At 66.2% G+C, this 56,006-nt stretch carries 53 protein-coding genes and 1 pseudogene (1 of these 54 running past the window's edge); 20 read left to right on the forward strand and 34 right to left on the reverse strand.

Annotated features, from left to right (window positions below; all coding sequences use genetic code 11):
• Positions 1–142: 142 nt before the first annotated feature.
• Positions 143–880 carry a DUF4397 domain-containing protein gene (locus ACERIM_RS14590; protein WP_373633304.1) on the forward strand — a complete coding sequence of 246 codons (738 nt, stop codon included), beginning with the start codon at positions 143–145 and terminating at the stop codon, positions 878–880.
• 187 nt (positions 881–1,067) lie between these two features.
• Positions 1,068–3,125, forward strand: a complete 2,058-nt coding sequence (gene uvrB / locus ACERIM_RS14595; protein WP_373633261.1) for an excinuclease ABC subunit UvrB — start codon at positions 1,068–1,070, stop codon at positions 3,123–3,125.
• Between the two features lie 60 nt (positions 3,126–3,185).
• Here the strand turns inward: uvrB and ACERIM_RS14600 are convergent.
• The 10 genes and pseudogenes from ACERIM_RS14600 to ACERIM_RS14645 all read right to left on the reverse strand — a co-directional run.
• A pseudogene (locus tag ACERIM_RS14600) lies at positions 3,186–3,624 on the reverse strand (IS6 family transposase); the annotation flags it as partial.
• 677 nt (positions 3,625–4,301) lie between these two features.
• Positions 4,302–4,490, reverse strand: a complete 189-nt coding sequence (locus tag ACERIM_RS14605; RefSeq protein ID WP_373633262.1) for a hypothetical protein — start codon at positions 4,488–4,490, stop codon at positions 4,302–4,304.
• A gap of 372 nt (positions 4,491–4,862) precedes the next feature.
• Positions 4,863–5,324, reverse strand: coding sequence for a hypothetical protein (locus ACERIM_RS14610; protein WP_373633263.1), 462 nt, complete (start codon positions 5,322–5,324; stop codon positions 4,863–4,865).
• Between the two features lie 103 nt (positions 5,325–5,427).
• The gene (locus ACERIM_RS14615) at positions 5,428–6,654 is read right to left on the reverse strand and encodes a putative manganese transporter (protein WP_373633264.1); all 1,227 of its coding nucleotides are present in this window, start codon (positions 6,652–6,654) and stop codon (positions 5,428–5,430) included.
• Between the two features lie 230 nt (positions 6,655–6,884).
• Positions 6,885–8,231, reverse strand: coding sequence for an NrfD/PsrC family molybdoenzyme membrane anchor subunit (gene nrfD, locus ACERIM_RS14620; RefSeq protein WP_373633265.1), 1,347 nt, complete (start codon positions 8,229–8,231; stop codon positions 6,885–6,887).
• 98 nt (positions 8,232–8,329) lie between these two features.
• Positions 8,330–8,812: an N-acetyltransferase family protein gene (locus tag ACERIM_RS14625; RefSeq protein ID WP_373633266.1), complete on the reverse strand. Its 483-nt coding sequence runs from the start codon at positions 8,810–8,812 to the stop codon at positions 8,330–8,332.
• Positions 8,813–8,890: 78 nt separating this feature from the next.
• Entirely contained in the window at positions 8,891–9,367 is a 477-nt protein-coding gene (locus ACERIM_RS14630) for an N-acetyltransferase family protein (protein ID WP_373633267.1), read from the reverse strand.
• Positions 9,368–9,443: 76 nt separating this feature from the next.
• Entirely contained in the window at positions 9,444–9,746 is a 303-nt protein-coding gene (locus tag ACERIM_RS14635; protein WP_049965142.1) for a translation initiation factor, read from the reverse strand.
• A gap of 80 nt (positions 9,747–9,826) precedes the next feature.
• Positions 9,827–11,581: an excinuclease ABC subunit C gene (locus tag ACERIM_RS14640; protein WP_373633268.1), complete on the reverse strand. Its 1,755-nt coding sequence runs from the start codon at positions 11,579–11,581 to the stop codon at positions 9,827–9,829.
• Positions 11,582–11,607: 26 nt separating this feature from the next.
• Positions 11,608–12,264, reverse strand: a complete 657-nt coding sequence (locus ACERIM_RS14645; protein WP_373633269.1) for a hypothetical protein — start codon at positions 12,262–12,264, stop codon at positions 11,608–11,610.
• Positions 12,265–12,384: 120 nt separating this feature from the next.
• On the opposite strand from ACERIM_RS14645, the gene ACERIM_RS14650 reads away from it, so the two are divergent.
• The 4 genes from ACERIM_RS14650 to ACERIM_RS14665 all read left to right on the forward strand — a co-directional run bounded on the left by ACERIM_RS14650 (position 12,385) and on the right by ACERIM_RS14665 (position 15,742).
• Entirely contained in the window at positions 12,385–12,654 is a 270-nt protein-coding gene (locus ACERIM_RS14650; protein WP_006183266.1) for a hypothetical protein, read from the forward strand.
• Between the two features lie 125 nt (positions 12,655–12,779).
• Positions 12,780–13,712, forward strand: coding sequence for an ATP-binding cassette domain-containing protein (locus tag ACERIM_RS14655; protein WP_373633270.1), 933 nt, complete (start codon positions 12,780–12,782; stop codon positions 13,710–13,712).
• A complete protein-coding gene (locus tag ACERIM_RS14660) occupies positions 13,709–14,683 on the forward strand; it encodes an ABC transporter permease (RefSeq protein WP_373633271.1) in 975 nt (324 codons plus the stop codon). Before ACERIM_RS14655 ends, ACERIM_RS14660 begins: the two co-directional genes overlap by 4 nt.
• A gap of 84 nt (positions 14,684–14,767) precedes the next feature.
• Positions 14,768–15,742: an ArsA family ATPase gene (locus ACERIM_RS14665; RefSeq protein ID WP_373633272.1), complete on the forward strand. Its 975-nt coding sequence runs from the start codon at positions 14,768–14,770 to the stop codon at positions 15,740–15,742.
• 95 nt (positions 15,743–15,837) lie between these two features.
• Here the strand turns inward: ACERIM_RS14665 and ACERIM_RS14670 are convergent, their stop codons facing one another.
• A complete protein-coding gene (locus ACERIM_RS14670) occupies positions 15,838–16,059 on the reverse strand; it encodes a hypothetical protein (protein ID WP_373633273.1) in 222 nt (73 codons plus the stop codon).
• Positions 16,060–16,436: 377 nt separating this feature from the next.
• Here ACERIM_RS14670 and ACERIM_RS14675 point away from each other — a divergent pair, with 377 nt between their 5' ends.
• The gene (locus ACERIM_RS14675) at positions 16,437–16,625 is read left to right on the forward strand and encodes a hypothetical protein (protein ID WP_006648614.1); all 189 of its coding nucleotides are present in this window, start codon (positions 16,437–16,439) and stop codon (positions 16,623–16,625) included.
• A 78-nt stretch (positions 16,626–16,703) separates the two neighbouring features.
• Here the strand turns inward: ACERIM_RS14675 and ligA are convergent, their stop codons facing one another.
• The 6 genes from ligA to nhaC form a co-directional block, all read right to left on the reverse strand.
• Positions 16,704–18,782 (reverse strand): NAD-dependent DNA ligase LigA, encoded by a 2,079-nt coding sequence (gene ligA / locus ACERIM_RS14680; RefSeq protein ID WP_373633274.1) that lies wholly within the window; start codon positions 18,780–18,782, stop codon positions 16,704–16,706.
• Positions 18,783–19,054: 272 nt separating this feature from the next.
• A complete protein-coding gene (locus ACERIM_RS14685; protein ID WP_373633275.1) occupies positions 19,055–19,480 on the reverse strand; it encodes a DUF5518 domain-containing protein in 426 nt (141 codons plus the stop codon).
• Positions 19,481–19,542: 62 nt separating this feature from the next.
• A complete protein-coding gene (locus ACERIM_RS14690) occupies positions 19,543–19,875 on the reverse strand; it encodes a 2Fe-2S iron-sulfur cluster-binding protein (RefSeq protein WP_373633276.1) in 333 nt (110 codons plus the stop codon).
• Between the two features lie 16 nt (positions 19,876–19,891).
• The gene (locus ACERIM_RS14695) at positions 19,892–21,304 is read right to left on the reverse strand and encodes a selenium-binding protein SBP56-related protein (protein ID WP_373633277.1); all 1,413 of its coding nucleotides are present in this window, start codon (positions 21,302–21,304) and stop codon (positions 19,892–19,894) included.
• A gap of 60 nt (positions 21,305–21,364) precedes the next feature.
• Complete coding sequence (locus ACERIM_RS14700) at positions 21,365–21,736, reverse strand: 2Fe-2S iron-sulfur cluster-binding protein (RefSeq protein ID WP_373633278.1); 372 nt, start codon at positions 21,734–21,736, stop codon at positions 21,365–21,367.
• Between the two features lie 136 nt (positions 21,737–21,872).
• Entirely contained in the window at positions 21,873–23,333 is a 1,461-nt protein-coding gene (nhaC, locus tag ACERIM_RS14705; protein ID WP_373633279.1) for a Na+/H+ antiporter NhaC, read from the reverse strand.
• 129 nt (positions 23,334–23,462) lie between these two features.
• Between nhaC and rio1 the strand changes: the two genes are divergently transcribed.
• The 6 genes from rio1 to ACERIM_RS14735 all read left to right on the forward strand — a co-directional run bounded on the left by rio1 (position 23,463) and on the right by ACERIM_RS14735 (position 29,455).
• Positions 23,463–24,338 (forward strand): serine/threonine-protein kinase Rio1, encoded by an 876-nt coding sequence (gene rio1, locus ACERIM_RS14710; protein WP_049965130.1) that lies wholly within the window; start codon positions 23,463–23,465, stop codon positions 24,336–24,338.
• Positions 24,339–24,393: 55 nt separating this feature from the next.
• A complete protein-coding gene (locus ACERIM_RS14715) occupies positions 24,394–24,894 on the forward strand; it encodes a metallophosphoesterase (RefSeq protein ID WP_373633280.1) in 501 nt (166 codons plus the stop codon).
• A gap of 107 nt (positions 24,895–25,001) precedes the next feature.
• Entirely contained in the window at positions 25,002–25,559 is a 558-nt protein-coding gene (locus ACERIM_RS14720) for a pre-rRNA-processing protein PNO1 (protein ID WP_006648621.1), read from the forward strand.
• Positions 25,560–25,854: 295 nt separating this feature from the next.
• Positions 25,855–27,519 (forward strand): thermosome subunit alpha, encoded by a 1,665-nt coding sequence (gene thsA / locus ACERIM_RS14725; RefSeq protein WP_006183280.1) that lies wholly within the window; start codon positions 25,855–25,857, stop codon positions 27,517–27,519.
• Positions 27,520–27,985: 466 nt separating this feature from the next.
• Positions 27,986–28,309, forward strand: a complete 324-nt coding sequence (locus ACERIM_RS14730) for a hypothetical protein (RefSeq protein WP_373633281.1) — start codon at positions 27,986–27,988, stop codon at positions 28,307–28,309.
• 147 nt (positions 28,310–28,456) lie between these two features.
• Positions 28,457–29,455: an ornithine cyclodeaminase family protein gene (locus ACERIM_RS14735; protein ID WP_006648623.1), complete on the forward strand. Its 999-nt coding sequence runs from the start codon at positions 28,457–28,459 to the stop codon at positions 29,453–29,455.
• A gap of 42 nt (positions 29,456–29,497) precedes the next feature.
• Here ACERIM_RS14735 and ACERIM_RS14740 read toward each other — a convergent pair whose 3' ends face one another.
• Both ACERIM_RS14740 and leuS read right to left on the reverse strand, forming a co-directional pair.
• Positions 29,498–30,262 (reverse strand): YqjF family protein, encoded by a 765-nt coding sequence (locus tag ACERIM_RS14740; RefSeq protein ID WP_373633282.1) that lies wholly within the window; start codon positions 30,260–30,262, stop codon positions 29,498–29,500.
• Positions 30,263–30,564: 302 nt separating this feature from the next.
• On the reverse strand, positions 30,565–33,213 hold the full coding sequence (leuS, locus tag ACERIM_RS14745; RefSeq protein ID WP_373633283.1) for a leucine--tRNA ligase: 2,649 nt from the start codon (positions 33,211–33,213) through the stop codon (positions 30,565–30,567).
• Between the two features lie 130 nt (positions 33,214–33,343).
• On the opposite strand from leuS, the gene ACERIM_RS14750 reads away from it, so the two are divergent.
• Both ACERIM_RS14750 and ACERIM_RS14755 read left to right on the forward strand, forming a co-directional pair.
• On the forward strand, positions 33,344–33,817 hold the full coding sequence (locus ACERIM_RS14750) for a hypothetical protein (protein ID WP_373633284.1): 474 nt from the start codon (positions 33,344–33,346) through the stop codon (positions 33,815–33,817).
• Positions 33,818–33,907: 90 nt separating this feature from the next.
• Positions 33,908–34,678 carry an SDR family NAD(P)-dependent oxidoreductase gene (locus ACERIM_RS14755; RefSeq protein WP_049905516.1) on the forward strand — a complete coding sequence of 257 codons (771 nt, stop codon included), beginning with the start codon at positions 33,908–33,910 and terminating at the stop codon, positions 34,676–34,678.
• Between the two features lie 13 nt (positions 34,679–34,691).
• Here ACERIM_RS14755 and ACERIM_RS14760 read toward each other — a convergent pair whose 3' ends face one another.
• The 3 genes from ACERIM_RS14760 to ACERIM_RS14770 form a co-directional block, all read right to left on the reverse strand.
• Positions 34,692–35,492, reverse strand: a complete 801-nt coding sequence (locus tag ACERIM_RS14760; RefSeq protein ID WP_373633285.1) for a hypothetical protein — start codon at positions 35,490–35,492, stop codon at positions 34,692–34,694.
• A gap of 160 nt (positions 35,493–35,652) precedes the next feature.
• Positions 35,653–36,072 (reverse strand): Hsp20/alpha crystallin family protein, encoded by a 420-nt coding sequence (locus ACERIM_RS14765; protein WP_373633286.1) that lies wholly within the window; start codon positions 36,070–36,072, stop codon positions 35,653–35,655.
• 62 nt (positions 36,073–36,134) lie between these two features.
• Positions 36,135–36,593, reverse strand: a complete 459-nt coding sequence (locus ACERIM_RS14770; protein WP_373633287.1) for a peroxiredoxin — start codon at positions 36,591–36,593, stop codon at positions 36,135–36,137.
• Between the two features lie 91 nt (positions 36,594–36,684).
• Between ACERIM_RS14770 and ACERIM_RS14775 the strand changes: the two genes are divergently transcribed.
• The gene (locus ACERIM_RS14775; RefSeq protein ID WP_015298660.1) at positions 36,685–36,846 is read left to right on the forward strand and encodes a hypothetical protein; all 162 of its coding nucleotides are present in this window, start codon (positions 36,685–36,687) and stop codon (positions 36,844–36,846) included.
• A 24-nt stretch (positions 36,847–36,870) separates the two neighbouring features.
• On the opposite strand, the gene pheA is transcribed toward ACERIM_RS14775, so the two are convergent.
• From pheA to ACERIM_RS14790, 3 genes are all read right to left on the reverse strand, one after another.
• The gene (gene pheA, locus ACERIM_RS14780; protein ID WP_006648630.1) at positions 36,871–37,689 is read right to left on the reverse strand and encodes a prephenate dehydratase; all 819 of its coding nucleotides are present in this window, start codon (positions 37,687–37,689) and stop codon (positions 36,871–36,873) included.
• Between the two features lie 92 nt (positions 37,690–37,781).
• Positions 37,782–39,092: an MFS transporter gene (locus ACERIM_RS14785; RefSeq protein ID WP_015298661.1), complete on the reverse strand. Its 1,311-nt coding sequence runs from the start codon at positions 39,090–39,092 to the stop codon at positions 37,782–37,784.
• 451 nt (positions 39,093–39,543) lie between these two features.
• Positions 39,544–39,852 carry a non-histone chromosomal MC1 family protein gene (locus ACERIM_RS14790; RefSeq protein WP_006183296.1) on the reverse strand — a complete coding sequence of 103 codons (309 nt, stop codon included), beginning with the start codon at positions 39,850–39,852 and terminating at the stop codon, positions 39,544–39,546.
• A 223-nt stretch (positions 39,853–40,075) separates the two neighbouring features.
• On the opposite strand from ACERIM_RS14790, the gene ACERIM_RS14795 reads away from it, so the two are divergent.
• Complete coding sequence (locus ACERIM_RS14795) at positions 40,076–40,273, forward strand: hypothetical protein (RefSeq protein ID WP_006183297.1); 198 nt, start codon at positions 40,076–40,078, stop codon at positions 40,271–40,273.
• 223 nt (positions 40,274–40,496) lie between these two features.
• On the opposite strand, the gene ACERIM_RS14800 is transcribed toward ACERIM_RS14795, so the two are convergent.
• The 3 genes from ACERIM_RS14800 to ACERIM_RS14810 form a co-directional block, all read right to left on the reverse strand.
• The gene (locus ACERIM_RS14800; RefSeq protein WP_373633288.1) at positions 40,497–42,308 is read right to left on the reverse strand and encodes a phenylalanine--tRNA ligase subunit beta; all 1,812 of its coding nucleotides are present in this window, start codon (positions 42,306–42,308) and stop codon (positions 40,497–40,499) included.
• Entirely contained in the window at positions 42,308–43,834 is a 1,527-nt protein-coding gene (locus tag ACERIM_RS14805; protein ID WP_373633289.1) for a phenylalanine--tRNA ligase subunit alpha, read from the reverse strand. The genes ACERIM_RS14800 and ACERIM_RS14805 overlap by 1 nt, the downstream gene beginning before the upstream one ends.
• Before the next feature lie 280 nt (positions 43,835–44,114).
• Entirely contained in the window at positions 44,115–45,401 is a 1,287-nt protein-coding gene (locus tag ACERIM_RS14810) for a hypothetical protein (RefSeq protein ID WP_373633290.1), read from the reverse strand.
• A gap of 360 nt (positions 45,402–45,761) precedes the next feature.
• Between ACERIM_RS14810 and ACERIM_RS14815 the strand changes: the two genes are divergently transcribed.
• Positions 45,762–47,789, forward strand: a complete 2,028-nt coding sequence (locus tag ACERIM_RS14815; protein ID WP_373633291.1) for a PAS domain-containing sensor histidine kinase — start codon at positions 45,762–45,764, stop codon at positions 47,787–47,789.
• Positions 47,790–47,818: 29 nt separating this feature from the next.
• On the opposite strand, the gene ACERIM_RS14820 is transcribed toward ACERIM_RS14815, so the two are convergent.
• Positions 47,819–49,414: a tryptophan--tRNA ligase gene (locus tag ACERIM_RS14820; protein WP_373633292.1), complete on the reverse strand. Its 1,596-nt coding sequence runs from the start codon at positions 49,412–49,414 to the stop codon at positions 47,819–47,821.
• An 81-nt stretch (positions 49,415–49,495) separates the two neighbouring features.
• Positions 49,496–49,933, reverse strand: coding sequence for a hypothetical protein (locus tag ACERIM_RS14825; RefSeq protein ID WP_006648637.1), 438 nt, complete (start codon positions 49,931–49,933; stop codon positions 49,496–49,498).
• Between the two features lie 127 nt (positions 49,934–50,060).
• Here ACERIM_RS14825 and ACERIM_RS14830 point away from each other — a divergent pair, with 127 nt between their 5' ends.
• Both ACERIM_RS14830 and ACERIM_RS14835 read left to right on the forward strand, forming a co-directional pair.
• Positions 50,061–50,657: a hypothetical protein gene (locus ACERIM_RS14830; protein ID WP_373633293.1), complete on the forward strand. Its 597-nt coding sequence runs from the start codon at positions 50,061–50,063 to the stop codon at positions 50,655–50,657.
• A gap of 63 nt (positions 50,658–50,720) precedes the next feature.
• The gene (locus ACERIM_RS14835; RefSeq protein ID WP_373633294.1) at positions 50,721–51,647 is read left to right on the forward strand and encodes an ornithine cyclodeaminase family protein; all 927 of its coding nucleotides are present in this window, start codon (positions 50,721–50,723) and stop codon (positions 51,645–51,647) included.
• Positions 51,648–51,869: 222 nt separating this feature from the next.
• On the opposite strand, the gene endA is transcribed toward ACERIM_RS14835, so the two are convergent.
• The 4 genes from endA to ACERIM_RS14855 all read right to left on the reverse strand — a co-directional run.
• Positions 51,870–52,946, reverse strand: a complete 1,077-nt coding sequence (gene endA / locus ACERIM_RS14840) for a tRNA-intron lyase (RefSeq protein ID WP_373633295.1) — start codon at positions 52,944–52,946, stop codon at positions 51,870–51,872.
• Between the two features lie 280 nt (positions 52,947–53,226).
• The gene (locus ACERIM_RS14845) at positions 53,227–54,003 is read right to left on the reverse strand and encodes a hypothetical protein (protein WP_006648641.1); all 777 of its coding nucleotides are present in this window, start codon (positions 54,001–54,003) and stop codon (positions 53,227–53,229) included.
• Between the two features lie 269 nt (positions 54,004–54,272).
• On the reverse strand, positions 54,273–54,938 hold the full coding sequence (locus tag ACERIM_RS14850; RefSeq protein WP_049965114.1) for a DUF4382 domain-containing protein: 666 nt from the start codon (positions 54,936–54,938) through the stop codon (positions 54,273–54,275).
• Positions 54,939–55,439: 501 nt separating this feature from the next.
• Positions 55,440–56,006, reverse strand: the 3' portion of a protein-coding gene (locus ACERIM_RS14855; protein ID WP_373633296.1) for a hypothetical protein. 135 nt of this gene lie beyond the right edge of the window; 567 of the gene's 702 nt are visible here — the last part of the coding sequence; the start codon falls outside the window, past its right edge; it ends in the stop codon at positions 55,440–55,442.

A 56,006-nucleotide genomic window follows, 5' to 3' on the forward strand; every position in this document is an offset into this window, starting at 1 on the left:
CCGACGACAGGGGCCGGATACGCGCGGGTCGTCCCGTGGAAACGGCGACACTACTCGTGATACTGACTGCGGGCTTTTTTCGGTCCCAGTCCCCGGATCCGGTTGCATCATGCCAGTATCACGACGAACGGCCCTGAAAACGATGGGCATCGCGGGCGGACTGACTGCGGCGAGTGGCACCGCGTTCGCCGTCGGCGAATATAAAGACGACGAGCGATCGGTCGACGGGAAATCCGACGACGATGGCTCGACGGGCACGCAGGGAGCGGCCGTCCGGATCGCACACTTCTCGCCGGACGCACCGAACGTCGACGTCTACGTCGCGGGCGACCGCGTCCTCGCGGACGTGGCTTACGGTGACGTCTCGCCCTATCTCGAGATCGACCCGGGAACCTACACGGTGATGATCACGGCCGCAGGCGATCCGGAGACGGTCGCGTTCGAGGGCGACGTAACGTTCGGTGCCGCCTTCTACACCGTCGCCGCGATCGGCGAACTCGAGGCCGACACCTTCCAGCCGGCGGTTCTGGTCGACGCCGGCTCGGCGCTCGTCCGGCTCGTTCACGCGTCGCCGGACGCGCCGGCCGTCGACGTCTACGCCGACGGCGAGCCAGTCTTCGAGGACGTGGCATTTACCGACGCGACCGACTACGTCCCGGTGCCGGCCGGGGCACGCACCGTCTCGGTCCGACCGGCCGGCGGCGAGGCGGCCGTCGCCTCGTTCGACGTGACCCTCGAGCGGGGCACCGCCTACACCGCCTACGCGATCGGCTACCTCGAGCCGCCGACCGCGGACGATCCCATGTTCGCCGTCGAGCCGACGGTCGACGGGCCGATGGCCGACGCCGACGAGGACGACGGGATGGACACGTCCCACTAACGGGAGCGCGCCACGAACGGCGCGGTCGTTTCAGTGGTGGCGCACCACCGAAACCGGCGGACCGGTCGACCAACTGGGTGCTGGAAGCCGACCGACGGCTCCGGCGGTTGCCGCGGTCGCCACGACCCGCGGCCGATCCGACGCGACATGCGAGCGGGTCAAGTGGCTCGAGCCCCTGATCCCGCTAATGAGCGACGCGCAAGGACCCCTCCAGCCGGACCGTCCCGACGTCGACCGGCCGTTCTCGGTCGACGCGCCGTTCGATCCCGCGGGCGACCAGCCCGAGGCGATCGAACAGCTGGCCGCGGGTTTCCGCGAGGGGATGGACAAACAGACCCTGCTGGGCGTGACCGGCTCCGGGAAGACGAACACCGTCTCGTGGGTCGTCGAGGAGATCCAGAAACCGACGCTGGTGATCGCCCACAACAAGACGCTGGCGGCCCAGCTCTACGAGGAGTTTCGGAACCTCTTCCCGGACAACGCCGTCGAGTACTTCGTCTCCTACTACGACTACTACCAGCCCGAGGCCTACGTCGAGCAGAGCGACACCTACATCGACAAGGACGCCTCGATCAACGACGAGATCGACCGCCTGCGCCACTCCGCGACCCGCTCGCTGCTCACCCGGGAGGACGTCATCGTCGTCGCGAGCGTCTCCGCGATCTACGGCCTCGGTGACCCGCGCAACTACGTCGACATGTCCCTGCGCCTCGAGGTGGGCCAGGAGATCGGCCGTGACGAGCTACTCGCCCAACTGGTCGACCTGAACTACGAGCGCAACGACGTCGACTTCACGCAGGGCACCTTCCGAGTCCGGGGCGACACCATCGAGATCTACCCGATGTACGGTCGGTACGCGGTGCGGGTCGAGCTGTGGGGCGACGAGATCGACCGCATGGTCAAGGTTGACCCCCTCGAGGGCAAGACGCAGGGCGACCAGCAGGCGGTGCTGGTCCACCCCGCGGAACACTACTCGATCCCGGAGACGAAACTCGAGCGGGCGATGGACGAGATTCGCGACGATCTCGACGACCGGATTGCCTACTTCGAACGGCAGGGCGACATGATCGCCGCCCAGCGCATCGAGGAGCGGACGACGTTCGACCTCGAGATGATGGAAGAGACGGGCTACTGTTCGGGGATCGAGAACTACTCGGTCTACCTCTCGGACCGCCGGTCGGGCGAAGCGCCCTACACCCTGCTCGACTACTTCCCCGACGACTTCCTCACCGTCGTCGACGAGTCCCACCAGACCCTGCCCCAGATCAAGGGCCAGTACGAGGGCGACAAGTCCCGCAAGGACTCGCTGGTCGAGAACGGCTTTCGACTGCCCACCGCGTACGACAACCGCCCGCTGACCTTCGAGGAGTTCGAGGAGAAAACGGATCAGACGCTGTACGTCTCGGCGACGCCGGCCGACTACGAACGCGAGGAAAGCGAGCAGATCGTCGAACAGATCGTCCGGCCCACGCATCTGGTCGACCCCGCGATCGAAGTCGCAGACGCGACGGGGCAGGTCGAGGACCTGCTGGACCGCATCGACGACCGCATCGACCGCGGCGAGCGGACCCTCGTGACGACGCTCACCAAGCGCATGGCCGAGGACCTGACCGAGTACCTCGAGGAGGCGGGCGTCGACGTGGCCTACATGCACGACGAGACGGACACCTTGGAGCGCCACGAGATCATCCGCTCGCTTCGACTGGGCGAGATCGACGTTCTCGTCGGCATCAACCTCCTGCGGGAGGGACTCGACATCCCCGAGGTCTCGCTGGTGGCCATTCTGGACGCCGATCAGGAGGGCTTCCTCCGAAGCGAAACGACGCTCGTCCAGACGATGGGCCGAGCCGCGCGAAACGTCAACGGCGAGGTCGTCCTCTACGCCGACGAGCCCTCGAACGCCATGGAGTCGGCGATCGAGGAGACCCAGCGACGCCGGGAGATCCAGCAGGAGTACAACGAGGACCACGGCCTCGAGCCGACCACCATCGAGAAGGCGATCGGCGAGACCAACCTCCCCGGGGCCAAGACCGACACCACGGAGGTCTCCGGCCGGGAACTCGAGGGCGAGGACGACGCCGCCCGCTACATCGACGAACTCGAGACCCAGATGCAGGAGGCCGCGAACAACCTCGAGTTCGAGTTAGCTGCGGACATCCGCGATCGGATTCGCGAAGTGCGCGAGGAGTTCGACCTCGCAGGCGAGGAAGACGAGGGGATCGCGCCGCCGACCGAGGAGTTCTGAGCGGCGACTGTCCGGTTCGCGACTGTCACTGTCTGATTCTGATCGAGTGGTCTCGAGTCAGTTTCGGTCGGTATAGTCCACCCGACCGTTCAATCCTAATCGAGCAAGGGCAGTCCGATGGCCAAACAGATCAACAAGAAATGTTATGTCGGAGAGATCGTGTTTCTCGCGGAGTCCATGCAGAAACACGACTGCTGGATCAGTGCCATGCCGTTCGAACAGTTGCACGTCGAGAATCAACTTCGTGTCGAAGTCTATTGCATCATACAACCAAAACTTACCATTGATTTTGATGGCGGTTTCGTCGACCGCGACCCTTAACGGCTTCGCCGTCAGCGGATCGCCAATGACATCAGATATTCTATGGACCCACTGAAGAATCGCTTGTTACGATCGTTCTACTCCGAATAGACCAAGAATCTTTTTTGTCTCTCTAAGCGAAGAACAGCTCAGACACCCAAAATTCAATATTCGCCGTCTCCAACGTCTCTCTGACCAGTTATTGGTTGAGCATGAACGCTCAAACCACCGAACTGTGCGCTTCTCAAACTAGCTTATCTAGGTGGAGTCGTATATATGTAACTTCAGACCCCTGTGATCAATTCCCTGGCGGTGTCGATTCTCCATACTGCGACGCCTAGACATAGGTGCGAATACTACTTTATGAATTCTTAAATAAAAAGATCCGCTTATGTTCAATAGGAGCGTCAAGTAACATATGGACTCTAATCTACGCGAACAAATCCATCCTTTTTCGATTCTAATTGTATTGTCGGTTATTGGGGTCGCTTCTTACTTTGAATTTGTGTATTACCCGAAAACAAACATCTATATAATAGTAGTTTGGATAATCGTGGTTCCGTTGCTACTCTTGGCAACAATTGATGGTTTCCGGAATCACTCAATGTTTCGATTCTTTTCATATCTTTCGTTTATTATAGTAGCCACATTGCAACATATGGGTGGTGGTGAATTATATATTGCTGCTTTATTTGCAGTGGCTGGATCTATCGGGATTTTCTATATGATCTGGAATATAGCGATGTGCGATACGCTACTCGAATAGTCGTTCACGCCGACCGTCTTCGGGTTCGCTATTCGATGTCGATCGGGCCGATAAAAGCAAGACGCCGCCCTCCGTAGCGGGTGGCGTGTGACACCGGTGACTCGGCCGGATTACTCTCGCTCGAGGCTGCCGGGCACCACGGGACAGCCACAGGGGGAGGCGGTGCCGACGCCGGGGCCGGTGACGGTCACGACCCAGACGGGGCGACCGCAGCGGGGGCAGTCGGGGACCGACCACTCGTCGTCCGGATCGTCGGCCGGTTCGGAGTGGACCGGCCTCGAGTCGAGGGCGTCGCTCATCGGTCCCTCCGGGTGGAGCGTGGCCGATCCCCGCGATCGGGCGCTGTCGCTGGTCGTTTGAGTTGATTCCACCGTCGTGCGGGACGTTTATATCCCGCTAGGATGTACGCAATCATGGCTTCAAGCTGACCGCTTGGAAGCCAGTCTCGGGTGGTTCCAGCACCCGGGGCGTTTCGACGGCCGCCCCCAACCGGTCGGGCGTTCGGAGACGGGCTTCCGGTTGAATGTTGGCACACTGTAACTTATAACTACTGCTAAGGCTGTGGAAACTATCACGAACGTCTCAGGCACGCCGTCCGTCGTCGACGAACACGACTCGTCTCGTTCTCCGCCGCCGAGCGCTCTCGAGCGACAAATACCGGCAGTGAACGCCTACTGTCCGGGTACCGAGACGGGTTCGCCGGCCTCGTTCAGGTTCGTCCAGACGTCGCCCGATCCCGTGATCACGACTTCGAACTGGTGGGGTCCGCTCCCGACGGCGTCGCCGTACGAATTGAACGACACCACCGCGACAGTGTCGTGGGTAACGGACCGAGCGGTCAAACTGTAGACGCCCGGCGCGCCGTCGAAATCGCTCACCGTCAGTGCCTCGCCGGACGCCGGAACGGTGTACTCCCCCCAGACTGGACGGCTCGTCGAGTCGTCTCGGGGCGCATAGACGAGGGTCAACGCCATCTGCTCCGCTTGGCCCGTCTCGGTCTCGAGGACGATGCGCTCGAGCGTCGCGCGGTCGCTCCGCTCGGGACCGGTGTTCGTCGACGGCAGGGCGCACCCGGCGAGCCCGACGATGCCCGCTGTACTCGCAGTGTGACCGAGGAGGGCGCGGCGGTGCATACCCGTCGTATGAGCGATCGTCAGCAAATACTTTCCGACGAGAGAAGGCAACAATCAGTCGATCAGGCCACGGAGTCGATCGGCGTCTCTGATCGCAGGAACCTCACAACACGCCGAACCCGAACTCCGCCATCCCGAAGACCGGCCCCCACAGCAGGTGGAGCGCAACGCCGACGACGACCGCCGGCAGGAAGTTGTAGATCGTGGCGACGATGGCTGCTTTGGCGTCGACGGCCAGCAGCGGGAACAGCGCGTCGCCGTCCTGTGCGATCGCGTTCGCGGTCAGCGCCGAGAAGGGGAGCCCGCCTTCGGCGTAGACGCTGGCTAGCAGGATCTGCGGACCACAGCCGGGGATCAGCCCGACCGCCGCGCCGCCGATCGGGGCCAGCACGCCGGCCGTCGCCGCGAGCGTCGCGACGTTGACCCCGCTGAAGAGGACGACGTACTCGTAGACCAGGAAGGCCACCAGCACCCAGACGGTGACGAAGCTCGTCTCCATCGCCGCATGGGTGAGCGTATCATAGACCGACAGGAAGGAGTCTCGAGCCCGCGCGATCTCCCCTTCACCGACGTAGTGGCGGCCGATCAGGTAGAGGTACAGCGACAGGACCGCGCCGGTGATCCCGACGATGGTAAAGAGGCCGTCGAAGCCGAGGCCGGTTGTGAGCGGGATTTCGGGCCCGCCGCGGAACAGATAGAGCGAGCCGAGGACGAGCCCAGCCGCGGCGGCGATCCACCACACGACGTGTGCGAGGTGTGACAGCGGCGTGAGGATCCGTGACTCCCGGTCGGGGCCACTCTCGTGGGCGTGAGTCGGGGCCGGACCGCCGTAGTCGTGGGCCGGGTTCGGTCCGACGCCGCCGTTGACGACGGTGCCGCCGTCCGGCGTCGCGGCGGGCGAGAGCTGGGCCACTGCGGCGTCGATCCGGGAGACGCCGAGGCCGTACGAGTCGACGAGGTAGCCGGTCGCGACCGACGCGGCGAACGCGATGGCATAGGAGTACAGCGCCGCTTCGGGCGCGAGCGCGAGGATGACGAACGCCGAGTCGCCGGCGGTGGCACCCAGCGTCGCGACCACCGTCCCGAAGCTGACCGTCCCGCGGACGTACAGCGGCATCACGACGATCGCGCCGCCACAGCCCGGCGTCAGTCCCAGTAATCCGCCGAAGGCGACTTGTAGCCGCTCGTTGTCCTCGATGGCACTAATCACGGCCCCGCCGGTCCAGTACTGGACCAGGCCGAACGCCAGCACCGTGACCGCGACGAACGCGCTCACCTGTACGTAGCCGTCCCGCAGCGACCCGAGGAGGACCGTCAGGACCTCGTTCACGCGACCTCACCCCTACTGTGAGGCCGATCGACCGAAAGATTAGACATCTCTAAACCTAGGTTTAGTACCATCAGGTAAATAGCTGCTGGTGGCGACAGTCGGGCTGTGACGGAGGCTCGAGGCGGCCGCTGAGCGGGGGGACGGCCGCGAACCGTGACGCGACGCTGGCGTTCGAAAGCGGAGTGGGCGAAAAACGGAGTCGAGTCGGCCCGATCGCGACGGCGTCGTGGCTATTCGCGGTCGTCCCGATGGTGGTCGTCCCGATGGTGATGGTCCCGGAGGTGTTCGATCGCGTGGAGTTCGACGACGGGGAAGACCTTGGAGACGGTCAGGAAGATGAGCGCCACCATGCCGATCGTCCCGAGGATCGACAGGACCTCGATCAGTCCCGGGACGTAGTCGCCCGGGACGGCCTCGTAGATGTCGAAGGTGGGGTGTAAGAACCCCTCGACGACGAACAGCACCTTCTCCATGATCGTCGCGGTGAGGACCGCGAGGCCGGAGACGATGGCTCGTCGCTTGGTAAACAGCGTCGGGCGAATCGCCTGGGCGAAGATGTACGACAGCGTCAGGAAGACCAACGACATCGACGTGAGGTAGATGGGGTTCGTGGCTCTGGCGAACGCTGCGATCGTCAGGTCGGTGGGGGCCTGGAACAGGCCGGTAATGTTCTGCTGGAGTTGCAGCCACAGGAAGAGCAGACAGAAGAAGCCGAGCCAGAGGAGCAGTCCGCGGAAGATGTCGTCGGTGATGATGTGATCCCAATCGTACGCGCGTCGGAACGAATAGGCGAGGATAATGACGCCGCTGATGGCCGACGTGAGTGCGATGGTAAGGAACTGCGGCCCCTGGACGCCGCCGAACCAGGTCGGATAGTTCGGCAACACGGCGAACAGCCACGGGATCACGCCGCCATGGAGGAGCAGCGGGGCCATGATGATGATCGCAAGCGCGAGCCACCAGACCATCCGCTCGACGATCGCGTCCTCTTTTTCGGTGTAGCCGATCGTCATGAACCGGTAGATCGGATCCAGGCGATCCGGAAGGTCATCACGGAGCCGACTGACGTCGTACCGCAGCGTCAGCGAGAGATAGGTCGCCGTCAACACGAAATAGGCCGTGATGACGGTCACGTCCCACACCAGCGGCGAGCCGTGGATCGTGATGTGGTAGTGACCGATGACGCTCGTGACCATCCGGTCCGGCCGACCGAGGTGGACGATGATGTAAAAGCCGGCTGCGGAGAGGCCGGCGATGGTCAGCAGTTCGGCGAGGCGGGCGACCGGCATGTACCGATCCATCCCCAACAGACGGACGGCGGCCGAGAGGATGATCCCGCCGTGGGCGATCCCGACCCACCAGATGAACGCGCCGATGTAGATCCCCCACGTGGCACCGCCGCCGCTTCCCCAGTCACCGAGGGCAGTGACGATTAACCCCTCTTGGAGCTGGTAGGCCCACCCGATGAGGAAGGCGAGAAACGCCAGCCCAGCGATGGCAACCATGATGAAATACGTTGTCGATACCGACCCGATCGGCCGCAGAATGTCGGCCTCGCTCGGCGTTTTCGTCCCCATGTGCGACACTATCTCTCACTAGCGGCCCACTTGCATCCGTGCTATGAATTTGCAAGGACACTGTCGATCATCGCGGTCTCACCGGCCAAGCGGTGTGATCACAGCTCGAGCGTGTAGACGACTTCGCGCCGCTGCTTGCCGCCGATCTCGACGTCGTCTTCGCCGGTCGGCTCGAACCCGTGATCCTCGTAGAACTCGCGGCCGCCCTCGTTCGAGGCGAGGTCGATCGCCCGCATCCGCTCCATGTTGAAGTCCTGGAGGTCCTCGCGTAGCCGCTCGTAGAGTCCGGTGCCGATCCCCTCGCCTTGGTGGTCGGGGTGGACGGACATCCGCAGAACATCGCCCTCGTCCTCGGTGACGACGCCGTGGGTGAAGCCGACGATGTCTCCGTCTTTCTCGGCGACGAGGAACGCGGTGCCGGGTTTCGACAGCGCCGTCTCGAGGGCCTCGTCGCCGTACCACTCGTCGATGGTCTCGTCGATGGTGTCGGCGTCAAGTTCGTCGTAGGTGTCGTGCCACGTCGCCCGGGCGACGCGTCTGATCGCCGATCGGTCCTCGCGGGTGGCTGGTCGGAGTTCCATACCGGGACTACGATAGCGAGTAACAAAGCCCTTCCACCCGCTCAGTTAGGTCCCCTCGTCGATCGGCTCGGCGGGTGGCTACAGTTCGAGCGTGTAGACCGCTTCGGGGTAGTACTCGCCGTCGATCTCGACCTCGCCCTCGTCGGTCTGCTCGAAGCCCAGCCCCTCGTAGAACCGGCGGCTGGCGTCGTTGAACGCGAAGTCGAACGAGCGGACTTCCTCGGCCTCGGTCTCTTCGAGGGTCGCCATCAGCCGCTCGTGAAGCGCCGAGCCGACCCCCTCGCCCTGGTGGTCGGGGTGGACGTACATCCGGAGGACGTCGGCGGTCTCGCCCTGTGCGACCGCGTGGGTGAAGCCGACGAGTTCGTCGTCGCGTTCGCAGACGAGAACGACCGTCCCGGGTGCCTCGAGCGGCATCGAGTCGTCGGTGTACCACGCGTCGACGGTCTCGTCGATAGTCTCGGCGTCGAGTTCGTCGTAGGTGTCGTGCCACGTCGCGCGAGCGACGGCCGTGATCGCGTCGAAATCGTCTTCCGTCGCGGATCGAACGTTCATACCGCATCATCGAACGTGAGACATAAATAACTCGCTGACATGGCCGGGCCGGCGAATATTGCCATCGCGACCGATTTCACTCCCGCACGTCGAACCCCCGCTCGCGAAGCAGTTCCGGCACCCGATCGCGGTGGTCACCCTGAAGTTCGATACGTCCCCCGTCGGCGACCGTCCCGCCGGTTCCCAGCGCGCTCTTCAGGTCCGAGGCGGTCGATTCGATCTCCGCTTTCGAGAGGTCGAACCCCTCGACGATCGTCACCGGCTTGTCGTACCGGCGGCTCTCGGTCCGGATCGACAGCACCTGCTGGGACGTCTCGAGGTCGCCCTGACTGTCGAGTTCGTCGAGCAGGTCGTCGAGGTCGTCGTCGTTGCCTGCCATACGGTATCATGGGGTCCGGCCGGGGGATAGCCCTGTCCTTGCCCTCGCAACGGGGTCGACGCGACCGCCGACGCGCCGGCCTACAGCCGCGATTTGATCGTCTCGGCCGTCTTCTCGCCGACCCCCTCGACGCTCCGGAGGTCCTCGAGGCTCGCCTCGCGGACGTTTTCGACGCTGCCGAACCGCCCCAGCAGCCGTTTGCGTGTCTCGGGACCGACTCCCTGCACGTCGTCTAACACCGTTGAGACCTCGTCGCGGACGGTCTGGTGGTACTGCACGGCAAAGCGGTGAGCCTCGTCGCGGACCCGCTGGAGCAGGTGAAGGTGTGGCGCGTCGCTGGGCCACGAGAACGACCGCTCGGGCGTGACCACGCGCTCTTCGGCCTTGGCCAGCGCGATCGCCGGCACCTCCCAGCCCGCCTCGGCGAGCGCGTCCCGGGCCGCTTCGAGCTGACCCGCGCCGCCGTCGATCAGCAGGAGGTCGGGATCGGGCCGGTCGTCGCGACCCTCGACGGCGCGGGTCGCGCGCCACTCGAGCAGGGCTCGCATGTTGTCGTAGTCGTCGTTCTGATCGGTGAGTTTCTTCCGCCGATACTCCGCCTTCTCGGCGCTGCCGTCGACGAAGGCGACGTTACTGCCGACTGCCGCCGTTCCCTGGGCGTGGCTCACGTCGAACCCCTCGATCCGGCTCGCCGACTCGATCTCGAGGGCGTCGGCGAGCATGCCACACTCGTCGCGCCGACCCACGTTGCGCCGGGCGTTCTTCAGCGCGAGTTCGACTAGCTTGGCCTCCCGGCCCGCACCCGGCACGCGGACCGAGACGCCCTCGGTCGCGAGCCACGCCGCAACCTCCCCGTCGCCGTGGCGCTCGGGTAGGAGAAGGGCGTCGGGCAGTTCGCGCTCGGCGTAGTACTGGACGAGAAACGCCGACAGCACCGCGGGAACGCCCCCGCCGATCGCGCTATCGCTTCCCGCGGAGCCGGGGGCCTCGAGCGTGTGGCGGTCCCGGTCGACCAGCTTGCCGTCCTCGGCACGCAGGCGGGCGACGGTGGCGTCCTCGCCCTCGATGGCGACGCCCAGCACGTCGACGCCCCGCTCGTCGCCGACCGACTGGACGGCCTCGCCCCCCTCGCCGTGGAACGCCTCGACGGTCTCGAGTCGGTCCCGCAGGTTCGCCGCGCGCTCGAAGTTCTGACTCTCGGCGGCGGCCTCCATCTCGCGGCGCAGCGGGTCCGCGAGGATCCCGGTCTCGCCCTCGAGGAACCGCTTGACGGCGGTGACGTCCTCGCGGTAGCTCTCGATATCGATCTCGCGGGTGCAGGGTGCGGTACAGAGCCCCATCTCGTAGTCGAGACACGGCCGGTCCCGACCCGAGTACTTGTGATCCGAACACCCGCGGATCCCGTAGGTCTCCCGCAGGGCCTTCACGACCGTCTCGACCTGCGTCTTGCTGGTGTAGGGCCCGAATACCGTCGCCGACTCGCTGGGATCGCGGGTGATCTCGATCCGGGGTGCGTCGTGGTCGGTCAGTTGGACCATCGGGTAGGACTTGTCGTCCTTGAGCCGGACGTTGTAGCGGGGCTGGTGGCGCTTGATCAGGTTCGCCTCGAGCAGTAGGGCCTGGGTCTCGGTGTCGGTGACCGCGATCTCGACGTCGTCGGCCCGATCGACCATCCGCCGGATCCGCGCGCTGCGGGGGTCGGCGTAGGACCGCACCCGGTCGCGCAGATCGACGGCTTTCCCGACGTAGAGGGTGGTCTCCCCGTCCCGGAACTGGTAGACGCCGGGCTCGCGGGGCAACGATCCGGCGCGCTCGCGAACCCCATCGGCTTCCATCGGCGGCCCTATGGAGGCAGGGAATTTCAGCCTGACTCCTCGCCGTCCGCTTCGTGTCCCTCGCTCCGACCGCCGCCCCCGTCGATCGGCTCCGGTCGGATCGCGGCCTCGAGGTCGGCGACGACGCCGTCCTCGACCGCTGTGTCGGTGATGGGAACCGCGAGATCGGCCCCGCCGCTGACCCGGATCACCAGCCGTCGCGACCGCGAGCGGACGTAGCCCACAGCGAAAACGACCGCAAAGAGCAGCGCGGTGAGGGCGAGCGCGACCGCGCCCCACTCGAGGACGAGCAGCGCCGTCCCGACGCCCTCGCGGACGGCCCCGACGAGGTCGGACACCGGCGGGAGGTCCGGCGCGGACGGTGGCTCGACCGGCACGAGATCGCCGAGGGTCGCCCGCGACGCCTCCAGCAGGCCGACGCCGACGACTGCCGCGGCGAGCGACAGGACGAGCCACGCGAGTCGGTCGGTCGACTCGGCGGTCACCGTGCCGACGTTCGGTCGATCGACGGCGCGGAAGTTCCGGCCGTCCCGGTCGGGAGTGAACGCCAACAGCCGGCGGTTCGTGACGACGAGCGTCGCCGCCTCGAGGTCGGCGCGGTGGTCGATCCGCTCGCCTTCGTCACACAACTGCTCGACGCGCTCGGTCCACGCGGTGGCCCGATCGCCCTGCGCTCTGGCCATCGGTCGCCGCTCCCAGCCCGCGGCCCAAGTACGTCGGGCTCCGTTCACGCGAGTAGGGAGCGCCTTCCGAGCCGCTCGAACACGGTACATTCTCGGTCGTCGGGGGACAACCCGACGCGTATGAGTGACTCGACGGTACAGTGCTGGCTCGTCGAACGGGAACTGGGCGACCGCGACTTCGTCACGCTCGTCTACGCGACGCCGGACGGCTCGCGCTACCAGCAACGACAGCGCTCCTCGACGGCGCTGCGGACCGGCGCGACCGTCACCGCGGCCACCGAGGTCCCCGAGGACGAACTCGAGCCGGTGCCCGATGAGGAGACCCGCACGCGTTACGCAACGGAGGTCGACCGGACTGCGGACAAATACGATCCCGACGACCCGATCTGACCCTCTCTCCGCCCCCGAAACGTGAGAAATAAGGGCACAGTACGGCTATCGCGGCCGATATGGTCCTTCTTCGGCAGACTCCTGATGTCACAAACCTTATCGGGAAACGCTGCGACCACACGGCCATGCCCGCTATCACAGTCGACGAGCTGACCAAACGGTACGGTCAGACCCTCGCGCTCGAGGACCTCTCCTTCGAGGTCGAAGAGGGCGAGGTGTTCGGCTTCCTCGGTCCCAACGGTGCTGGCAAGTCGACGACGATCAACGTCATCCTGGACTTCGCCCGGCCGACCGCGGGCGAGGTCAGCGTCCTCGGCATGGACGCCCAGCACAACAGCCGCGAGATCCGGCGTCGAACCGGCGTCCTCCCCGAAGGCGTCGAACTCTACGACCGCCTGACCGCCCGCCAACACCTCGAGTTCGCCATCGAATCGAAAGACGCCGACGACGACCCCGAAGCGCTGCTCGAACGCGTCGGTCTGGTCGACGCGATCGACCGGAAGGCCGGCGGCTACTCGAAGGGGATGGCCCAGCGGCTCATGCTCGCGATGGCGCTTGTCGGCGAGCCCGATCTCCTCATCCTCGACGAGCCCTCCACCGGCCTCGACCCCAACGGGGCCCGCGAGATGCGCGAGATCGTCCGCGAGGAAAACGAACGCGGCGCGACCGTCTTCTTCTCGAGTCACATCATGGAGCAGGTCGAGGCGGTCTGTGACCGCGTCGGCATCCTGCGCGACGGCCGGATGGTCGCCGAAGACTCCGTCGAGGGACTGCGCGACTCCGTCGAGGGCGGCACGACCCTTCGGGTCTCCGTCGACCGGATCGACGACGACGCCCTGCAGGCGGTCCGCTCGCTACCCGACGTAAGCGACGCCACCGTCGACGGACACGAGCCGCCGACGGTCGTCGTCACCGTCGACGGCTCGAAGACGGCCGTCCTCTCGGCGCTCGAGGACCGCGGCATCGAGATCCGAGACTTCGAGACCACGGAGGCGTCGCTCGAGGACGTCTTCCAGTCGTATACGACCGACGCCGGGACGGAGGTGCATGCTCGATGAGTTCCGAAACCGGGACGCCGGCGGAGTCGGCAGGCACGAGCGGGTCGGCCTCGAGTTCGATCAACCCAGAGAGCGTTCGTGCGGTCGCGAAGAAGGACTTTCAGGACGCCGTCCGCTCGTGGCTGTTCTGGGGGCTGTCCGTATTCTTCTTCACGATCCTCGTCGTCGTGACCGGGGCGCTCTCGTACTTCGGCGACGACATCGCAGCGCAGGGAGCGACGACGGACATGCTGGTCGTCTTCGTCAGCCAGATCACGAAAGTCATCGTCCCCCTGATCGCGCTGGTACTGGGCTGGAAGTCGATCGCGGGCGAGCGCGAGTCCGGGAGCATCAAAGTCCTCCTCTCGCTGCCCCACTCCCGAAAGGACGTCCTGCTCGGGAAGCTGCTCGGACGGTCGGCCGTCCTCTCGCTGTCGCTGACGGTCGGCTTCGTACTCGCAGCCGTCGTCGTCGCCGCGTTGCTCGGCGGCTTCGATATCGCCGACTACGCCGGACTGCTCGTGATGTCGATCATCTACGGCGTCGCCTACATGAGCATCGCCGTCGCGCTCTCGTCGCTGACGCCCTCGACGACCATCGCCGGAGCCGCGATGGGCAGCGTCTTCCTCATGTTCTACGGCGTCTGGAACGGTCTGGAGGGGGTCTTCAGACTGCTCGGCGAGCGCGACATCCTCTTTTTCGATACCGTCACGTACACGGTTGAGTCGGGGGGACGGACCTTCGAACTCACCCGGCCCGAAGATTGGGCGTACTTCGTCCTGAATCTCGATCCCGGACAGGCGTACAGTAATGGATTGACGCTGCTGACGGACGTCGAGGCGCTCGAGCAACAGTCCGCGGTCAGCGCCGAGATGTTCGGCGGCGAGTTGCCGATCTTCCTCCAAGACTGGTTCTCGTTCCTGATCCTGCTGTTCTGGGTCGTCGTGCCGCTCGCGATCGCGCTCTACCGGTTCGACCGCGTCGACATCTGATCGGCGGACGGCAGCGGCCCCATTCTCTCGGTCGGCTCCCGTTCGGCAGGGCGATTTACGGTACCCGCCGTGATACCCCCGCCCGTGACCGATTGCATCTTCTACGGCGGCAAAGGCGGCGTCGGGAAAACGACCTGTGCGGCCGCGACGGCCCTTCGGCTCGCCGACGCGGGCCGAGACACGCTCGTCGTCTCGACCGACCCCGCCCACTCGCTGTCGGACTCGCTCGAGACCGATCTCGGTCCCGAGCCACGCGAACTCGAGGCCGAGGCGGCGGGGATCGACGCGGCGAGCGGGAGCCTCTGGGCCGTCGAGATCGACCCCGACGCGCGAAAGGAGCGTTACGAACGGCTGGCGCGGGCGCTGGCCGCCGACCTGCGCAGCGCCGGTATCCGGCTCGACGACGAGGAAGTCGGCCGGCTGTTCGCCGGCGGCGCGCCGGCCGGTAGCGACGAGATCGCGGCGCTGGATCTGCTCGTCGAGTACGTCGACGACGGCGACTGGGACGTCGTCGTCTTCGACACCGCGCCGACGGGCCACACCCTCCGGCTGTTCGACACCCCCGAGGTGATGGGACTGGCCCTCGAGACGGCTCAGTCCCTGCGGGGACAGGCAAAGCGGATCGGCGACGCTGCCCGGACGGCGGTGCTGGGCCCGATGTCGATGTTCGGGAGCGGCCGCGACGACGAGGAGGGCCTCGAGTCGTTCCGGGCCCGCCTCGAGCGCGCACGCCAACTACTGACCGATCCCGAGCGCACCGAGTTCCGGGTCGTCTTACTGCCGGAATCGATGGCGATCGCCGAGTCCGAGCGACTGGTAGCGACGCTGCGGGAGGCCGACGTGCGGGTCGACCGGCTCGTGGTCAATCGGGTGTTCGAGGACCCCGAGGACGGCTGTTCGCGGTGTCAGTCACGTCACGAGCGACATCTCGAGCGGGTCGCGGAGATTCGAGCGACCTTCCCCGATCTCGAGGTCGTGACGCTGCCGGAGCGCGAGGGCGAAGTACAGGGCCTCGAGACGCTGCTTTCGGTCGGAGACCGACTTCGAAGCGAGCGGTGACCGTGCGCATCAGTCGCGGACCCACTCACCGTTGAGTTCGTCGTTCGAGTGACCTTCGATCGCTGGAGGCGTGAACCCAAAACGGAGTCCGTGGGTCACACCAGTGAGATATTCTCGAACGTTTCCGGGGCTAGTATCGCAACTCCAAGCATGAAGAGGCCCATACCCAATGCGGACCCCACAGCGATGTAAATCGTAAACCGAAGATCGACCCAGCCTTCGACAATCCCGGTAACCAACGGAACGAGCAGCAGTGCAAGTATGCCGGGAACGGCTGCAAACAGAAGGAGGCGCTTTGTGATCCCTGTTTTTCCCATATTAGAACAATGTGGGTATGTGACAATATACCTGTCCGTGATTGTGGCTGGGTGCTTTACTCCGCATAGCACAACTAAGACCGACCCACAATTGGACAACTGACCCTCTAAAATACATGTCTATATGAGCGCAGCAGGCTGAAACGAGGAACTGTCTCTAGTAGCCGCTGAAACGATTTACACACTGATCGCAACGCTGTCGTGCGATCAGGTGTGTAATGGCTTTCAGCGGCTACTATCGCTCTATGGAATCTCGGCGGGTCGCGTCCGCTGCCGGTCAGCCGATGTACCCCGATCCGGACCGCCCCACGAAAGCGCTCGATGCGGTGCCGATTTTCGCCCACAGACTTATGATGTCGGCGATCCGTCATTCTACCATGGCACGCTCGCTCGGACGGAACTCGTCCCCGCTGCTCACGGCGATCGGCGTTGCCGTCGCGCTCATTGCGATCGTCGGCACACAGTTCCTCGGCTGGGAGTGGGGAGACGGCCGACTCGTGCCGACGGTCATCGGCGTCGTCGCCGTCGCGATCGCGGTCGTCGCGGTCCTCGCTCGTCGCGAGTGAGACGGACCTCGTCGCCTCGAGGGACCGCTTGCTCGGTTCCGTCAGCACCGAGTTCAGCACCCATCGAACCGGCGGCGCTCACTCGAGGTCGATACCCCTCTCCGCGAGCAGGTCCCGGAACTCGCCCTCCTCGAGGATCGGGACGTCGTTGTCGCGCGCATCGCCCTGCTTCGTCGCACCCGGATTCTCGCCGGCGACGAGGTAGTCCGTGTTCCCCGAGACGCTGCCGGTCGCGTTGGCCCCGTGGGCCTCGACCGTTGCTTGGGCTTCGTCCCTAGTCACGCCCTCGAGCGAGCCGGTGAAGACGAAGGTGAGCCCCGCGAGTTCGTCCCCGCCGGTCTCGACGTCGACTTCCTGCGGTGAGACGTGATCGAGGACGGCGTCGACCACGGCCGCGTTGGCCTCGCTCGTGAAGAAGTCGTGGACCGTCTCGGCGACGGTCTCGCCCACGTCGTCGACGCCCTCGAGCCGTTCGGGCTCGCTTTCCGCGGCCTCGCGGAGGGCCGCGAAGGTACCGAACTCGCGGGCGAGTTCGCGGGCCGTCGTCGGACCGACGAGGGGGATCCCCAGCGCGGAGACGAAGTCGGAAAGCGGCGGCTCGCGGCTGGCCGCGATCTCGGCGAGCAAGTTCTCGGCGCTTTGCTCGCCCCAGCCCTCGAGGTCGGTGAGGTCCGCCTGGTCGAGTGCGTAGAGGTCCGCGACCGACTCGAGCAGGCCGGCGTCGACCAGTTGGCGGACGCTCTTCTCGCCCAGTCCCTCGAGGTCGAGGCCGTCGTCGCCCGCGTAGTACTCGATCGACCGACGAAGCTGGGCGTCACAGCCCAATCCACCGGTACAGAAGGCCATGGGGCCGTCGCGCTCGACGGGGCTGTCACAGACGGGACAGCGATCGGGCAGTTCGTAGTGGCCCTCGCTGCCCTTCTCGAGGACCTCCTCGACGTAGGGGATCACGTCGCCGGCCCGCTGGACGCGAACCGTGTCACCGATATTGACGTTTTTCTCGGCGATCTCCTCGGGGTTGTGCAGGCTCGCCCGCGAGACGGTGACGCCGCCGACGTCGACCGGCTCGAGCAGGGCGACGGGAGTCAGCCGGCCCGTTCGGCCGACCTGGACCGCCACGTCGGCGATCGTCGTCACTTCCGCGCGGGCGGGGAACTTGTAGGCGAAGGCCCAGCGGTCGTGACGGGCCGTTCGCCCCAGTTCCTCGCGGGCCTCGCGGTCGTCGACCTTGATGACGACGCCGTCGATCTCGTAGTCCAACTCCTCGCGAGCCTCGAGCATGCGGTCGCGGTAGTCGATCGCGTCCTCGATGTCTCCGACGACCTCGACGCGGTCGTTGGTCCGCAGCCCGTAGTCGGGGAACCGCTCGAGTTCGTCCCGATGGCTGTCCGCGAGGTCGCTGGCCTCGAGGACGTCGAAGTAGAAGACCGCGAGCGGGCGCTCGGCGACGACGGTCGGATCGAGCTGGCGGATCGTGCCGGCCGTGGCGTTTCGCGGGTTGGCGAAGGGGTCCTCGCCGCGCTCGATGCGTTCGCGGTTGTACGCCTGGAAGGCGTCCTTGGGCATGTAGACCTCGCCCCGGACCGCAAGGAACTCGGGGTGATCGCCGCGGAGCCGCTGTGGCACGGAGCCGATCGTGCGCGCGTTTTCGGTCACGTCGTCGCCCTCGCGGCCGTCCCCGCGGGTCACGGCGCGCTCGAGGCGGCCGTCCTCGTAGACGACCTCCATGGAGACGCCGTCGAACTTGGGCTCGCAGACGTAGTCGACGTCGCCGACCTCTCGTCGCACCCGCTCGTCGAACTCGCGTATGTCTTCTTCCTCGCCGCTGCCCTCGATCGAGAGCATCGGCGCGACGTGTTCGACGGTGTCGAACGCTTCGATCGGTTCGCCCCCGACCCTGCGGGTGGGGCTGTCGGGGTGGTCGAGACCGAACGCCTCCTCGAGGTCGCGCAGGCGGCTAAACAGGGCGTCGTAGGTCCGGTCGCCGATGATCGGGTCGTTCTCGACGTAGTAGCGGCGGTCGTGTTCGCGGACGGCTTCCCGGAGCAGGTCGACCTGCTTGGTGGCCTCGTCTTCCGAGAGGTCCTCGACCGGCCGGAAGTCGGTCGGCGGCTCCCGGAGGTAGGGATTCTCTTCGTTCTCGTCGGCGGCTGGCATTCTTGCTCGAGGGTTGCCGTTCGGACCCGTTAATGGTACTGACTGGGGCCTGCCCGTGTCGTTCCGCGTTTCTCGAGGCGGCTGTCGTCGTCGGTCAGTTCCAGCGGGGAGATGGATTCGCGACGCGAGTCACTCGAGTGTCCTTCGACTATGCGTTCGTTCGATCACGACGGTGGTGGAAGCAGTTCCGTGAACTCGCTATCGTTTGTCTCATTCACGATATCGACCGATCACTTCGAACGGTCAGTATAGAAGCGCTGTCCGACAATCCGTTATGATGCGTCCGCGTTGGTCGTTCGTCGGGAGCCAACGGTGTTTGCTACCCACCCACCGACACGACCGGATCCGAGGCCGAATAGGGGTGCAACACACACCACCAATCCACTGGCGAAGACGACGAACACGACCCTCTGTAGCGACCATGTTGCCGTCGTCCCTGCCGTCACGATGACTACGAGCAGTCCGAGGGCGCCACCAATGAGACCAGCGCGGAGTCCAGCAGCACCTGGGTCCGACGAGCGGATCGCAGCGATGACTCCTGCGACGAACGCTCCGATTATCATTATACCACCGCCGATGGTCGCCTCCGAATTCGGTAGCCAGTTTAGCACGGCGATGACGGGTAGCGAAGCTATTGAACCGATGAGCGCGAACCGCCATGCCGGAGGAAGAGTGTGGACGAGGGGAGGTGACACCATATTCGTCTCTACGTTCTAATAGTATATATTTTCGCCGAGATGGACAATGGAAGATCTACTGATTACTTCCACGGGTTGTCCACCAGTTCCGTGTGAACGCTCGAGCCGACCGCGATCCGACAGTCGGCCCGCGGCGCGGCGAGACACAGCAGGACGTAGCCGTCCGCCAGGTGTCGATCCTTCAGGGCTCGAGGCCGTCGGCGGTGCGTGAGGGCATCGTCGGCGGCACCCTCGAGTAGCCGCCCCGTACAGGTCCCGCAGGCACCGGTGCGACAACCGAACGGAAGTCCGATATCGTTCCGTTCGGCCGCCTCGAGGACCGTCTCGCCCTCGCGAACCTCGATGGTTCGAATGCGGCCGTCGGGCCACTCGAGGGTCACGTCGTGGCTCGTCATCTGCCGGCGCGGTGAGTCACTGCCAGACGTCGCTCGTGCAGTCGCCGTCGGGCCATCTGATCTCGTGGGCGCGGGCCGGTCCCTCGGGACAGTCGCCCCAGTCGACGAGGAAGTCCTCGTCGAGTTCCATCGTCCCTTTCCGGGGGTCGACGTCGGCTTTCAGCATCACCGAGCCGCGCTCGGCCTCCTCGGGGTAGAACTGGTCGTCCCACGAGGAGAACAGCGAGGTAGTCCAGTAGAGGCGCTCGCCGTCCAGCGAGAGCTGGAGCATCTGCGGGCCGCCGGCGAGTTCCCGGCCCTGAACCTCCTGGATCTCGCCGAAGGTACCCCCGACCGACAGCGAATCGGCCCGCCGCGGGTTCGACGGGTCCGAGATGTCGTACATCCAGACCTCGCCGTGGAGCCAGTTCGAACCGAACAGGTACCGATCGTCCATCGAAATCAGGATGTCGGTCGTCAGCCCCGGCACGGGCATGTCCCAGTCCTCGTGGTCGCGAGCCTCGAAGTCGATCACTTTCTCCGCGCGGTACGCTCCCTGCCCGTCATCCGCGCTCTCGTCCCGCCAGAAGTGGAACATGTTCGAGGAGAGCGCGGCCCCGACGAACCCGTGGGTCGATTCGGGCGTGTGAAGGAATCGCACCTCGAGCGGAATCTGCCCCTCCTCGCCGAGGTCGATGGTCTGCTCGACGGTGCCGTCCTCCCAGTCCCAGAAGTGGAGCTTCCGGCCGTAGTTGCCTTCCTCGACGTCCTCGAGGTCGAAGCCCGGATAGTACGTCTTGGGTGCGGCCCACTCGCTCGAGACCATCACGTTCTGGCGGGGCTGGTACCAGTAGTCGTAGTTCATCTCGATCTCGCCCGGCGGCTCCCAGCGCCCTTCGATCTCGAAGTCCTCGTTCAGCTCGAGGAACCCGCCCGGAAGCTCGCCGTCGGCGTCGCCGAGCATGCTGATCAGGATCTGCCCGTCGGGGATACAGTGGACGGTATGGGGTGCCGAGAGGTCGTACTCGAAGACGTCCTCGGGTTCGATCACCGTCTCGAGTTCGGGATTCCGCCGGTCGGCGGCGTCGAGGACGTGGATCCGCGAGGAGCGTTGGCCGGGGACGATCAGGTGTCGCCGCTCGAGTTCGTCCACGTGACAGGACGACGAGCAGGCGTTCCACCCGAAGTGGTGGAGTTCGTCCCCGCGCTCGGGCATCTCGACCCGGTCGACGATCTCGCAGTAGGTCTCGGAGTCGGGATCGAGATCGACGACCGCGACGAAATCCGGCGCGTCGACGTCCGTACCGACGTAGAGGCTCATCACGTACGCCAACCGTTCCCGCTCGCTCTCCTCGATCGCGGCCTGGGGCGTCGCGTAGCCGGGCCCCTCGTGGTGGTGTTCGTGGTCGTGGCCGGGTTCGACGTCGTCTGGCGTGCTAGCGTCACTCATGGCACTCCCGACCACGAGCGGGTAAATAAATCTGGTCGGGGATGACGCGAGCGGACGGACCTACGCCCAGGGGCTGTCGCCGACCTCGGCGCGCACCCGCGGCCCGACCTCGATGCGACAGTCGGCCTGCGGCGAGGCGATACACAACAGGACGTAGCCCTCACCTTGCTCGTCGTCGGTCAGCGCCCGCGGCTGCCGGCGATACGCGAAGGCATCTCTCACGTCCGGCCGCGCCCCGTCCTCCGCGTCCGTCTCGCCGTCTTCGAGCCCGAGCAGTCGGCCGACGCAGGTGATACAGGTCCCGCTCCGGCAGTCGTAGGGCAGTCGCGCGCCGACCCGCTGGGCCGCCTCGAGGACCGTCTGGCTCTCGGCCACGTCGAGCGTCCGCGTCCGGCCGTCGGTCCACTCGAGGGTTACCTCGTGGGTGGTCATCAGTTCGTCCCCGCTATCATCCGTCGTGCGTACAGTTCGTCCATGTCACTGTATGACGGTACGAGGGCCGAGGAGAAAAAGTCGGTTCCGGTTCGATGACCGGTGTCGCGACGGTCCGGCCGTGCGACGAGCCGGCTCAGTCGACGGACGGCGTCGCCGTCTCCGCCGTCGGTTCCGCCTCGGCGGACTCCTTGTAGACGATTCCCCAGCCGGTCACGCCCATCGCGATGAGGACCAGCGGCGAGAGGATCCCGAAGAAGTAGTACGGCGCGTATTCGATGACCGGCACGCCGAGCGTCGACGCCATGAAGACGCCGCCCGATCCCCAGGGAACGAACGCCGACGTCGTCGTCCCGGCGGCTTCGACCGCCCGCGAGAGGTTCTGGCTCTCGAGGTCGTACTCGTCGTAGAGGTTCTGTAAGGTCATCCCGGGCACGACGATCGCCATGAACTGTTCCGCGGCGAGGAAGTTCATCGCGATCGTCCCGGCGGCCGTCCCGGCGGTCAGCCCGGCGACGCTACTGACGGCCTGGCCGATGTGGTACGCGATCGATGCCAGCACGCCGATCTCCTGCAGGATCCCGCCGAGTGCCAGCGCGGCGACGATGATCGTAATGACCCACACGGAGCCCGAGAGGCCGCCGCTCGCGAGCAGTTCGTTCGTGAGTTCGAGGCCGGTCTCTGGGCTCGTTCCGTTGTGGACGGCTTCCCAGGCGGCGGCGAAGCTCGCTCCCTGAACGGTGGTGCTGATCCCGACGCCGGCGAAGATGCCGATGCCGAGCGACGGCAGCGCCGGAAACCCATAAAACGCGAGCGCGAACGTGATGATCAGTGGGAGGAGCGTGATCGGTGAGACGACGTAGCTGTTCGCGAGGCCGGCTTGCATCTCGGTGACGCGGTCGACGGGGATCGTCCCGCTCGTGTTCAGTCCCAACACGACGAACAGGACCAGCGAGACGGTAAACGCGATCATCGTTCCGGGACGCATCGCCCGAATGTGGTCCATCAGATCCGTGTTCGTGACCGCGGCGGCGAGGTTCGTGGTGTCGGAGAGCGGGGAGTTCTTGTCGCCGGTGTAGGCCCCCGACAGCACGGCACCGGCCGTCATCGCCTCCGGGATCCCGAGCCCGGAGCCGATTCCGATCATCGCGACGCCGAGGGTTCCGGCCGTCGTCCACGAGGACCCGATCGCGAAGGCGACGACCGCCGAGAGGACGACGGTAAAGGGGAGGAATATCCCCGGCGACAGGAACTCCAGTCCGTAATACATGAGCGTGGGGATCGTTCCGGCATCGATCCACGACGAGATGAGCATGTAGATGACGAACAGGATGAGAATGGCCTGCAGTCCGGTCAGAATACTGCGACTGATGCCATCGTAGAGCCGCTCCCAGGAATAGCCGAAGTAGTACCGCCCGAGCAGCCCCGCGAAGGCGATCCCCCACAACAACGGCATCTGTGGGTCCATCTCGAGCCAGATCATCCCGACCGAGAGGAACAGTATCATGCCCGCGATCGGGACGAGCGCTTCCCCCAGGCTCGGTCGCTCGTCCTCGGGAATGTCGTCGTAGGCTTTCGGTGTGAAGTCAACTCCCATGTGCGAGTCTCGTCCGTGTTTGCGAAACCGGGTATAAATAGATCTTCTTTCGGACGCCGGGCCCATGCCCGGCGACGGCCGTCGGCCGGACCCGGTACTTTACCCGTTGGGGCGCCTAGGATCGAGCAGATGGGTCAGGGAACGGAGTTCGGATTGGTCGACCTCGAGGACGTCGATTCGCCCGGCGACGAGTGGGAGGAGATCGACGTCTCGGATACCGAAGCCGACCGGATCGCCCGCAAGCGCGACCGCGAGTTCGAGCAGTTCGAGGAGCGGATCAAGGACGCCGAGCAGTTCAAGGTCGAGCAGTCGGTCTTCGACGACGCGACCTTCGCGGCGTTGTACAAACTCGTCCAGGACGGCTACGTCGAGGCCTTCGGCGGGCCGCTCTCGACCGGCAAGGAGGCAAACGTCTACCACGCGCTGGGCGACGACCGCGAGGTCGCGGTCAAGATCTACCGGATCAACGCCTCGAACTTCCGGCAGATGCGCGACTACCTCGAGGGTGACCCCCGGTTCGAGGGCCTCGGTGGGAAAAAGAAAGATGTCGTTCTCGCGTGGACGAAAAAGGAACTGGCGAACCTCCGGCGAGCGCAGGCGGCTGGGGTCCGAGTCCCCGAACCGCTCGCCACCGAGCGCAACGTGTTGGTCATGGAGTACATCGGCACCGACGATGGCCGCGCGAAACGGCTCGGCGAGGTCCACATTGAGAACCCACAAACCGCCTACGAGGTCATGCGCGAGTACATGCGCCGGCTCTACTCGGCCGGCCTGATCCACGGCGATCTGAGCGAGTACAACGTCGTCTTCGACGAGAGCGAGGGCCAACTGGTGCTGATCGATCTGGGACAGGCCGTCACGGTCCACCACCCCAACAGTCGCGAGTTCTTAGAGCGGGACTGCCGGAACGTCGCGGGCTATTTCTCCCGACAGGGACTCGAGGTGACCGAAGACGATTTACTCGAGTTCGTCACGAGCCCGGAGCCGGATCCCTCGCGGAACTGATCGCGTTCGCGCGGTCGTCCAAACGCCTTAGTGGATCGCTATCGCGGAAACGCGTATGCACATCGGTATCGTCTCCGACACCCACGACAACGTCGAGGCCATCGAACGCGCCACCGTGATCTTCGCCGAGGAGGGCGTCGAAATCGTCGTTCACTGCGGCGATTTCGTCGCACCCCTGATGGTCGACTACTTCGAGGGGTTCGAACTCCACGGCGTCCTCGGGAACAACGACGGCGACGTCCGGAACCTCCAGCGCGCGTTCGACTCGCTGGGCGGCGAGAGCCAACTCCACGGCCGCTTCGCCGACCTCGAGTTCGACGGGCTCTCCTTTGCCGTTCTCCACGGCGAGAGCAAGGCGGAGGTCGAAGCCATCGCGGCCGGCGACGGCTACGATTTCGTCTGTTACGGCCACCACCACGAGCGCGAGCTATCGGCGGACGGCCGGACGACGGTCCTCAACCCCGGCGCGCACGTACTGGCGGCCGACGACGACCGGACGGTCGCGATCGTCGATACCCGATCGCAGTCGGTGCGGTTCCGCTCGCTTCTCGAGTAGGACCGTTCGGCCGCGCGACGACTCGAGACGGCGCGCGTGACGGTGGCACGGAACACCCGGTACTCGCGGACCAAGCGCTTAACCTCGCCCAGTGAGTATCGAACAGTATGCAGCACGTGAAGATTCCGCAGGACCGCATCGGCGTTCTCATCGGTGAAGGTGGCGAGACGATGCGCGAGATCGAGGCGGCAGCCGAAGTGCGACTCGACATCGACTCGGAGAACGGCTCCGTCGCCGTCGAAACCGTCGGCGACCCCGTACTCGGCCTCAAAGGTCCCGAGATCGTTCGCGCGATCGGCCGCGGGTTCGCGCCCGAGGATGCCCTGCGACTGCTCGAGGACGACATGATGTTGTTCGACGTCGTCGATATCGACGCCGCGTCGCGCAACAAAAACGACATGAAACGCAAGAAGGGCCGACTCATCGGCGAGGGCGGCCGGACCCGCGAACTGATGGAGGAACTGACCGGGGCCGACGTCGTCATCTACGGCTCGACGCTCGGGGTCATCGGCGCACCACAGGAGGTCGACGCCGTCCGCACCGCCGCCGAGATGCTCCTCGATGGGGCCCCCCACGGCGCGGTGTACTCGTTCCTCGAGGAGAAGCACAACGAGATGAAACACAAGGGGATGGAGTACCACCGGTTCCCCGGCGGTCAGTCCTGATCCCTGCGGTCGGTCGGTTGGCTTCAGTCGGCGGCCCTGCGAACGAGCGGTCGAGTCCGTCCACCGTCGCCGTTTTCGTCGAACCGCTTTTCTATCGTTAGTCACGGCCCGTCGGAATTCCACGCGATAGCCCGTCTCCGCGCTGGTTCTCAGCGAGTGTGAGTATATATACCCCTACGTCGTTCGGACCGAAACCGCCGTACGGGGGCATCTTCAGCCGTCCCTGTTCGTCGGATAGGAAAAAGCTTATATAGAATCACAATCAATCCTTCGACTGACTATGGCTCAACAGCAGATGGGCAACCAGCCCCTTATCGTACTCTCGGAGGACAGCCAGCGCACCTCCGGGGAGGACGCGCAGTCGATGAACGTGCAGGCCGGGAAGGCCGTCGCCGAGTCGGTTCGGACGACGCTCGGCCCGAAGGGGATGGACAAGATGCTCGTCGACTCCTCGGGCAACGTCATCGTCACCAACGACGGTGTCACGCTGCTCTCGGAGATGGAGATCGACCACCCCGCGGCCGACATGATCGTCGAAGTCGCCGAGACCCAGGAAGAGGAAGTCGGTGACGGCACGACCAGCGCGGTCGTCATCGCCGGCGAACTCCTCAGCCAGGCCGAGGACCTGCTGGACCAGGACATCCACGCCACGACCCTCGCCCAGGGGTACCGAGAGGCCGCCGAGGAGGCCACCGAGGCCCTCGAAGAAGTCGCCATCGACGTCGACGAGGACGACACTGATGTCCTCGAGCAGATCGCCGCGACGGCGATGACCGGCAAGGGCGCGGAGAACGCCAAGGACCTGCTCTCGGAACTCGTCGTCGAGGCCGTCCGCGCGGTCGCCGGCGACGACGGCGTCGACACGGACAACATCAAAGTCGAGAAGGTCGTCGGCGGCTCCATCGAGAACTCCGAACTCGTCGAGGGCGTCATCGTCGACAAGGAACGGGTCTCCGAGAACATGCCGTACTTCGCCGAGGACGCCAACGTGGCGATCATCGACGGCGACCTCGAGATCAAAGAGACCGAGATCGACGCCGAGGTCAACGTCACCGACCCCGACCAGCTCGAGCAGTTCCTCGAACAGGAGGAACAGCAGCTCAAGGAGATGGCCCAGGGAGTCGCCGACGCCGGTGCCGACGTCGTCTTCGTCGACGGCGGCATCGACGACATGGCCCAGCACTATCTCGCACAGGAGAACATCATCGCGGTCCGTCGCGTCAAATCCAGCGACCAGTCTCAGCTGGCCCGCGCGACCGGCGCGACGCCCGTCTCGAGCGTCGACGACCTGACCGAGGACGACCTCGGTGCCGCAGGTAGTGTCGCTCAGAAGGAGATCGCCGGCGACCAGCGCATCTTCGTCGAGGACGTCGACGACGCCCAGGCCGTCACCCTGATCCTCCGCGGTGGCACCGAACACGTCATCGACGAGATCGACCGCGCCATCGAGGACTCGCTGGGCGTGGTCCGGACGACCATCGAGGACGGCAAGGTGCTTGCCGGCGGCGGCGCACCCGAGATCGAACTCTCGCTCGCGCTGCGTGACTACGCCGACTCCGTCGGCGGCCGCGAACAGCTCGCCGTCGAGGCCTTCGCCGACGCGCTCGAGGTCATCCCGCGCACGCTGGCCGAGAACGCCGGGCTCGACCCCATCGACTCGCTTGTCGAACTCCGCAGCGCCCACGACGGTGGCGACACCGGCGCCGGGCTGGACGCCTACACCGGCGACACCATCGACATGGACGCCGAGGGCGTCTACGAGCCGCTGCGCGTGAAGACCCAGGCCATCGAGTCCGCTACTGAAGCCGCAGTCATGCTGCTGCGCATCGACGACGTCATCGCCGCGGGCGACCTCGCGGTCTCCCACGACGACGATGACGACGACATGCCCGCCGGCGGCCCCGGTGGCATGGGCGGCGGCATGGGCGGTATGGGCGGTGGCATGGGCGGCATGATGTAAGAGAGGTCTGAGCGAAGCGAAGACCTCTGAAAGGCGAGCGGGGAACGGAGTGACCCGCGAGCTAAACCTAAATTTTGCTCTGCGGGGCGGCGAAGCCGCCCCTCGGCAAAATTTAGTATAAAAGCACTCCTCCCTCCGTTCGCTCCGCTCACATCGGTCGTCGGCCCGAGCGCGGCTTTGCCGCGCTCGGTGAACGGCGTCGTTCGGGTTCTCCAAACCGCTCACGGGCGCTTCGCGCCCGTTCGCATTTCCGCGGCGCGTGGCGCTGCACTCACTCGCCGATGCCCGACTCGAGCGGAGTTACTGAGTGTCGATCCGTCCACTGCAGTCGGCCCATCTGATCACTTTCTCTTTCGGTAGCGCTCCCGGATCCCCTACTCCCGCAGTTCGCGCTCCCACGAATCGCTCGAGACTCGAGCGCCGGCGCCTCCCAACCCTCATGTATATTTAGAGACAAGAAGTAGTCGTGACGAACGACGCTGACAGAAAGCGAGACGTAGCGACCGCCTTCAGCGGCGCGATGGACGCCTACCGTAACGGGGCCGTCCTCAAGGAGGGCGAAGACCTCGAGCGCCTCGCCGACTGGACCGCGGGCGCGACGCGGACACTCGACGTGGCCACCGGCGCGGGCCACGTCGCCGGTGCCGTCGCCGACCGGGACGTTCCGCGGGTCGTCGCGGCCGACCTCTCCCCCGAGATGGTCGCGACGGCGACCGCCGACGACGGCGGAGACGAGCGCCGACTCGAGTCGTATCGGACCGGCATGGTGTTGGTTCGGGCGACGGGCTGAGGCCCCCGAAACCGGACCCGTTACTGTGGGAATGGAAGCAGGGGCCATACCGGGCGATCCCGTCCGACATGGCGGCCTCGAGTTACCGTCTGACACGGTGGCCTCGAGTCACGACGAACTAAGTACGAGCCCGCAATATTCGCGGGTATGAACACACTTCTACTCGACAGCGATGACGTCGACGAACACGCTGTACTCGCGGCCGTCATCGACGCCGTCGAGGAGGCCTTCGGGGCCTTCGAACGCGGTGATACGCAGATGCCGGCCAAGTCCTACATCGATCTACCGCAGTACAACGGCGACTTCCGGTCGATGCCGGCCTACCTCGATACCGGCGACTGGGACGCTGCCGGGCTCAAGTGGGTCAACGTCCACCCCGACAACCCCGCGGACCACGACCTGCCGACCGTTCTGGGGACGATGATCTACTCCGACCCCGAGACCGCGTTCCCGCTGGCGATCATGGACGGGACGACGCTCACGATGAAACGGACCGGTGCCGCCGCGGCCGTCGCCACCGACTACCTGGCCGTCGAGGACGCCACGAGTCTCGGCCTCGTCGGGGCCGGCGTCCAGTCTTACACCCAGCTCGAGGCGATCAGCGAGGTGCGCCCCATCGAGGAAGTCGTGGTCTCGGATCCCGACGACGAGCGTGTCGAACGGTTCGTCGAGACCTACGAGGACCGGTTCGACGTTCGCGGGGGCTCGATCTCGGAGGCCGGTCACTGCGACGTGCTGTCGACGGTGACGCCCGTCGAGGACCCGATCGTCGGCCCCGACGACGTCGGCGACCACACGCACATCAACGCCATCGGGGCCGACGCCGAGGGGAAACACGAACTCGAGGACGCCCTGCTCGAGGCGGCGCGGATCGTCATCGACGACCACGAACAGTGTACCCACTCGGGCGAGATCAACGTCCCGTACCACGAAGGAGTGCTGACCGACGCGGACATCCACGGCGAGATCGGCGAACTCGTCGTCGGGTCGAAAGCGGGACGGACGGCGGAGACGGGCAACACGGTCTTCGACTCGACCGGACTCGCGATCCAGGACGTCGCCGCCGCACGGGTCGTCTACGAGCGAGCGTCGGCGGACGGTGACGGCCACCCCTTCGATATCGTCGGCGTCGACGACTCGGCGTAAGGGACGTCCGTTCTCGACGTCGCCGGCCGACCGGTCGGCGGCTCACCGACCGCGCAACCGCCGCGGAATCGACCCCGTCATCGACAGTTCGTCGGCGTAGTGGACCACCGGGTCGCCGGTCGGCGTCGGCAGGCCGGCGGCCTCGAGCAGCGTGTTTTCGTGGATCGTCACGGCGGCGGGCTGGAGCGGCCACGGGTCGTGTGCGATCTCGCCGGTCAGGACGCCGGTGGAATCGGGCGCGTAGAACCGCCGGCGTTCCGCAAGCCAGTATGCGAGCGTGCCGGGGTCGGCGGTGAAGACCTCGCCGTCCGGCCGGTAGGTCGCGGCGAACCGGGCGGGGGGTCCGCCTCCCTCGTGTCTCACCCGCTCGCTCTCGAAGGCCACGTGGTTTTGGTCGGTTGCCCCGACCCGCATCCGTGCGCGGGAGACCGGTAACTGGGTCGTCCGCCCGACCGTCGCCGCGACCAGCGCGTTGTCGACGTCGATGTTGAAGAAGTACAGGCCGGGATCGCCCCGGTAGCGGACGTAGGTCCGGACGTTGAGTTCCGGAAAGGCGAGTCGCAGCACCGACGGGGTCCCGCGTAGTCCGACCTTCGTCAGGACGAACGGGAGTACGCTCAGCCAGGCACGGCCGTCCCGCGTCTCGAGGGGCAGCCGGTCAGGTACGTGCGGGCGCAGTCGGTCGGGATCGACCGGCCAGTGGACGAACAGGCCGTCTCGCCAGGTCATCGAGACGACGTGTGGTGCGTTCGGCGACGAGCCGTTCGCAAACGACCATCGAACGGGGTCCGTGCGTTGTTCGGTCATCCTCGAAACCAACAGGTCTGTAGCGACCCGTACGACTGCGTGGCGTATAAACTAGATAGCAAGCTGTCAGTTCCGATGGCAGTCGTCGGCGGCTCCGATAAGAAGTCGCTCCTCGGCGTCAGTCGGCCGGGTCGATGACCGACTCTTCGGGCGACTCGAGCCAGGACACGGTGATGTCAGTCGGTTGGTACAGTGGTCCTCGGCCGTCGGGCCGACAGTTCCCGAGCGTCCCAGAAAGAGCGCGGAAACGACGAGCGATGGGATCGCGACCGCCCTGTGTTCTACCGGTACGGCAACCGGTATCAGTCGTCGATCTCGATCGCCGGTCGTCCGGGTTCGGCGTTGGCGAGGGTACCCTCGTCGGCGTCGACGGCGTGGACGACGTCGACGGGGGCGTCGAATTCGCGTTCGATCAGCCACGCCGCCGACTCCAGTGCCGCGTGTTCCTCGTCGGGGCCGAGCGTCATCGAGAGCGCTTCCCGTTCGACCTGTAGGTCCTGGCCGTAATCGGCCGCAGCGTCGCCCTGCTCGCGGATGTGGGACTCGCTCATGAGTTCGCCGATCAGGTTGTCGGCGTCGCTCTCGATCGCGATCTCCAAGGCGTCGTACTTCCAGTCGGGGGCGACGACGACCTCGATCCCCGTCGGGTCCTCGATCCCGGCGACCTCGACGATGTCGCGGATGTCCTCGCGGGTGTTCTCGACCAACTGCCGGCGCTTTTCGACCCGGTCGCGGTCGATCTCGGCGGTCGGCCACTCGGCCTCGGCGACGAACCCGTTGCCGCCCAGTTCGTCGTACAACTCCTCCGCGATGTGGGGTGCGACCGGCGCGAGCAAGCGGACCACGGCCGACAGCCCGCGCTCGTAGGTCTCGGCGTGGGGCTCGGTGTAATCGACGTACTGGCGCAGCGTTCGCACGAGGTCCTGCGTTTCACGCAACGCCTTGTTGAACGTCAGGTCGTCGTACTCCGCCGTGGCGATGGCGACCGTCGCGTCGATCTCCGCGTCGACGTAACTCGCGATCGCGTCGTCGTCGCCGTCGGGCGTTTCGGCGGCGTACTCCTCGACCATCCCCTGCAGGCGCTCGAGGAAGGCGTAGGTCGACTGGACGCCCTCCTCGCTCCAGTCGAAGTCGCGCTCGGGCTGGGCGGCCTGCATCATGAAGAGCCGCGCGGTGTCGGCCCCGTACTCCTCGACGATCCGTTGGGGCGAGACGACGTTGCCCTTGGACTTGGACATCTTCTCGCCCTCGAGTTGGACCATCCCCTGTGCCAGCAGGTTGGTAAAGGGTTCGCGGTGGTCGAGTCCCTCGTGGTCGGCCAGCACCTTGGTGAAAAACCGCGAGTACAGCAGGTGCATCACGGCGTGTTCGATGCCGCCGACGTACTGGTCGACGGGCATCCAGTCGTTGGCCCGCTCGAGGTCGAAGGGCGCGTCCTCTAAGTCCGGCGAGACGTAGCGCAGGAAGTACCACGAGGAGTCGACGAAGGTGTCCATCGTGTCCGTCTCGCGGGTCGCCTCGCTGCCGCAGTCGGGACAGGTCGTCTGCTTCCACTCCTCGGCGGCGTCCAAGGGATTGCCGGTCGTGTTGATGAACTCCGGTAGTTCGACGGGCAGGTCCGCCTCGGGGACCATGACCGGGCCGCAGTCGTCGCAGTGGACGACCGGGATCGGCGTCCCCCAGTAGCGCTGGCGGGAGATCCCCCAGTCACGCAGTTGATACTGTGTGGCCTCCGCAGCGCCCTCGATGTCCGCAGTGAGTCGCTCGCGAGCGCTCTCGCTCTCGAGGCCGCTGTATTCGCCGGAATCGATCAGGACGCCGTCCTCGGTGAACGCCTCGTCTTCGACGTCGGGCACAGTAGGCTCCTCACCGTCGTCGGGGTCGGGTGCGACGACGGGTCTGATCTCGATTCCGTTCTTCTCGGCGAAGGCATGGTCGCGCTCGTCGTGGGCCGGGACGGCCATCAGCGCACCGGTCCCGACGTCCGAGAGGACGAAGTCGGCGACGTAGACTGGGATCTCCTCGCCGGTGGCGGGATTCGTAGCGGTCAGCCCCGTCTCGACGCCGTTGGGTTCGTCGCCGTCGGGGTCGGCCTCCTCCTCGATGAACCGGCGGATCTCCTCGTCCTCCTCGGCCAGTTCCTCGCTGATCGGGTGGTCCGGTGCGAGCGCGAAGAAGGTCGCGCCGTGGATGGTGTCGATGCGGGTCGTGAAGGCCGTGACCGGTCCGTGGCTCTCGATCTCGAAATCGACCTCCGCCCCGTACTGGCGGCCGATCCAGTTGCGCTGCATCTGCCGGACCGAGTTGGGCCACCCCTCGAGGTCGTCGATCGCCTCGAGCAGGTCGTCGGCGTACTCGGTGATGCGCAGGAACCACTGCTCGAGTTCGCGCTGTTCGACCGGCGTGTCACAGCGCCAGCAGAGTTCGGCCTCGCCTTCGACCTGTTCGTCGGCCAGGACGGTCTCGCAGTGGGGACACCAGTTGACCTCGGCGTCGCGGCGTTCGACCAAGTCCTCCTCGTAGAACCGGGAGAAGAGCCACTGGTTCCACTGGTAGTAGTCGGGCGTGCAGGTGGTGATCTCCCGATCCCAGTCGTAGCCAAAGCCCATCGATTCCATCTGGTCGGTCATCGTCTCGATGCAGTCGACGGTCCAGTCGCGCGGGTTCGTATCGCGTTCCTTGGCCGCGTTCTCCGCGGGGAGGCCGAACGCGTCCCACCCCATCGGATGGAGGACGTCGTCGCCCTGCATTCGTCGGAAGCGAGCGTACGCGTCCGTGATCGTGTAGTTGCGGACGTGGCCCATGTGGAGTTTGCCCGACGGGTACGGATACATCCCGAGGACGTACGTCGGATCCTCGACGTCGTCGGGCGTCCGGTAGACGTCCGCCTCGTCCCACGCCTCTTGCCAGCGCCGTTCGACCGTCGCGTGGTCGTATCCCGCGTCGCTCATTTGCTTATATAGCTATAGGCGGGGACGCCGCCCTATAGCTTTCCATACCGTACCCCCGTCGACCGGTCGAACGCCCGCGGGTCGGTCGTCGAGAGCAACGTTTACGACGCCCCGCGGCCAGCTCCAGCTCGTGGGCGAACTCGCACGCGAGACGCAGGGACGGCTCCGGGACGCCCTCGTCGCCCGGCATCCCGCCCTCGAGTGGCAGGTCGAACACCGGCTGGCCGGCACCCCCGTCGACATCGCGGGGATCGGCGACGACCGGCTGGTCCTGCTCGAACTCGAGTGGCGACGGGCCGACCCCGCCGACAACGCCGCGAAGCTCTTTCGCCACCTCGAGGCGGGCTTGCTCGATGCGTTCGACGCGATCACCGTCTGTCACTGCTTTACCGAGTACTACGACCTCGCCTCCGGTGGCGTCTCCTCGAAGCGGAAGAACGCCGAGTTCGTCGGCCGGATCGCGTCGCGGGCAGTCGACCGGTTCGCGTACCATCCCGTCGAACTCCCCCTCGAGCCGCCGAAACGGGGCGGTGACCGCCCTCCGGATCTCCCCGCGGCCGTCGATCGGGCCGTCGACTCGATCGATCGCCACCTCGAGCGATAGCGGTCGCTCGCCAGCGGTGCCCGGCTACCGGTGGTGTCGACGGTTCCGGTAGCCGAGGAATTTTGGTCCCGTCTCACGCCATCTCGAGTCATGGTAGCAGACTCCACAGTGTTCGTCACGGGCGCGAGTCAGGGACTGGGCCGAGAAATCGCCGTCGCGTTCGCCGACGAGGGTGCGAACGTCGTCCTCGCGGCCAGAAGCGACGGGATCTACGAGACCGAAGACCTGATCGACGCCCCCGAGCGGACGCTGACGGTCGAGACGGACGTGACCGATCCCGACTCGGTCGAAAACGCCATCGACGAGACGATCGAGACCTTCGGCGGGCTGGACTGTCTCGTGAACAACGCCGGGATCGCCGGCCCCACCGCGCCGCTCGAGGAGACGACCGACGACGAGTGGCTCGAGACGCTCGATGTCAACGTCGTCGGCGTGGCACGTGTCACGCGGGCAGCGGCCCCGCACCTGCGCGAGTCCGAGCGAGGGAGCGTCGTCAACATCTCCTCGATCGGCGGCAAGCGACCCTACGCCAACCGAGGGCCGTACGCCGCCTCGAAGATGGGGCTGATCGGCGTGACCCGCGCACTGGCGGCGGAGTTCGGCGACGACGGCGTCACAGTCAACGCGATCTGTCCCGGCCCGGTCGAGGGCGATCGCATTCGGGGCGTCTTCGAGCGACAGGCCGAGGAGGCGGGCGTTCCCGTCGAAGCGGTCGAAGGCGAGGTCCGCGAGAGCCTCATGATCGACGATCTGGTCCCGCCGGAGGAGGTCGCCGACATGGCCGTCCACCTCGCGAGCGCGGCGTCGCGACACGTCACGGGCCAGGACATCAACGTCTCGTCGGGCGGGGCGTGGTACTAGCGCCGGCCCGAAGTCAGAGGACGGCGAGAACAGCGACGAGCAGGCCGACACCGACGAAAACCCCGCCGGCCGCCCGACGGAGCCGAACCGCCGAGCGCACCTGTTCGCGCTGTTCTTCGAGGCTTCCGGTCGCGATCGCGAGCGGCGTCTCGTCGGTTCCGCGGAGGGCGTAGCCGTCGGCCGTCTCGATCAGTTCGCCCCGGACGACCAGTTCGTCGCCGTCACGGACGACGGTGGCCTGATACTTGTCGGGCATGCTGGTCTTTCCGCCGACGCTCACGTTGAACTCGAGGTCGCTGACGGCGCCGTCCTCGCTCGCCAATCCGGTTCGCTCGAGGAACCGATTGACCGGATCGAGGTCGCCGAGATAGGACTCCGTCTCGGGATCACCCAGGAACAACCCCGGCGAGTCGAAGGGATCGTCGTCCGCGTCGGTCGCCAGCGTCGTTGCGTCCACGCGGACGCGATCCCAACCCTGATCGACGGCGAACTCGCCGATCGCCAGTTCGGACTCGGCGGTCCGCCACCGGCTGCCGTTTCCCGTGTTCTCCTTCTGACGAACGCGCCACGCCCAGAGCGCGGCCGACTCGCCCCCGTTCGGTTCGGGGCCGGTCCGCGTCGGCGACGCCGACTCGAGGACGTGGACCGGGCCGCTGATCGTCGCTTCGCCGCCCGGCTCGACCCGCTCGTCGCTCGCCGACGCGAGTTCGCCGATCGTTTCGCTTCGATCGTCGAGTTCGCCGGCTCGAGACAGTACGATCCCGCCGAACAGGAGAAAGATCCCGCCGATGACGAGTGCGAACACTTGGACCATGGCCGAGATGTTGACATCGAGACATAATAACTGTCCGAAAGCGACCGATCTCGGCGGCGGGCCGCAGCGACCGCGCGGACGCCGTCGCCGCGCTCGCGTCGCTGGTCGACCTCGTACTCACGACCGAAAAAACGGGCGTCGCAGAGGGATCCGGCGCCGGCTACTCGATATCGATCCGCTTCGAGTCCTCGCCCTCCGAAACCTTCGGGAGGTGGACCGTCAGCACGCCGTTCTCGAAGCCGGCGGCGACCGCCTCCTCGTCGACCGGCTCCGGCAGGCGGATCCGACGACTCGCGGTAGTCTCGGTCCGCTCGCGGCGGATATACCGGCTCTCGGCGTCCTCGACCTCGTCGGTCCGGGCGGCCTCGAGGCGCAACGTTCCGTCCGCGAGCGTCAGTTCGATGTCGTCGGTCTCGTAGCCGGGCAGGTCGGCCGTGACGACGAACTCCTCGCCGGTGTCGGCGACGTCGACCGGCACCGAGCCGGGGACCTGTAGCCCACCGGCGGTCATCCCCTCCTCGACCTGACTGCTCACGCGGTCGAGCATCTCCTCGATCTCGTCGAACGGATTTCGTCGCATACGTACTACTAGAACTCCACCGGGGATAAATTCTGCCCGCGATGTGTCGACAGAAGTCGTCGTCACTCCGGCAGCGTCACGAGGCCGTCCTCGAGCGCGTCGAGCAGCACCTCGCGGGCGTGGCCGTCGGGATCGACGCCGTCGTAAGCGGCCTGTACCTCGCCGTCGGCGAGCAGGAACGTCGTCCGCGTCGTCACGCCGCTGTCGCGCAGTTCGACGCCGAAGTCGTCGGCGATCTCGGCGTCGGGGTCCGCGAGGAGATCGAACTCGAGCCCCGCCGAATCGCAGAACGCACGGTGGGAGTCGACGTCGTCGATCGAGACGCCGTAGACGTCGACGCCGGCCTCGCGGTAGGTCTCGAGTTCGCGCTGGAACTGGTTTGCCTCGACCGTACAGCCGGGGGTATCGTCTTTCGGATAGAAATACAGGACCGTCGGCGATTCGAACGAGAGGGTGACGTCCTCGCCGTCCTGATTCGGTGCCGTTACGGTCGGCGCGTCGTCGCCTGCATCGAGTGCCATACCCGTGCTACGGCGGGGCACGGAAAACGGCTTCCGGTACGGTTCGGGATCGATCGCGACTATTATGCCGGGCGTCGGCCTACGGTCGCGCATGGAAGACGTCGTTCTTCACACCGGTACGGAACATCCCGACCTCCTGTGGATCGTCGTCCCGGCCCTGCTCTCGTTCGTCGCCGGGCTCGCGATCGGCCTCTTCGCGTATGCAGACCGCATTCGGGCGTGGCTCCGCCCGGACGGCTCGACGACCGACTGATCCGCCGGGTCGTCGTGCCGTCGACTACTCGACGACGTGTTCGGTATCGTACGAACCCAGCCGCTTGACCCACCCCTTCTCGGCCAGTTCCTCGAGGTCCGCGATCGCCGCCTGCGTTCGGGACTCGTAGAGGCCGGCCTCGAAGTCGACGTGGAAGACGTAGTCGCCGAGTCGCTGGCCGCTCGGCCGTGACTCGACGCGGGTCAGGTTGATGTCGCGGTCCGCGAACGGCTCGAGCAACTCGAGTAGCAGGCCGGGGTAGTTGGCGTTGGGGTAGACCACTAGCGAGGTCTTCCCGCCGCCCGTCGACCGCTCCGCGGCGGGCGCGATCGCGAAAAAGCGCGTCGCGTTCGAGTCCTGATCCTGAATGTCCTCGGCCAGGACCTCGAGTTCGACGCCGTCGTCGGCGTTGGCCGGGTGGCCGATCCCGGCGACCGACGGATCGTCGCGGGCGAACTCGACCCCCTGTGCCGTACTCGCGACGGCCTCGAGGGTGGCGTCGGGGTACTCGCGCTCGAGGTAGGAGCGACACTGTGCGAGCGCCTGTGAGTGGCTCGCGACGGTGTCGAACTCGGGTCCTTGCGCCAGCAGGGCGTGTCTGATCGGCGTGACGATCTCGCGGACGACGGCGACGTCGTACTCCGCGAGGGCGTCGAGGCTCTCGGTGACCGATCCCTCGATGCTGTTCTCGATCGGGATGACGCCGCGGTCGTACTCGCCGCCGTCGACGGCGTCGACGATCGCCGTGACCGACTGGCGGAAGTCGATCTCGCCGTCGTCGGCGACCGCCGTCGTCGCTCGGTGTGAGTAGGTCCCTTCGGGTCCCAGCGTGACTGCAGCCATTACGAACCGATAGCAGGCTACGGGTCAAAAGACCGTTGGGTTTCTCGGCGGTGTGCTGGCGGCTCCACGGCCGGCGGCTCGTCGAACGCAGGTCAGTCGTCGGACGGTTCGCCCGCGACGGTACTCCCGGCGCTCGCGGCGACGAAGCCGTCCTCGGTCGCCCGCTCGGCGACGTGGGGCTGGAAGACCCACGCACACAGCAAGACGATGGGGATCATCGTGGCCGCGACGACGGAGTAGCCGGTGTGGAGGCTCGGCATCACCGGCGCGGCGTAGACGAGCGGGTAGACGATCCCGCCGACCGTCCCGACGCCGCCGACGACGCCGGCGACGCTCCCGGAACTGTTCGGGAACATGGCCGGGACCTGCGCGAAGATAGCGCCCTCGGCGAACGCACAGCCCATCCCGACGACGAAGCCGGCGGCGACCGCGAGCATGACCTGTCCGGACAGCCCGGCCAGCGTCATCCCGATCATCGCCAGCACGATGAAACACAGCGAGACGAACGTCCACTGCTCGCGGTACCGACCGGTGAAGACGGGCAGGATGTTCTTTTCCTTGCGCGCGAGCAGGTCACTGACGTAGCCGCCGAAGGGCCGCAACAGCCCGGCCGCGACCGAGAACGTCGCCGCGAACGTACTCGCGAGGACGAGGTTCTCCGTGTTGAACCCCTCGCGGTAGTAGGTCGCCAGCCAGCCGTTCATCGACAGCTCGAGGCCGAAGCTCATCACGTACGCCAGCGCGAGGACGACGGTTCCGTAGCGAGTAGCGGTGTGAAGCCACTGTTTGAGCGTCGCGCTCTCGGCGGTCGCCTGCCGGCGCTGCTCGGACTTGGCGGCCTCGCCGATCGTGTAGTAGACGATCGCCAGCAGGATCGAGACGATCCCGGTGTAGAAGAAGGCGGCCCGCCAGTTGCTCTCGAAGAGGGGGCCGCTCCACCCCTCGCCGAACACGCGCGGGAGGATCAATGCACCGCCGGCGGCACCGGCGTTCCCGACGCCGGCATAGATCCCCTCAGCGGTCCCCAGGTGTTCCTCGTCGAACCACTCGGAGACGTGCTGGATCCCGATGACGAAGGTGATCCCCGCCGTCGCGACGATCAGCCGCGTGACGAAGAACACGCTGTAGGACTGGGCAAACGCCGACGCCATCGAGAACACGCCGACGTAGGCCAAGACGATAGCGAACACCGTCGGCGCGCCCCAGCGATCGGAGAGCCAGCCCGTCAGTATCCGACCGAACGGTGCGAGCCAGATCGCCGCGCTCGCCAGAATCCCGATCTCAGTCACCGAGAGGCCGAACTCCTCGGCCATCGGCCCGGTAAACGGCGCGAAGGAAAACCAGATGAGAAACGAGAAGTTGAACCCGATCGTCGCCAACACCAACGTCCGCCACTTGGTCATCTTGATCACGGCTGCTCACCTCCTGAAACGGCAACAACTCTTCTTTTCGATATGGCTCTTAATAGCGCAGATAAGGGGACAAACTTCCCCAATATTGCCGATATACTCTTATCTGTGCTGTATGAACCGGTGAAACAGTCTACGTTCATCCACATGCTCTGCTCGAGCGAAACGCGACCGTCCGTATAAACCTACTTATTAGAACAACCCCATCTGTTGGGTCACTTCCCAACAGGTACGTCCAGTATTATTCCATATGTAGTTCTGACAAATGCAGACTATACGATCTTTCCATCGACATACAGAACCATAACGAAGGGCTGGTGGTCGATCGTCGACTTCCTGTTGCGGCCGACCCATCTCGGTCGCTTCGGGCGACGCTGGTGACGGGCTCTCCACTGCGCCCACGCCGGTGTCGTCGAGACACCGAGAAAACGACCGAGCGGGCGACTTACTCGTCTAAGTGTTCGATTCCCTTTTTCGAGACGTTCGCTTCCGTGATCTCGTCGGGCATCCAGTCGGGCTTGTCGTCCGGTGCCGTCTCCTCCCACGCCCAGCCGTCGTAGATGTGGACCTTGTCGGTACCTTTCTCCCGCAGTCTGAGTTCGACCCGTTCGGCCGACTCCTCGCTCGAGCCGGGCTCGAGTCGCCGGGCCGCCTTGAGCGCCGCCTGTCGGGGGGTGTTCCCCGAGAAGACGCTCGATTCGTCGCCGCCCGATTCGCGCAGTGCAAAGTTTCGTTTCCCGTCTTCGCGTACCATGATTTTCGCCTCCGTGTCAGTCCAGCACACGATCCGACATAAAGATATCCCCACTAATCGACCGACTGCGTCGGTATCTTTAAGTGAGCAGCGGCCGCCACGTTTCCGCAGTTTCCGCGTCGACGGTCCCGCCACCGCGTGGCGCCACCCGTCCGGGTCACGCTCCGAGGCGTCGAAAACACTTAAGTATATCCTACGGCGAAGTTCGGGATAGAATCCCGCGATGGTACGGAAAAAGAAGCTGAGTCCAAGCGGTGCGAAAGACGAAGACGGTAACTACCACAACGTCCATCTAAACCTCCACGAGGACGAACTCGAGGTCGCGGGCATGGATATCGGTGACGAAGTCTTCGTCCGAGTCCGGGACGGCAAGATCATCATCCAAAAAGCCGACGAGGACGACGTCGAACACGAGTTCTAAGACCCACCTTTTTACGCTTCGGGATTCGCTCGCTCCGCGAGCGAACCACTCTCTGCTCACGGGCACTCCGTGCCCGTTCGCACGGCTCGCGGGACCTTTGGTCCCGCGCTGGGCGCAAAAATCTGGATCAAAAAGGCCGCTCGCTCAGCCTTCGGCTTCGCTCGCGGTACCGTATCTGGGCCGCCATCGCGGCAAACCGCTAAACTGAGAAAACCGCCTTTCCTCAGCGCAGCGCCTCGAGGTCGAACTCGAAGGCCGACACCGGCACTTCGAGGTCGTGTTCGACCAGCACCTTCGGATGGACCTCGCCGATCACGCCGACTTCCTCGCCGTCGATGACGACCGCTGCGGTTCGACCCGAAATGAAGGTCGGGTGGTCGGTCGGCGGCGTCTCGAGATCAACGCCGAAGTTTCGGGTCAGCGCCTGGAGTCGGGCCTTGGCGTCCTCGTATCCGGCCTCGTGGTGGGCGAGGACGGCTCCGACGCGACGGCCTTCCGCGACGCCCGTATTCTCGCTCTCGTCGACGTTGGCCGCGAAGCCGATCTCCGCGAGGTTCTGGGGATAGGCGCGGTGGGTGTTTCGCTCCAGCACCATCAACAGCGAGGGCATGACCCACGTCCGCAGCATGGTGAAGTCCTCGCTGTAGGGCTCTTTGATCGTCGCGGGCTCGCCGGCCCCGTAGACGTCGTCACCCGGCGAAATATCGAGCCGGTCGTAGTTCTCCGCTTCGCTGATCATGTGGAAGTTCAGCAGGTCCTCGAAGCCCAGCCCGACGAGTTGCTCGCGGGCCGCTCGCTCGAGCCGGGAGCGCTCGTGGCGGCCGCCGACGGTCCCCACGTCGGGATACCGGGGCTCGAGGTCGTTGAAGCCATAGGCCCGTCCGAGGTCGTCGATGACGTCCAGCGGGTGGAGGACGTCGACCCGGTAGGGCGGGATCGTCACCTCGTAGACGAGGTCGCCCGTTCCGGCGGCTTCGCCGTCGTCTCGCGGTTTTGCCGCTCGACTATCCGCGGAACTTCGTTCCGCGCTACCTTCACCTCGTTGCTCCTCCGGAGCAACGCCGTCGTTCTCCTCGCGGACGGCCTCGAGTCCGGAGCGCTCGGCGAGGTCGATGACCTCCTCGGGATCGAGCCCGATGCCGAGGATCGTCTCGATGCGGTCGTGGGCGACCGTCTTCGTCTTCGTCGCAAAGTCGGGTCGGACGACCTCGTGATCCGGGTACTCCACGTTCACCTCCTCGATGGTGGCCCCGCGGGCCGACAGCGCGTAGCAGACGATGTTCAGCATCTTGTCGATCGTCCACTGGTCGGTGCCCGTCATCTCGACGAACAGGTCACGGGAGTCCGTCGACACCTCGGTGCGCCGGCCGTTGATCACCGGCGGGAACGAAAACAGCCCGATGTCGTCATAGATCGCCGGATACCGCTCGTACTCGCTGACGAGGTCGGCGTAGGTCTGGCCCGTCTGGTGGTCCTCGAGGACGTCCGCGGGCGTCATCTCCGCGTCCGAATCGAGGGGGACGAACCGGTCCTCGTCGGGCTCGAGGCCGACGTACTGGATGGTCGGATTACCTTCGGTGGCGGCAGTGCCTTTCAGCATCGTCAGGTCGTGAATGCCGATCGCGCCCTTCGCGCGCTTGCGCCCCATCGTCGCGTGGAGCTTCTCCTGTAGTTGGATGAGCGACTCGAGGGCCTCGTCGTCGAGGTCGACGTCGCGGATCACCGCGCCCGTGACGTAGGGTCGCTCGTCCGGAACGGAGTCGTCGACTTCGATCGTCCACTCGGCCGAGTTCGGCGACGGGACGTGAATCCCTCGCGCGTCGCCGTACTGGTACCGCAGCGAGCGGGCAACGCCCTCGACGGAGAGCCGGTCGAGCCGGTCGGGCGCGAACTCGAGTTCGAACGCGCCCTCTTCGGTCCGGCCCTCGAACTCGAGGCCCAGCCCGAACAGGTCGTCTTTGAGTTCCTCGTCGCCTTTCTCCTCGCTGCCGGTCAGCTCGCGCAGTTCGTCGGGGTCGATGTCGACCGTGGGCATCAGTAGGTCACCTCCGTCTCGCGCAGCAGTTCCAGGTCACACAGCGTTCCGTGGATGTCCCGGATGTCCTCGAAGCCGTACATCAGCATGAGCAGTCGCTCTAAGGCCAGTCCCCACGCCATCACGTCGCATTCGACGCCCAGCGGCTCGAGCATTTCCTCGCGGAAGATCCCCGAGTTGCCGATCTCGACCAGCTCGCCGGTCGTCGGGTGGGTGCCGAACAGTTCGAAGCTGGGCTCGGTGTAGGGGTTGTAGTGGGGCTTGAACTGGATGTCCTCGATCCCGAACTGGGAGTAGAACTCCTCGAAGGTCCCCATCAGATCGCGAACGGAGAGGTCCTCGGCCATCACCCAGCCCTCGATCTGGAAGAACTCGAGGAGGTGGGTCGGGTCGAGCGTGTCGTTCCGATAGACCTTCTCGACGCTGAAATACCGCTGTGGGGGCTCCAGGTCGCCGACTTCCTCGCCGGAGAGATACCGGGTCGACAGCGAGGTGGTGTGGCCCCGCAGGGCCAGCGCACGAGCGAAGTCCTCGTCCCACGGCGAGTGATAGCCCTCGCCGTCCGGGCCGACGCCTTCCTTGTGGGCGCGCTCGACGCGGTCGACGAGGTCTTCGGGGAGGTCGTCGATGTGGGTCGGCTGCTCTAAGGCGAACCGGTCCCAGTGCGTGCGAGCGGGGTGGTCCTGGGGCATGAACAGGCAGTCGTTGATCCAGAAGTCCGCGTCGACGTGGGGGCCGTCCATCTCCTGAAAGCCCATCCCGACGAGGGTGTCTTTGACCCGCTCGGCCGTCTGGCGCAGGATGTGGACCTTGCCGCCGTCGAAGCGCTCGGCGTCGGCCTCGACGTTGTAGTCGGCGAACTCGACGTCGTCCCACTCGCCGCTCGTCAGGAGTTCGGGCGTGACCTGACCGACCGTCTCGCTGGTCTCGATGCCCGCCATCAGTTCGGTGACGGCGCGTTCAGTCAGCGTGACCTCGCGGACCGTCGACTCGTGGCGGTCGACCAGTCCGCGACGCTCGAGCTGGTCGACGGTGTCCGAATCGATGTCGACGGCGTCGACCGGCGTCTCGCCCGCGTCGGCGAGGGCAGCGAGCGCGTCGGCTTCGGCGTCGGCCGCGGGGTCGGCGTCGGGATCGGCGGTGATCTCACCGCTGTCGATCGTGCCGTATCCCTTCCGCGCGTAGTTCGAGAGCGCAATGTCGACCTGCGGTCCCTCGAGTCCGGAGGTGCCGATGACTTGCCCCATCTGGGTCGATTCCTCGTCGGCGCCGGCCTCAAGGGCGGCCTCGTAGAGTCGCACCTCGGGGAGGGCGTCGCCGGCATACTCGACACCTTCGTCGGTGAGCGTCACCGTTTCGTCGACCCGCTCGCTGACGGCGACCAGCCCCTCGTCCTCGAGTTCGAAGACGGCCCCCGTGACGGTTTCGGGGGGCAGGTCGGTCGCCGCGGCGAGGGCGTCGACGGACGTTGCCTCGTCCGCGCTCGCGGCCTCTAGGACCGCGACCTGTTGTGATGGGAGTTGCATTCGCTTGGTTGAATGGCTGCGTGTCGGTCAGTTAGCGGTTCCGATACCGTGCGGGACGGGTCCCGCCGGCGTCGCGAACGGTCGGTTTCGCCGCGAGCGATCGATGTGACCGCTCTCGGGTCCACCGGCCCGGTCTCACCGGGCGAAGAAGAAACCGAATCCCGATCGCGGTCGCCGTAGCTGATCGCCGACACCGGCTTCGTGGGATTCGGGTGCCATACTCGATGGCACTCGTGAGTGGGGCAAAAACGTTGTGATACGCCTCACCACACCACCGTCGCTACTCGCCGGCCAGCCGCGTCGTCTCGAGGTCGCCGGCGTCGACCCACTCGAAGCCGTCTTCCTCGGCGACGGCCGCCGCCTCGGACGGGTCGACCGGATCGCAGCCGTCGGCGTACTCGATGCGGACCGTGTCGGGGTCGGCGGCCGGCAACTCGGGGAGAAAGTCGTCGTCCTCGAGCAGCCCGCGGACCGAGACGTCCCCGCCTGCATCGAGCGCCGCGCCGAGCGCGCGGTAGCGATCGGGCGCCGACGCACCCTCGATATCGGTTCCGAACGAGCCGTCGTCGATCCGCGTCCGCTCGCTGGTCCCCGAGAGCGTCCCGAACCCGTCCGAACCCGTCCCGGACTCGTCGACGGCCGTCGATCGATCGCCGGCTCGTGAGTCGCCAGTCTTGCTCGAGTGACCGGCCTCTCCCGTCTCAGCAGCACCCGCTTCGGCCCGCTCGTCGGGCCCCTCGCCTCGCCGCGAGACCGACGGGGTCCCCCGGAGTTCGAACCCGTCGATCGACGACGCTCGCGCCGTCGCCCCGTCGCTCGAGTCGGTCGCCGCCGCGCCCGGCGCGGGCTCTGCCTCCTCGATGAGCGCATCGACGCTTCCCGCCGGCGGCTCGGTACGATGCTCGCGCCGCTCGCGCGCCCACGGCGGCCACGGCCCGTCGTCGCTGCCACCGGCCGCGCCGGCGCTGGTCGCGGGCACGTACGCCCCGAGCCCGTGTTCGGGGAGCAGCGGGCGATCGAACGCGTCGATCCGCGGCCCGTACGACTCCCGGAGGCGCTCGAGGGCGGACTCGTCGACCAGCGCGGCCCGCCAGCGGTCGACGCCCGCAGAGAGCAGGACGAACCGCGCGTCGGTCCCCGCGAAGAGGTCCTCGGTGATCGCCCACAGGACGGCCGGCAGGTTGTCGGTCCCCAGCGGCGTCTCGGGGTAGGTCACGGTCGTCTCGCGGCTCCGACCGCGCGGATCGGTGGCGGTGAGTCCCAGTCCGTCGCCGGTACGCTCGACCGCCAGCGACCAGCCGACCGACTCGAAGACGCCGGTCAGTGCCCGCTCGAGCGCGGCCGTCCGGTAGCGAGCGTCACAGGCGATCCCGCGGTCGCTCCGGGCGATCGTTCGGCGAAGCACTGCCGTCCGGTCGCGGTCGGTCGCGAACGCGTCGGCCAGCGCCGCCTCGAGGGAGCCGTCGCTCGACGTGGCTGCGGTCACGTCAGCCGGCGTGACGCCGAACGAGCCGAGGACGTCGGCGGCGACCGGCGGATCGTCAGTGGTCGGGAGGGCCAGGGCCATCGGTGGCTCCCGGTTCCACGAACGGGCACATATATCCTCGTCAGACGCAGGACAACGCATCCGCGAGCCGACCGGACGGACGCGGACAGCGGTCGTCGGCCCGGAAGCGACGGGCAGCGCGCATCGCTTACCCCGCCGGCCGGCGGACGATGGTAACCCGAAACCGGCGACGGATGCCGGAGAACGCGATCGACCCCCGCGTTTCTGCCACAACTACCAAGCCGGTCGACTCGTTCTAGCGAAACGAGATCGGTGAGGGCCGGTACTGGTCGCGCTCGCGACCACAGCCGGGCGAACGGGGGGAGTCCGAGACGCGCTGTGTTCGCCCTGCGGACGGACCTGATCGACGTTTCGATACGAATGACCGAAGCGGGACACGACGGGGAGGCCGGGGCGGACGATTCGACCGTCCAGCTACTGCTCGCTGCCGACGACCGTCGAACGATGGTCCAGGCCCTGCTCTCCGATCGGTACGAGCTGGTGATCGGCGGTCCCGTCGCCGATGCGGACCTGTTCGTCGTCGACTCCGATCGCTTCTCCGAGTATGCCCCCTCGCTCCGGGAGCGAACGGCCGACCGACCGGCGTTTACCCCCGTCGTCTTGCTTCGTCGCGATTCCCGTACCGACGACATCGCCGTCGCGGACCCCTCCGAGAGCGACGAGCCCCAACTCGTCAACGCGGTCGTCGATGCACCGCTCGATCCCGACCGACTCCGTCGGCGCGTCCACTCACTGCTCGTCCGACGCCACCAGTCGCTTACACTACTCGCTGACGCGACGACGGGCGACGAGCGATCTCGACAGAACCCCCTCGAGCGAGCGGCCGAGCGGCCGGCCCGCACCGATTCAGACGATACCGTCGATACCGCGGTCGATCTCCCGATCGATCGCGACGGCACCGGCCGGCCGGTAGCTGATGACCGCTACGAGGCGATCTTCAACCGGACGTCTCAGTTCACTGGCCTCCTCGAGCCGGACGGTACGATCCTCGAGGCCAACGATACTGCACTGGCGTTCGCCGGACTCGACCGGGACGATGTCGTCGGCCGTCCATTCTGGGAAGCCGACTGGTTCGATCGATCGGCGTCGCTGCGTGAGCAGACCAAACGGGACGTCGAGCGGGCCGCCGACGGCGAGTTCGTCCGGCGAACGATCGAGATGCAGGGTACGGACGACACCGCCATCATCGACTTCTCGATCCGGCCGATCCGGGACGATTCGGGAGACGTGACGCTGCTCGTTCCCGAGGGACGTGAGATCACTTCGCTCAAGGAACGAGAACGGGACCTCCGTCGGTACCAGCGCCGGTTCGAGGCCGTCTTCGAGGACCCGAAGACCCTCGTCGGGCTGCTCGAGCCCGACGGAACGCTCGTGCAGGCGAACGAGACGGCGATGGCAGCCATCGATGCGGACCTCGAGTCGATCGTCGGCGAGCCGTTCTGGGAGACGCCGTGGTGGCCCGACGACGCGCGGGCCGATGTCCGCGAGTGGACCGATCGCGCCGCCGCCGGCGAGTACGTCGACTACGAGCGCGACCACGTCGGCACCGACGACACCTTCACCGTCACGGGGACGATCCGGCCAGTCACGAACGCCACGGGCGAGGTCGTCTCGCTGATCGCCTCCGCCCACGACATCACCGAGCGCAAGGAACGCGAGCGGGAACTCGAGCGAACGAACGAACAGCTAGAGCGGTTCGCCAGCATCGTCAGCCACGACCTGCGGAACCCGCTGAACGTCCTCGCCGGCTGGCTCGAGCAGGCCGAAGCGACCGGGGACCCGAAGCCGTTCGAACACTGCCACGAGGCGGTCGACCGAATGGACCGGCTCATCGACGACCTACTGACGCTCGCCCGGCAGGGCGAGCAGGTCGACGCGATCGACGCCGTCGACCTCGAGCGGGTCGTCTCGGACTGTTGGCAGACGGTCGAGACGGGATCTGCGACGCTTCGAACCGACGTCTCGGGATCGATCCACGCCGACGAAACGCGGCTCCGCCAACTCCTCGAGAACCTGTTTCACAACGCCGTCGAACATGGTTCGACGAGCCCTGCTTCCCACGCTCAGCAGGACGCCGTCGAGCATGGGTCGACGAATCCCGACTCGCAGGCTCATCAGGGTGACGTCGAATATGGCGGGTCAACGGTCACCGTCTCCGTCGGGCCGCTCGAGGACGGGTTCTACGTCGCGGACGACGGGGCGGGCATTCCGGCCGACCAACGCGAGCGCGTCTTCGAGAACGGGTATTCGACGGCATCCAACGGCACCGGGTTCGGCCTCTCGATCGTCGCGACGATCGCCGAGGCCCACGGCTGGGACGTCCGCGTGACGGAGAGTACGTCGGGCGGCGCCCGGTTCGAGTTCACGGGCGTGACCGTCACGGACTGACCGAGCGGGGCCGGGGGAGTCGTTTCCCGTCAGCGACGCCGCGGCGACTCGAGTTCGATGTCGGCGTCCTCGAGCAGGTCTTCGACTTCTTCGCGTTTCTCCTGGTGGTCCTCGAGGAACTCCTTCATGAGCTGGGCCGCCTGTTCCTTGCAGTCGCCACAGAGTCGTTCGCCGTCGACACACTCGTCGTAGACGCGCTTGGCGAACTCGTCGTCGTCGCCGGACAGCAGGTAGGCGTAGAGTTCGTAGACGGGACACTCGTCGGCCTTTCCGCCCTTCTCGCGCTGTTCCTCGGCGGTCTCGCGGCCGCCGGTGGTCGCGGCCTTGACCTTGTCGTAGCCGTCCTCGGGGTCGTCCAGCAAGGAGATGTGGGAGGCTGGGATCGAGGAGGACATCTTGCCGCCGGTCAGCCCGGTCATAAAGCGGTGGTAGATCGAGGACGGCGGCTGGAAGCCGTAGCCGCCGTTGTCGACCTCGACCTCGCGGGCCAGTTCCTCGGCCGCGGCGCGGTCGAGGTCGAAGGCGTCGACGTGGTTCTCGTAGACTCGCTTTTCGCCCTCGACGGCGTCGATCAGGGCGTCGAAGGCCTCGTCGGTCGCCCGCCGGTCGAAAAACCGGGTACGGGGCCGGATCGGCTCCATGCCGGCCTCCTCGAGCTTCGTCAGGACCGAACTCAGCGTGTCGGCGTCGACCGCGAGTTCCGACAGCGGCGTCTCCTCGATCGCCTCGGCGACGTGGACACACCGCAGCTGGTCGTCGTCGAAGTCGGCGGGCTCGAGGTCCGCGTAGAACTCGGCCACGAGGGCACGCTCTTCGGGCTCGAGTTCGAAGCTGGCGTAGGCTTCCGAGACTTTGAAAAAGCGCATCCGCTCGGCCAGGTCTCGCGCCAGTCGGACGTGGGGATCCTGATCCGGGCCGACCGGGATCACGGTCGGCTTGGGCTCCTCGAGTTGCGGGTAGAGGATGTCTGCCATCTGGGTGACGACCGACTGCATGTGCGAGACGTCGGTCTCGCCGTCGAAGCCGTAGATCGCCTGGAACTCCGAGAAGTTGGCGTCGGCACCGAGTTCGAACGCCAGGTCCTGCAGCTCGCGGTTGGTCGACTGCCGGTAGAGTTCGCCCTCCTCGGGGTCGAAACCGAGCGCGAGCAGGGAGAGCAGGTAGTCCCGAGCGTGGTCGTCGATCTCCGCCCAAGACATGCCGCGGGCCGAATTGGCCTCGAGGTCGGCGATCAGCGCGTAGGCGTCGGCCCCCTGTTGCTGGTGCCAGATGATCTCGTCGAAGACCAGCTTGTGGCCGATGTGGGGGTCGCCGGTGGGCATAAAGCCCGAGAGGACCGCCGCCGGCTCGTCGTTCTGTAAGGCCTCGGCGACCGGCCGGTAGTCCCGGTGGCCGAAGATAACCCCCCGTCGCATCAGGTAATGTGGGTTCGGGACCTCCTCGAGGATCTCGTCGAACTCCTCGATGCCGAACTCCTCGAACAGCTTGCGGTAGTCGGAGACGCTCGAGGATCCCCAGGGGTCCAGCGCGACATCATCGGCACCTGCAGCCCCTCCATCCGTGAGCGGTTCACCGGTCGTCGGTTCCCCTGACTCGGACTCCTCGAGTGGGTCGTCTCCGGTCATTACCTGCGTTTTGGCGCGCCGGCGCGCAAAAGCCTTCGGCTTCGGCGCTCGCGCGACCGACTGTCGGTCGGACGGGCGCGTTCAGGCGTCCGGTCGGGGCATCTCCTCGAGGTCACGGATCCGAGCCGTCTTCTCGACGGCTCGGTACTGCCGTCGCCACGCGTCCCGCGGGAACAGGCCGTTCCGGTCGAACAGGTCACGGGCCGCGTCGGTGAGTTCGTAGAACTTGTAGGGGTAGTCCCGAAGCCGCTCCCCGGGTTCGAACGTCCGTTCCCGGACGACGCCGACCGATTCCAGCGCGTCGAGGTGTCGCCGGATGGCGTCGTCGCTGAGCGGCGGATTCATGTAGTCCAACTCCTCGACGCTCGGGGCACCTTTCGGGTGGCCGACGATGTCCGCGAGGATGTCGGCCCGCTTCTTGTCGGTCGCCTTCTGGAGCGCCCGCCACGTATCGAACCCCTCGTCGGTAACGCGTCCCGTCCCTTGCGTCGGGTCGGCTACCGCCGTCTCTGGCCTCATACTCCCGTATTGGAGCGCAATCACCATAAACACTTGCATCTAATTGAGTCTGGTACCACAATTAGTTCCACAACTGATCTGGCACTGACCACGCAATTAATATTCTTTCCGGAACGATTCGAGAGCGATGGAACCTGGCGACGATGACGGTGATGGCTCCGAACGCGGTTTCCCGGACGAAGACGAACTCCTGACTGAACTCGAGGACGTCAGCCTCACTCCGAGCGACCACCAGCGGATCAAGGACCTCGTGAACGGTCCGGAGATGGATCGTATCAGGGGCTACGATCGCCGCTATCTAGTCGCCGGGGCAGGAGGTGAAACGGGGGCTGCAACCCGACGCGGGATCGTCTACGATCGCCTCGATGCACGGACCGATCCGCCGGCGGTCGCGATGCAACTCGAGGACTTCGGGCTCACGCCCGAGGATATCGAGTTGTGGACGCGCGTCTTCGATATCCTCTGTGGACGGGCGACGCACATCGTCGCCGTCATCGAGGACTTCGACGGCGGGTACGTCTGGGAACTCGGGTTGCTGTTCGCGCCCACCTATCGCGATAAGACGTGGGTACTGAAACGACGCTATCCGGACCCGGAGATCGAGCGAGAACGCTACGACAACGGAATGGCCGCTTCGTACGTCGAACTCCTGCTAACGGGTGACCGCGCATACGAGTGGCTCGACGCCGACGAACTCCGGGACGTCGTCGACGAAGTCCCGTGACGCTCGAACTCCGGATCCGTCGGGCCACATACTGTTATGGGTGCGCCGTCCAACCGGGCATCCGTGACCGAATTTCCCATCCTCACGGACGGTGACGTCTACTCGCAGTTCGACTACGACGGGGTCGTCGACGCCGTGCGCGACGCCATCGCCGAACGCGCGGCCGGCACGCTCGAGGCCCCGCCGCGCTGGACGGTCCCGGCCGGCGAGGGCGACCTCGTCTTTACCGCGGGGGCCGCGACTGGGCCGACCAACGCCGCCGGCTTTCGGGTCTACGAGACCCACGGGACCGGTGACGACCATACGGAACTGGTGGCGGTCTTCGACGCGGCGACCGGCGCGTTCGAGGGCCTGCTCGCGGGCCACGCCGTTGGCGGGCTTCGGACCGGCGGCATCGGCGGCGTCGCGATCGACGCGCTCGCTCGTCCCGACGCCGAGACGCTCGGGATTCTGGGAACGGGCTTTCAGGCGCGGGCGCAGGTCGGCGCGGCGTGTGCGACTCGGGACTTCGACGATGTCGCGGTCTACAGCCCGACCGCCGAGAGCCGCGAGTCCTTCGCCGACACCCTCGAGGGCGAGGTCGAGCCGACCGTTCGCGCGGCCGACGACCCCGAGCCGGTCGTCCGCGAGGCCGACGCGCTCGTCTGTGCGACCAATAGCGAAGAGCCCGTGTTCGACCCCGACTGGCTCGAGGCCGGCACCCACGTCACGACGATCGGCCCGCGGTTCGACGACGCCCACGAACTCCCGCTCGAGGCCGTCGACCGGGCCGACGCGATCGTGACCGACTCGCTCCCGCAGGTCGACGCCTACGACCGCCCCTACATCGCCTCGGGCGCGGACCGCGACCGGATGGTCGAACTCGCCGCCGTCCTCGAGGACCCTGATCTCGGCCGCCAGCATGCTGACGACCTCACGCTGTTTTGCTCGGTCGGGCTGGCCGGGACGGAGGTCGTCCTCGGGAAGCGGTTCCTCGAGCAGTTCGTGTAGCGGACAGCCCTTCCTCTGGGTGGCGCGCGCTGTCGGCCAGCCGAACGTAGTGAGGGTGGCCGACGACGTTGCGCGAGGGATGAGTGAGGGAACGGCGTGACCGAACGAATCGGCTGGGGAGGGCGTGGCTACGCCGTGTTGCCAGTTTGAGCAGGACACTCGTCGTTTCGTCCTCGTTGCCGGTAGAACGCTCGTCTTCGGCACCGATACTCTGGCCAGTTACTAGGGCGTCAATCGCTCGAGCGACCACCACTCGATCCCGTCGCCGTCGGCCGCCTCGTCGCCCACCAGCGCGAACACCATCGTCTTCCGGACGCCGTGGGCCAGCCGCACGTCCAGCGCCAGATCCCGCGGCTCGAAGACGTGGTCGGCCGGATGTACCCGCACCAGCAGTTCGGAGTGGCCCAGGTTCTCGACGGACTCCACGTCGGCGTAGGTCCGGAAGTCAGCGCCGAACTTGTAGCCCGTCTTCGGCACGACGCCGCGTCCCCGCAGGGCCGTGTAGACTTGCAACCGCCGATCGAACCGCTCGCCCTCGACTTCCCGGCCCCGCTCGCGGACCGTCGTCGGCTCGAGATCGATCGCCTCCCGTTCGGCCAGATAGGCCGCCTCGAGCAGGGAACACTGCAGCGTCGGCTCGTCGTACTCCCGGCCCTCGAGGGGCTGGCCGTAGAACGTCCGCTCGTAGAGGTCAAGCGGCGGCTCCCAGACGACCACCCGGTCGGCCAGCAGGTCGGCCTCGCAGCCGTCGGGTAGGTCGGCGTCGGACCCCGACGTCCCGGTGGGATCGCGCTGATCGACCTCGAAGTAGGTGATCTCGCTCTCCTCGTCGACGACCGCCAGCACGCCCGGCTGGAGTTCCGTGGCGGGAATGTCCGTCCGCTCGCCGATGATCCGCAGGGCGTAGGCGATCTCGCCGTCGCCGGGGCCTTTCCCCCGCGGGAAGACCGCGAAGTCGGCCGCGCCACCCGGCGGGTCGGCGACCCACGGCTTCGCGGCCGGCGAGAGGTAAAAGCCCCGCGAGCGCAGGTCCGCGTAGACCAGAAATCGTACGCCGAAATCGTCGCCGGGTTCCCGAGCGATGAACTCCCGGAACCCCAACCGCTCGCCCCCGTCGGCGTCGACGACCGCCTCGAGGTCACCCCGGTAGAGCAGATGGGCCGCTTCCACGGGTGCGAGCGCGATCTCGTTCCCCTCGAGCGGGTAGCCGTACCCCCGCGAGTCGTGATACCGCTGGCGCGCGTCGCCGCCGACCCGGACGACGCCGTCGGCCGCGTCGAACCGCCCCTCGAGTGTCATGGCCGGGTGTTTGCCGGCCGGCACTAAGTGGCTGCGGATCGATTCTTCTTCGTCGATCGTGAGCGAGAGATCGCTTCGGATGCTGCCTCCCCGAAAGCCCCTGCCTCGCTCCAGTCGCAGGACTCGCTGTGGTCCTCGCCTCACTTCGTTCGGCTGCGGTCCTTGCGTCGTCCGGCTTCCCGGAGCGAGGCAGCCCCTTTCAGTCCCGCCCACCGCAGCGGCGGCTGGTCGGGGTGCTGTCACGGGGATGTGGCCGGGGGCTGGCGGGAGCGGTGTTCGGTCAGTCGTCGGCCGCGGCGTCGCTCTCGAGCGGTCCCTCGAGCGCCCGGTCACAGGTCGCATCGAGACAGCGGATCCCGCTGGCGGTTTCGAAGGTCGGCAGCCCACAGCCACACTCGCCGTCGACCACGCCGGCGGGGACGGCGAAGCCGATCTCACAGTCGGGATAGTGTTCGCAGCCGGCGATGAGCCCGCCCCGCCGGAGGATCCGGAGGTCGCCGTCGCAGTCCGGTTCGGGGCAGTCCCACTCGCGGTCGAAGGCCTCTTTGACCGCCGCGTCGAGCGATTCACAGCCCCGATCGAGACAGACGTTGAAGGCCAGCCCGCGCTCGACGCGCATCTTGGGGAGGCCACAGTCGCAGTCACATTGGTCACCTCGGACCGTTGCGTCGGCGGGGACGCCGTACTCGTCGCCACAGCCGACACAGTGGACCCCGCTCGAGCGCACTAAGGTCCCGTCGCAGTCGGGACAGGTACCGATGGGGGTCCCGGCCGCCGACGAGGGGTAGTGGGCGAACCCGTCCTGGTCGTGGGCGGCGATCCGCAGCGTCTGGGTGTCCTTCTTGGCGACGAGGGTGAACCCGCCGGTTCGGTCGCTCGAGACGCTGTCGGCGCGGGTCAGCCACGCGACGGGCTGGTAGCCGTCGGTGTCGTGGACCAACACGGTGTTGTCGGGTTTGACGATCGTGGTCACTCGACCCCGGTACTCCTCGCGGTCGCCGTTCTCGGCGATGACGGTACAGTCACCCGCAAGCACGCGGATCGCGTCGTCGATCATGGCCGCGTTGGCCGCGGTATCGTACTTAAATTCGCGGCCGAGAAACCGGGAGATCGCTATCGCTCGCTCGAATTCGGTCGCTGGTCGATCACGTCATACTGGCACCCGTTCGCGTTACTGCCGCCGATTGGCATGCGCTGTCGGAATCGCCGCGGGTTCCAACAAGCCGATCCCCAGTGCAGCGAGTACCCAGATGGCGAGGCGGTGAGGACGACCGCCACGACGATTGTCAGTGGCGAACCGATCGGCCAAGCAACAGCATCGCTGTGCTATCCGCTATTTTGCGATGTGTCCTCGTACTCGACCTGCGTCCCGTTCGCGACCGGTTGGAGGAGGTACTGTTCGGTCTGACCGCGACGAACGGGTGTGAAGTCTCCCACGAAGGTCGTCGTCTGGTCCTCGCGGATCTCGAACCGGTGTTTGAACTGCAGTGGCGCATCCCCGGGCGTTCCGACGTCGGCCTCGCCCCCGTCCTCGAGGACGCCCTCGACGCCCGTCACGTCGAGCTGGAGGAACTCGTATTCTTGGGCGTCGAGTTCGCGTTCGTCGACTAGCTGCGTGTTCCCGTTTTGCAGTTTCACGAGGTCCGCCTCCTGCGGGTCGTCGAACTCGTGGTACTCGCGCCCATCGCTTTCGTCGACATCGCCTTCATCCTGTTCTTCGACGGTCTCGTTCCCGTCTTGCTGCTCGGTAGTCTCGTTGTCCGTGGAGTCCGTGCCGTCGTCATCGGCGTCGTCGCCGCTCGGTTTGACCCAGATCCCCTGGATCGTGACGATGCATGACTCGAAGTCGGCGATGTCTCCCGGTTGGTCCGTGACCTGCGTTGCGAGCGTCCCGGTCGCCGCGTTCGCGCCGGTACAGCCCGCTAATCCGATCGATCCTGCCGTTGCGATACCTGCCGATTTGAGATACGTCCGTCGATTGAGTTCTGTCATGAGTGTGAATTCGTGTGGTCCGCGTTCGACCGCCGTCCGGTTCCGTGCGTCAGTCGTTTCGTCCCGTTCATCGCAATTGCCCCTTCTCGGACAGTCACTTAATCCGGATAGTTGATGGCGACGAATTTCGCCGATTTGACCGCATTTGGGCGGGTCTTCCGCCTCTCCACAACTCGAGCGGCGTCGCCGTGTTCGCGCCGCGACGGTTCGTCGGAGCGCGATTCGTCGATCCCCCGACGGTCGGCCCCAGTCACAGCCATCTGAGTCGTCGAGATGTCTCTGAGCTAGTAGCGTACGGACGCGGTCCCTGGCTCACAGCGCGCGTTCGAGACCGTCTCGATGGCGTCCTGTGGCTGCCCTCGTTCGGCAGGTGCGATTCGGTCGCGATGACGTCGGGACGTGTCTCGTCCCTCTATCCGACGGATTCGTCGGACGGACTCGTCTCCCAGTGTACTGCTACTCACGAACAACTGGCTTCGTCGCGACTCGGTCGATACCGTCTCAGCCGTCACTCGCCGCGCCGTCGGTTCCAATGTCATCGTCCGCGCGCTCGTCGGACTGCGACTCGCCGTTTCCGTCGTTCGATCCGCCGGGAGTCGGATCCGCGTTCGTCGATCGGCCAACGTCGTCGCCGGCGATCGAGCGAGCGGTCTCCGCCGTCTCGGGGCCGCCGAGTTCGCCCGCGCGGTCCCGGAGCGTCCGGATCGCCTCGGCGTCGACCCCGCTGTCGGCGAGCGCTCGGTCGGGGACCTCGCTCGCGGCGGTTTCGGCCGCGGCGGCCCGGCGCTCGATCCCGCGCATCTCCGCGACGGCCGTCGCGACTTCCGCCCGGTAACGGCCCTCGCTGATCTCGCCAGTCTCACGGGATTCGTTCAGGGTCGCGAGGCGGTCCTCGAGTTCCGCCAGTCGCTGCCGGCTCTCGTTGACTTCCGTGGCGATGACGGCCGCTTTCGTCTCGTTCGTCTCGGCGCTGGCGAACCGCACGCCGAAGGCCCGCTCCGAGACGTCGCCCTCGAGTTCGGCGTTCTGGACGCCGACGGCCGCGGCGAACTGTTCACCGGGGGCGAT

It is taken from the genome of Natrinema sp. H-ect1, assembly GCF_041821105.1.
Lineage (GTDB): Archaea > Halobacteriota > Halobacteria > Halobacteriales > Natrialbaceae > Natrinema > Natrinema thermotolerans.

Bases quoted from the DNA above. Each gene is read 5' to 3' on its own strand.
- ACERIM_RS14590 (WP_373633304.1), top strand. From the start codon at position 143: ATGGGCATCGCGGGCGGACTGACTGCGGCGAGTGGCACCGCGTTCGCC.
- uvrB (WP_373633261.1), top strand. From the start codon at position 1,068: ATGAGCGACGCGCAAGGACCCCTCCAGCCGGACCGTCCCGACGTCGAC.
- ACERIM_RS14605 (WP_373633262.1), bottom strand. From the start codon at position 4,490: ATGAGCGACGCCCTCGACTCGAGGCCGGTCCACTCCGAACCGGCCGAC.
- ACERIM_RS14610 (WP_373633263.1), bottom strand. From the start codon at position 5,324: ATGCACCGCCGCGCCCTCCTCGGTCACACTGCGAGTACAGCGGGCATC.
- nrfD (WP_373633265.1), bottom strand. From the start codon at position 8,231: ATGGGGACGAAAACGCCGAGCGAGGCCGACATTCTGCGGCCGATCGGG.
- ACERIM_RS14625 (WP_373633266.1), bottom strand. From the start codon at position 8,812: ATGGAACTCCGACCAGCCACCCGCGAGGACCGATCGGCGATCAGACGC.
- ACERIM_RS14630 (WP_373633267.1), bottom strand. From the start codon at position 9,367: ATGAACGTTCGATCCGCGACGGAAGACGATTTCGACGCGATCACGGCC.
- ACERIM_RS14635 (WP_049965142.1), bottom strand. From the start codon at position 9,746: ATGGCAGGCAACGACGACGACCTCGACGACCTGCTCGACGAACTCGAC.
- ACERIM_RS14640 (WP_373633268.1), bottom strand. From the start codon at position 11,581: ATGGAAGCCGATGGGGTTCGCGAGCGCGCCGGATCGTTGCCCCGCGAG.
- ACERIM_RS14645 (WP_373633269.1), bottom strand. From the start codon at position 12,264: ATGGCCAGAGCGCAGGGCGATCGGGCCACCGCGTGGACCGAGCGCGTC.
- ACERIM_RS14650 (WP_006183266.1), top strand. From the start codon at position 12,385: ATGAGTGACTCGACGGTACAGTGCTGGCTCGTCGAACGGGAACTGGGC.
- ACERIM_RS14655 (WP_373633270.1), top strand. From the start codon at position 12,780: ATGCCCGCTATCACAGTCGACGAGCTGACCAAACGGTACGGTCAGACC.
- ACERIM_RS14660 (WP_373633271.1), top strand. From the start codon at position 13,709: ATGAGTTCCGAAACCGGGACGCCGGCGGAGTCGGCAGGCACGAGCGGG.
- ACERIM_RS14670 (WP_373633273.1), bottom strand. From the start codon at position 16,059: ATGGGAAAAACAGGGATCACAAAGCGCCTCCTTCTGTTTGCAGCCGTT.
- ACERIM_RS14675 (WP_006648614.1), top strand. From the start codon at position 16,437: ATGGCACGCTCGCTCGGACGGAACTCGTCCCCGCTGCTCACGGCGATC.
- ligA (WP_373633274.1), bottom strand. From the start codon at position 18,782: ATGCCAGCCGCCGACGAGAACGAAGAGAATCCCTACCTCCGGGAGCCG.
- ACERIM_RS14685 (WP_373633275.1), bottom strand. From the start codon at position 19,480: ATGGTGTCACCTCCCCTCGTCCACACTCTTCCTCCGGCATGGCGGTTC.
- ACERIM_RS14690 (WP_373633276.1), bottom strand. From the start codon at position 19,875: ATGACGAGCCACGACGTGACCCTCGAGTGGCCCGACGGCCGCATTCGA.
- ACERIM_RS14695 (WP_373633277.1), bottom strand. From the start codon at position 21,304: ATGAGTGACGCTAGCACGCCAGACGACGTCGAACCCGGCCACGACCAC.
- ACERIM_RS14700 (WP_373633278.1), bottom strand. From the start codon at position 21,736: ATGACCACCCACGAGGTAACCCTCGAGTGGACCGACGGCCGGACGCGG.
- nhaC (WP_373633279.1), bottom strand. From the start codon at position 23,333: ATGGGAGTTGACTTCACACCGAAAGCCTACGACGACATTCCCGAGGAC.
- rio1 (WP_049965130.1), top strand. From the start codon at position 23,463: ATGGGTCAGGGAACGGAGTTCGGATTGGTCGACCTCGAGGACGTCGAT.
- ACERIM_RS14715 (WP_373633280.1), top strand. From the start codon at position 24,394: ATGCACATCGGTATCGTCTCCGACACCCACGACAACGTCGAGGCCATC.
- ACERIM_RS14720 (WP_006648621.1), top strand. From the start codon at position 25,002: ATGCAGCACGTGAAGATTCCGCAGGACCGCATCGGCGTTCTCATCGGT.
- thsA (WP_006183280.1), top strand. From the start codon at position 25,855: ATGGGCAACCAGCCCCTTATCGTACTCTCGGAGGACAGCCAGCGCACC.
- ACERIM_RS14735 (WP_006648623.1), top strand. From the start codon at position 28,457: ATGAACACACTTCTACTCGACAGCGATGACGTCGACGAACACGCTGTA.
- ACERIM_RS14740 (WP_373633282.1), bottom strand. From the start codon at position 30,262: ATGACCGAACAACGCACGGACCCCGTTCGATGGTCGTTTGCGAACGGC.
- leuS (WP_373633283.1), bottom strand. From the start codon at position 33,213: ATGAGCGACGCGGGATACGACCACGCGACGGTCGAACGGCGCTGGCAA.
- ACERIM_RS14755 (WP_049905516.1), top strand. From the start codon at position 33,908: ATGGTAGCAGACTCCACAGTGTTCGTCACGGGCGCGAGTCAGGGACTG.
- ACERIM_RS14760 (WP_373633285.1), bottom strand. From the start codon at position 35,492: ATGGTCCAAGTGTTCGCACTCGTCATCGGCGGGATCTTTCTCCTGTTC.
- ACERIM_RS14765 (WP_373633286.1), bottom strand. From the start codon at position 36,072: ATGCGACGAAATCCGTTCGACGAGATCGAGGAGATGCTCGACCGCGTG.
- ACERIM_RS14770 (WP_373633287.1), bottom strand. From the start codon at position 36,593: ATGGCACTCGATGCAGGCGACGACGCGCCGACCGTAACGGCACCGAAT.
- ACERIM_RS14775 (WP_015298660.1), top strand. From the start codon at position 36,685: ATGGAAGACGTCGTTCTTCACACCGGTACGGAACATCCCGACCTCCTG.
- pheA (WP_006648630.1), bottom strand. From the start codon at position 37,689: ATGGCTGCAGTCACGCTGGGACCCGAAGGGACCTACTCACACCGAGCG.
- ACERIM_RS14785 (WP_015298661.1), bottom strand. From the start codon at position 39,092: ATGACCAAGTGGCGGACGTTGGTGTTGGCGACGATCGGGTTCAACTTC.
- ACERIM_RS14790 (WP_006183296.1), bottom strand. From the start codon at position 39,852: ATGGTACGCGAAGACGGGAAACGAAACTTTGCACTGCGCGAATCGGGC.
- ACERIM_RS14795 (WP_006183297.1), top strand. From the start codon at position 40,076: ATGGTACGGAAAAAGAAGCTGAGTCCAAGCGGTGCGAAAGACGAAGAC.
- ACERIM_RS14800 (WP_373633288.1), bottom strand. From the start codon at position 42,308: ATGCCCACGGTCGACATCGACCCCGACGAACTGCGCGAGCTGACCGGC.
- ACERIM_RS14805 (WP_373633289.1), bottom strand. From the start codon at position 43,834: ATGCAACTCCCATCACAACAGGTCGCGGTCCTAGAGGCCGCGAGCGCG.
- ACERIM_RS14810 (WP_373633290.1), bottom strand. From the start codon at position 45,401: ATGGCCCTGGCCCTCCCGACCACTGACGATCCGCCGGTCGCCGCCGAC.
- ACERIM_RS14815 (WP_373633291.1), top strand. From the start codon at position 45,762: ATGACCGAAGCGGGACACGACGGGGAGGCCGGGGCGGACGATTCGACC.
- ACERIM_RS14820 (WP_373633292.1), bottom strand. From the start codon at position 49,414: ATGACCGGAGACGACCCACTCGAGGAGTCCGAGTCAGGGGAACCGACG.
- ACERIM_RS14825 (WP_006648637.1), bottom strand. From the start codon at position 49,933: ATGAGGCCAGAGACGGCGGTAGCCGACCCGACGCAAGGGACGGGACGC.
- ACERIM_RS14830 (WP_373633293.1), top strand. From the start codon at position 50,061: ATGGAACCTGGCGACGATGACGGTGATGGCTCCGAACGCGGTTTCCCG.
- endA (WP_373633295.1), bottom strand. From the start codon at position 52,946: ATGACACTCGAGGGGCGGTTCGACGCGGCCGACGGCGTCGTCCGGGTC.
- ACERIM_RS14845 (WP_006648641.1), bottom strand. From the start codon at position 54,003: ATGATCGACGACGCGATCCGCGTGCTTGCGGGTGACTGTACCGTCATC.
- ACERIM_RS14850 (WP_049965114.1), bottom strand. From the start codon at position 54,938: ATGACAGAACTCAATCGACGGACGTATCTCAAATCGGCAGGTATCGCA.